This is a genomic window from Bacillus sp. CHD6a (genome assembly GCF_001293645.1).
Lineage (GTDB): Bacteria > Bacillota > Bacilli > Bacillales > Bacillaceae_I > Sutcliffiella_A.
Window position 1 is genome coordinate 1 of record NZ_LBMD01000008.1, and the last position, 57,671, is coordinate 57,671.

The following is a 57,671-nucleotide window of genomic DNA, read 5'->3' on the forward strand; positions in this document are numbered from 1 at the left end:
CCTGTTTGGGCGTAGAGAGGCGCTCTCTGTTACCGTTTTACGAAATCTGTTGCCTGTTTGGGCGTAGAGAGGCGCTCTCTGCTACCGTTTGTAGAGATCTGTTGCTTGTTTGGGCGTAGAGAAGCGCTCTCTGCTACCATTTGTAGAGATCTGTTACCTGTTTCGGCGTAGAGAGGCGTCCTCTGCTACCGTTTTACGAGATCTGATGCTTGTTTGGGCGTAGATAAGCGCTCTCTACTACCGTTTTACGAGACCTGTTGCCTGTTTGAGCGTAGAGAAGCGTTCTCTGCTACCGTTTTACGAGCTATTGTATCTATTCGGGCTATGAGTTTCCTTTTATTTACTTCAATAAAACCATATACCAAGATTTCTACCCTATTCGCGCTTATAAAACCCCTCTATTCGACCGTTTCCCAATTTTTATAACATATTTTGCTTATAGAATCTTCTATTCGCCCCTCCTGCACATCCATCCCTATGATTATGTAAACTACTATTAGGTCACATAGAAAAAGAAAACCCAAAAAGCACTCCCACAAGCAGGAATGCTCACGAGAGTGCTTTTCACACATCTTAGTAATCCGTATCAGCTGTTAATCCTTTAACAATAGCAATTCCAGAGCTTGCTCCAATACGTGTCGCTCCAGCTGCGATCATTTCTTCCGCACCTTTTGCATCACGTACACCACCGGAAGCTTTTACTCCGATTTCAGGTCCTACAGTTTGTCTCATAAGAGCGATGTCTGCAACAGTTGCTCCTCCTGTAGAGAATCCAGTTGAAGTTTTCACATAGTCAGCTCCAGCTTTAACAGCTAGTTGGCATGCTCTTACTTTTTCTTCGTTTGTAAGCAGGCAAGTTTCAATGATTACTTTAGTCAAAGCGCGACCTTTGGCAGCTTCTACTACTGCACGGATGTCTCTTTCTACTAGCTCATCGTCACCGTCTTTAAGTGCGCCGATGTTGATAACCATATCCACTTCAGTGGCACCGTTTTCAATTGCGTTAGTTGTTTCGAACGCTTTCACTTCAGGAGTATTTGCTCCAAGAGGGAACCCAATTACTGTACATACTTTAACATTGCTTCCTTTTAAAAGTTCTGCAGATGTTTTTACCCAAGTTGGGTTAACACAGACAGATGCAAAGTTGTATTCTCTTGCTTCTTGGCAAAGTACTTCAACTTGTTCTTTCTTTGTATCGGCTTTCAATAATGTATGATCAATCATTTCTCCAATATTTGTATGCATGTTCATACTCCTTTCAAGTTAAGAGGTCTGACCTCTAACATCATAACATGTTTCAATTATTTTGGCGAGTACAATGTTAGTATTGCCCGCAACTTTTTCTTCACGACAAAAAGTGACTCCAAAATTATGGAATCACTCTCTATATTTTCTTATGAACTCAGACGAATATTCTCTTCTTCAAGTCGTGGCGCATCTTCAAGGACGCGAACGAATTGTCCCTCGTTGTAAGGATATCCAGCTTTTACAATTTTTACTTTTACAAGCTTTCCGACCATTTCTTCCGTTGCAGGGAAAACAACCTTTAGATAGTTGTCTGTGTAGCCAACATATAAGCCTTGATCTGGTGCTTCTTTGTATATTTCTTCAGGAATGACTTCTAACACTTCGTCTTCAAAAGTGGAAGCATATTCTTTTGCCAGTTGATCAGAAAGTGCAATTAAGCGGTGAACTCGCTCGTTTTTCACTTCTTCATCCACTTGGTCCGTCATTCTTGCAGCTGGAGTTCCTGTACGTTTAGAGTACGGAAATACGTGCAGTTCCGAGAACTTATGCTCTTTAATAAAATTGTACGTTTCCATAAACTCTTCTTCTGTTTCACCAGGGAATCCAACAATTACATCGGATGTAATCGCAAGTCCAGGTAAAGCTTCTTTCAAGCGGTCCAAGCGTTCTGCGAAGAATTCCATCGTGTATTTACGGCGCATTCTTTTCAATACAGTATTGGACGCTGATTGAATTGGAATATGAAGGTGGCGTACGATTTTTTCGGAATTGTTTAGAACTTCGATTACTTCGTCGGTAATTTGACTTGCTTCGATGGAGGAGATGCGGATACGCTTTAAGCCTTCCACTTTTTCATCCAATTCACGAAGAAGCATGGCAAAGTTATAATCCTTCATGTCTTCACCGTAACCGCCTGTGTGAATCCCAGTCAAAACAATTTCCTTATATCCTGCATTGACTAATTGTTGTGCTTGTGTAACTACCTCTTGTGGGTCACGGGAACGCATAAGTCCGCGAGCCCAAGGGATGATACAAAATGTACAAAAATTGTTGCAACCCTCCTGGATTTTTAAAGAAGCACGCGTACGGTCAGTAAATGCCGGTACATCAAGCTCTTCATAGACACGAGCCTTCATAATGTTGCCGACGCCATTTATAGGTTGACGCTCTTGTTTGAACTGCTCAATGTAATCAAGCATTTTCACACGGTCTTGTGTTCCCACGACTACATCTACTCCAGGAATAGCCATAATTTCTGCAGGTGACGTTTGTGCGTAACATCCAGTTACACAGATAACAGCGTCAGGATTCTTTCGGATAGCACGACGGATTACCTGACGACTTTTTTTATCTCCAGTATTTGTAACGGTACAGGTATTGATGACATACACATCTGCCGTACCTTCAAATTCTGTACGTTCATAATTATTTGCTTTGAAAAGCTGCCATATAGCTTCTGTTTCATAATGATTCACTTTACACCCTAGTGTGTGAAAGGCAACAGTTGGCATGTTTTCCACCTCACATTAATTCAAAATGATACGAAATTGCGGCAAGCGCATAAAGCGGCGCCGTTTCCGTTCTTAATATTCTAGGCCCAAGCGCGCAAGGAACAAACCCATGTTCCACCAGTTTATCAATTTCCTTATCCGTAAGGCCCCCTTCAGGACCGAATACAAAAAGAATTGATTCGCTGTGTTGCAAGCTTTTTAGAATGTTTGCAAAAGAAGAACGCTCTCCTTCTTTTGCACTCTCTTCATAGGCAACCATTTTATAAGTATAGTCTTTACTTTTCTCTAAAAGTTGGGCAAAAGAAGCAGGTTCCTCAACCACAGGCACCATGGAACGATGAGACTGCTCAGCCGCTTCCTTAGAGATCTTATTCCAGCGTTCTACTTTCTTTTTGCCTTTCTTTTCGTCCCACTTCACAATGGAACGAGCAGCATTAAAAGGGATAAACGATTCTGCTCCGAGTTCTGTTCCCTTTTGTATCACTAGCTCCAATTTATCCCCTTTAGGCAGCCCGTTCGCAATCGTTACACGAACCGGAATTTCCGTTTCAGCCTTTTTCCATTCTACAATATCTGTTACTACCATATCATTGGTAATTTCAGCAATTTTACAAAGGGCCGTCTGCCTGGTTTCCGAACAACTGCATAGAATTTGATCGTCCACGTTCATCCTCATAACCCGTGTTATATGATGGACATCTTCCCCTGCTATGGTAATAGATGTTTCATCTATTTGATTAGAGTTAACAAAATAACGTTGCACCATCTTCACCCTCGCTTATTCTTCTTTTTTGGCGATAAATGCGACCCAATCTTCCATCATCATCGTTTCTTGTATTTTAAAACCTGACTTAATAAGGGCATCTTTCACTTCTTGCTTTTTCATACTGATGATACCGGAAGAAATGAATGTCCCACCGTTATCCAACACGCGGTATACATCATCAGTGAAACGGACAATAACCTCGGCCAAAATATTAGCAACAACCACGTCAACTGGGCCTTCTACATTTTTAAGCAAGTTATTCTGTTTCACCGTCACTGTTGGATGCACTTTGTTCAGCTTGATGTTGAGTTTTGCAGATTCGACTGCAACATCATCTAAATCAAGAGCAAGTACTTCCTTTGCATCTAGCATGGCTGCTGCAATACTTAAAACACCAGAACCCGTACCTACATCAATGACTTTATCTTGAGATTTGACTGTTCGTTCTATTGCTTGGATGCAGAGTACCGTTGTTGGGTGGGTGCCCGTTCCAAACGCCATTCCCGGGTCGAGCTCAATGATTTTCTCATCGGAGCTGACAGGCTCATAGGTTTCCCAGGTAGGAACGATTGTGAACTTTTCAGATATTTTGACTGGATTGTAGTACTTTTTCCATGCTGTAGCCCATTCTTCTTCGTTCACTTCACTGATGGAAATGTTGTTCAATCCAAGATCAATATCATAGACTAAAAGGTTATTGATTGCATCCTTTATACCTTCTACCGTTTCACCTAAAAAGCTGTTTACAGGCAGGTAGGCTTTCATTACAACGCCTTCTTCAGGGTAATCATCTGGATTGAGTTGGTATATCTCTCCGAATTGATCTTCTCTTTCTTTAGTAAGTTCGAATGGATCCTCTATAACCACCCCACTTGCTCCTGCTTCGTGAAGAATATGGGATATCGGTTCCACCGCCTCATTTGTTGTATGGATACTAATTTCTGACCATTTCATACATACCAACTCCAATCCTAGCTTCATAAAAGCTATTGATACTTGTTATTCACCTTTTAGAACACGTTTGACTTTTGAGAAAAAACTATCTTCTTGTTCATCCGGAGCTTGCCCGCTTGTTTCGGCAAATTCACGGATTAATTGTTTTTGTTTTTCTGAAAGTTTTGAAGGGGTCACCACTCTGATCTTAATATGTTGATCTCCTTGACCATAGCCACGTACATTGGCAATTCCTTTGCCTTTTAGGCGGAAATTCGTGCCAGTTTGTGTTCCGGCCGGTACTTTCAGTTTCACTTTTCCGTGCAATGTTGGCACTTCTACCTCGTCACCAAGTGCTGCTTGCGCAAAAGTAATAGGCATTTCACAATACACATCATCGCCATCACGCTCAAAGAATTCATGTCTGCGAACATGGAAGACTACATATAAGTCACCTGCAGGTCCACCGTTCACACCAGCTTCGCCTTTTCCTGCAACGCGTAATTGTTGACCTTCATCCACACCGGCAGGGATGTTGACTTTAATTTTATTGCGCTTTTTCACACGGCCTGCGCCATGACATGTTGTACATTTGTTAGGAATAGATTTCCCAGAGCCGTTACATTTGGAACAAGTTCTTCTATTAACGATTCGTCCAAATGGAGTGTTCTGCTCTACACTTTCCTGACCTGTTCCACGACATTGCGAACATGTTTCCACTTTTGTACCAGGTTTTGCACCTGTACCTGAACAGGTATCACATGTTTCTTCCACAGGAATTTCAATGGTTGTTTCTTTTCCAAAGGCTGCTTCTTCAAAAGAAAGGGTCATTGTATATTGTAGGTCTGCCCCTTGTCTTGGAGCGTTTGGATCACGACGTCTTCTGCCTCCACCTTGACCACCGAAAAACGTTTCAAAAATATCTTCAAAGCCAAAGCCTCCGTCAAATCCAGCGCCACCGCCAAAGCCTTGGTTAGGGTCTGTATGTCCAAATTGGTCATAGTGCGCTTTCTTTTGGTCGTCGCTTAGTACTTCGTAAGCTTCTTTAATTTCTTTAAATTTGTCCGCTGCATCGTCTGCTTTATTGATGTCCGGATGGTATTGTTTGGATAGCTTTCTGTAAGCTTTCTTTATTTCATCTTTCGACGCGCTTTTACTGACGCCAAGCACTTCATAGTAATCGCGTTTACTCATTAAATACCCACTCCCGTTTCATTCACATAAAGGTTATTGTATCACCTGAAAGAGGGAAAAAGCAATAAAAGTTATGTGCTTAACACCTCTAACTGGTTGACCTCCTTGTTGCCTTTCGTTCCAGATGTTCGCTTTCCTAGGGGCGGTGCTTGAGCCTCCTCACTTCGTTGCGGGGTCTCAAACTACCGCTATCTCCCTCAGGAGTCTCACATCTTGCACTACAGGCAACAAGGGGTTATCTCATTACATAAAAAGAAAGCCAAAGCCATGGCTTCGACTTTCTTTTTATCTTTATCAGAAAAGCCCTAGGACTTTATCTTATTTTTTATCGTCGTTTACTTCTTCGTATTCTGCGTCGACAACGTTGTCGTCGTTGTTTGCTGCGCCTTCAGCACCTTCTGCTCCTTGAGCGGCTTGTTGTGCTTGTGCAGCTTGCTCGTAAAGTTTCATGGAAAGCTGTTGGACGATTTCTTGAAGGGCATCCTTTTTCGTACGGATTTCTTCCAGGTCGCCTTTTTCAATAGCTGCTTTCAATTCTTCTTTAGCTTCTTCTGCTTTTTTCACTTCTGCTTCTTCCACTTTACCTTCTACTTCTTTAAGTGTTTTTTCAGTAGTGAATACAAGCTGATCTGCTTCATTGCGTAATTCTACTTCTTCTTTACGCTTTTTATCTGCATCCGCATTTTCTTCCGCTTCTTGAACCATGCGGTTGATTTCGTCCTCGGATAGTCCTGAAGAAGACTTGATGGTGATTGTTTGCTCTTTGTTTGTTCCAAGGTCTTTCGCACGAACGTTTACGATACCGTTTTTGTCGATGTCAAAAGAAACCTCAATTTGTGGAACTCCACGTGGTGCTGGCGGGATATCTGTCAATTGGAAACGACCTAATGTTTTGTTGTCGCTTGCCATTGGACGCTCCCCTTGAAGTACGTGAATGTCTACCGCTGTTTGGTTGTCAGCTGCTGTAGAGAACACTTGAGACTTACTTGTAGGAATAGTCGTGTTTCTTTCAATAAGCTTTGTGAACACGCTGCCCATTGTTTCGATTCCTAAAGAAAGTGGTGTTACGTCTAGAAGTACTACGTCTTTCACGTCACCAGTTAGTACTCCACCTTGAATTGCTGCACCTAGTGCAACTACTTCATCCGGGTTAACCCCTTTGTGTGGGTCTTTACCAGTTTCTTTTTTGATTGCATCTTGTACAGCAGGAATACGTGTAGATCCACCTACAAGGATAACTTTGTCAAGTTCAGAAGCAGAGATACCTGCATCTTGCAATGCTTGACGAACAGGACCCATTGTACGTTCTACAAGTCCAGCAGTTAGATCATCAAATTTCGCACGAGACATGCTTACTTCTAAGTGAAGCGGTCCAGCTTCTCCAGCTGTGATGAATGGCAGGGAAATTTGTGTGTTTGTTACTCCAGAAAGGTCTTTTTTCGCTTTTTCCGCTGCGTCTTTCAAACGTTGTAATGCCATTTTATCTTTAGAAAGGTCGATGCCGTTCTCTTTTTTGAATTCTGCTACAAGGTAATCGATGATAACTTGGTCAAAGTCATCTCCACCAAGACGGTTGTCACCAGCTGTAGAACGTACTTCGAATACGCCATCTCCAAGCTCTAGTACAGAAACGTCAAACGTTCCGCCACCAAGGTCATAAACAAGGATCGTTTGATCTTCGTCCATTTTATCAAGACCGTATGCCAGTGCTGCAGCAGTTGGTTCGTTGATGATACGTTCTACTTCTAAACCAGCGATTTTACCAGCGTCTTTTGTAGCTTGACGCTCTGCATCATTGAAGTAAGCAGGAACTGTGATAACAGCTTTTGTAACTGTTTCTCCAAGATACTCTTCTGCATAGCCTTTTAAGTGTTGAAGGATGATGGCAGATACTTCTTGTGGAGAGTACTCTTTTCCTTCAACTTCTACTTTGTAGTCTGTACCCATGTGGCGTTTAACAGACATGATTGTGTTAGGGTTTGTGATAGATTGACGCTTTGCCACTTCCCCTACTTGGCGTTCGCCGTTTTTGAAAGCAACAACAGATGGAGTTGTTCTGTTACCTTCTGGGTTAGGGATTACTTTTGGTTCGCCGCCTTCAAGCACAGCTACACATGAGTTTGTTGTACCTAAGTCAATACCGATGATTTTACTCATTTTGTTTTTCCTCCTATTGCAACTTACATTAATATGTAGTTTTTTATATTTTAAATTATTGCTTTACTTTTACCATGGATGGGCGGATGATGCGATCTTTGAGCTTATACCCTTTTTGGAACTCTTCCAAAACAGTGTTGGATTCTGCTTCTCCCTCTTCCACCTGCATGACTGCTTGGTGTAGGTGTGGATCGAATGACTGTCCAACTGCTTCGATAGATTCTAGTCCTTCAGATTTTAGTGCTTCCACTAACTGACGGTGCACCATTTCCATGCCTTGTAAAAATGTTTTGATTTTCTCATCCTCTGATTCTACTTTAAGCGCACGCTCAAAGTTATCAAGAGCAGGAAGTATATCTGTAACAAGATTTTGTGCACGGTATTTCTGTGCAGCATCTTGGTCAAGTCTCACTCGACGACGGTAGTTATCAAAATCGGCTTGTAAGCGAAGTAGGCGGTTTTCCGACTCCTCAAGCTTAGCTTCTAATTCAGAAATTTTTTGTTGTTCTGCAGAAACTACTTCTTCAACTTTTTCCGTCGTTTCTTCTGTTTCCTCTGTTGATACTTCTTCATTTTCAACTGTTGCTTGTTCGTTGTTCTCGTTTACCAATGGTTTCACCTCCCTCAAAGTGTAAAAATCATGATGTTTTTGCATGGTGATAGGACGGAGCAAGAACTCCATCCTCTAACAATATTTCCATGCTCAGTCCTTTTGATACAGTTTATTGACCGCCTGTGATAGGTCGGAACTGACAAGTTGCAAGAGACTGACGACACGGGAATATTCCATTCTGGTTGGACCAAGCAAAGCGATGGTGCCTAGCTGTTCGGGTCCGATGGAATAACTGGCTGAAATGATGCTGCAGCCCTCCATCCCAGGAATATTATTCTCACTGCCTATCTTTATATGGATGCCAGCTTCTTTTGCACGAATAAGCTGAGACAGGTCCTTGCCTTGGTCTATTAATAACATCAATGAACGAATCTTGTTGATGTCATTAAATTCGGGTTGGGCAAACATGTTCGTTTTGCCACCGAAAAACACCCTATCCTTTTCTTCCATGTAAAGAGTGGAACTTAAGGATTGCAGAATATTTTCGTAGTTTCCGATATGAGACCTTAAAAGGGTTGCCACTTCTTTATACAGCTTATTGATAAGCTCTGATAGGGGCACTCCGATTAAGCGCTCATTTAAGATATTGACCATTTTTTGTATATCAGATGAGTCCATAGTGGCAGGAAACGAAAACATTCGATTTTCCACATGGCCGGTATCCGTTACAATGATGGCAACTGCCTGCTCTGCATTAATCGGAATAATTTGAAGGTTTTTAAGCCTGTGATCCCTTACACCCGGTCCAAGGACAATGGATGTGTATTTAGTCAGATCAGAAAGAATCTGGGCTGATTTTTGAACCGTTTTTTCTAATTCATATATTTGCTCGCGAAAGATGGATTTAATTTCAAATACATCCCGCTTTGTCAGCCTTTCGGGAGAAAGCAGGTGATCCACATAATAGCGGTACCCTTTTTCTGACGGTACTCTTCCTGAGGAAGTATGTGTTTTTTCAATAAATCCTAATTCCTCCAAATCTGCCATCTCGTTTCGGATAGTGGCTGAACTGAACGAAATTTCATCTTTCTTGGAAAGCGTTCTGGAGCCAACAGGTTGTGCAGATCGGATAAAGTCGTCAATTATGACTTGCAAGACTAACAACTGTCGTTCTGTAAGCACTCAGCATCACCTCTGTTAGCACTCCTATTCATCGAGTGCTAATTCTATAAATAAATTACCAAATACCTATTCACATGTCAATCAGATCGCACCAATAAAAGCTTGAAAAACTTCATTACCTAGAAATTTCCCTTTTCTCGTAAGGCGTATATGGTCATTTTCGTGTTCTAATAGGCCTTTTTTAAGATTTTTTTCAATGGGATCCTTAAAAATTGTCAACAAATCTTCTTCAAATTTACGCTTGAATATAAAGCAAGAGACTCCCTCATTTTTCCTAAGCCCAAGGAACATTTCTTCTTCCATTTTCTCCGTTTTTGTTACCTTATGCTGATCCTTATACGGAAACCTCGTATCTTCTATAGAATCCATGTACTTTTTCAACGGACCATGATTGGCAATTCTCACTCCATCTATATATCCGTGAGCACCTGCTCCTATTCCATAATAAGCTTCATTGTCCCAATACGTAATATTGTGTTTGCTTTCATAACCCCTTTTAGCAAAATTGGAAATTTCGTATTGCTGATAGCCGTTTTTCTCCATCTCATCCAATAGCACTTCGTACATTTCCGCTTCTTCTTCTTGAGTTGGTAATGGAAGCTTTCCTTTGTTCATCAGATTATAGAAAACAGTTTTGGGTTCAATAATCAAGGAATAAGCAGAATAATGCTCCATCTCTAACGAAAAAGCTGTATGGAGTGTTTCCTTAAAATCAGCCACTGTTTGATCAGGGAGACTGTAAATTAAATCAATGCTGATATTTTCAAAACCTGCTTGTCTGGCATGTTCGATGGATTTAAAAACATCTGCTTTTCTATGGGACCTCCCGATTCTTTTCAAAAGATCATCATTGAAACTTTGCACGCCAAAACTGAGCCTGTTTACACCACCTTCTTTAAGGAGACGGAGCTTATCCAGAGACAAATCACCAGGGTTGGCTTCAAATGTGTATTCCATTTCAGGTTTTACCGGAAAATGTTTTTGAACCGATTCAAGCAAGTATGCCAATTGCTTCTCATTCAAAGCAGTTGGTGTTCCCCCGCCGACAAAGATTGTTTGTAGTCCTGCGGCAGGATGTCGTTCTATGGTATTTTTCATTTCTGTATCCATATATGCCAAGTATTCATCAACAGGCTGGTTTTTCAAGAATACTTTGTTGAAATCACAATAGTGACAAATATGTTCACAAAAAGGAATATGGATATAGGCTGATTTAATCATAAGATCACACTTTCGTTGTTTACTTCGTACCTGTTAGCTTATCACATGTGGCGCATGTATGAAAAAAATACCGCAGATTGAGCTGCGGTATTTTTGTTATTATTTTTTGTTGGCATTGTCGTCCATTTTCAAGACAGCCATAAATGCTTCTTGCGGTACTTCAACGGATCCGACTTGCTTCATGCGTTTTTTACCTTCTTTTTGCTTATCTAAAAGCTTACGTTTACGGGAGATATCTCCTCCGTAACATTTTGCAAGAACGTTTTTACGCATCGCTTTAATGTTTGACCTTGCAACAACTTTCTGACCAATTGTCGCTTGGATTGGTACTTCGAATTGCTGTCTTGGAATAAGTTCCTTTAGCTTTTCCACTATGATTTTCCCGCGCTCATAAGCAGAATCGCGGTGAACAATAAAGGAAAGGGCATCAACCTTCTCAGCATTAAGCAGGATGTCCATTTTAACAAGATGTGAAGGTTTGTATCCAATTAGTTCATAATCAAATGATGCATAACCTTTTGTATTGGATTTCAACGCATCGAAGAAATCATAAACAATTTCTGCTAATGGAATTTCATAAATAACGCTCACGCGAATATCATCCAAGTACTGCATGTCAATGAAGTTTCCACGCTTTTCTTGGCATAATTCCATAACTGCTCCAACGTAATCATTCGGCACCATGATTGTAGCTTTTACATAAGGCTCTTCTACTCGATCGATCGACTGAGGATCTGGCATGTTAGACGGGTTGTCCACACGCAATTCCTCCCCATCTGTTAAATGTACATGATAGATAACGGAAGGTGCTGTTGTAATCAAATCAATATTGAATTCACGCTCAATACGTTCTTGGATAATTTCCATGTGAAGTAATCCAAGGAATCCACAACGGAAACCAAAGCCTAGTGCTTGGGAAGTTTCCGGCTCATATTGAAGCGCAGAGTCGTTAAGTTCAAGCTTTTCAAGGGCTTCACGCAAATCATTAAATTTTGCAGAGTCAATTGGATATAATCCACAGAACACCATTGGGTTTAATTTACGGTAACCTGGAAGAGGTTCCGCCGCTCTATTTTTCGCATGAGTGATAGTATCACCGACACGCGTGTCTCCAACATTTTTGATGGATGCAGACAGGAAACCAACATCTCCGACTGTTAGTTCATCTAGCTGGACGGCTTTCGGAGTAAACACTCCAACCTCATTTACTTCAAACTCTTTGCCGGTAGCCATCATACGAATTTTATCCCCGACTTTAACAGTACCTTCCACGATACGGATGTAAGCTACCACCCCGCGGTATGGATCAAAAAGACTGTCAAAAATCAATGCTTTTAACGGTGCATCTGGGTCACCTTGAGGGGCAGGAATTTTCTCCACTACCTGTTCTAAGATTTCACCTATACCAATACCTGCTTTCGCACTAGCCAAAACAGCGTCAGATGCATCAAGTCCGATAACATCTTCAATCTCCTGACGAACCCTCTCTGGCTCGGCACTTGGAAGGTCAATTTTATTGATAACAGGCATGATCTCGAGTTCATTATCAAGTGCCAAATACACATTTGCTAATGTCTGAGCTTCAATTCCTTGTGCCGCATCCACGACAAGAACCGCTCCTTCACATGCAGCCAAACTTCTGGAAACCTCATATGTAAAATCGACGTGTCCAGGCGTATCAATAAGATGAAAAATATATTCTTCGCCATCGTTTGCTTTATATCGTAATTGAACGGCATTCAATTTAATCGTAATCCCGCGTTCACGTTCAAGGTCCATGGAATCAAGCAATTGATTCTTCATTTCCCTTTGAGTCAATGCAGACGTTTTTTCTAAAATACGGTCTGCTAATGTTGATTTCCCATGGTCAATATGGGCGATGATGGAAAAGTTTCTTATCTTTGATTGTCGTTTTAACCGTTCTTCTCTGTTCATTATCTGTTTCACTCCTACACTTTCGGCAACGTACACTATTTCTGATTATATCAATACGGACAAGAAGATTCAATGAAATTTGAACGGTTTGGGTTTTCACAGATAAAAAGATGCTTCCACCTAGGAGAAAATGGTGGAAGCATCTTTTTTATCCGACACCGCTGTTAATCAGCCTGTTTTCTCTTCGACCGTGTCTTGGACTTTGTTGAAGAGTCCGCTCATTATTCCAGAGACTCCGTCTGCTAACTTTTTACCGGCAGATGAGAAGACATTGTATGCTTTGATACCTTCTAACTTTTCTTGTTTTTCTTTCATATCTTCAGTGTCCAGTTGACGACCAAGAATTGTACCATTATACCCTTCAGCGGATTCCGCTACATGAAATACTTCTTCTTGAAAGGCTGGATCATCATACCCCTTCATCTTCCGCATTCCGTCATTGGCCTGTTGCATCCCTAAAAGCACTCCAAGAAACAATACCAGGGAAATGAATAAACATTTGACCATAAACCTCTTCATCGCACTTTCAGCTCCTTCTTATTTATCATTGTGCGTCCTCTTCAGGTGTCCCATCTACCTTTTCTGCCTTCCAGTAGATTTCCCCGAAAACTTCAGCAAAAATCTCAAGTGTTCTGTTCATCTCTTCAAACGTATTATCTACTCCTCCGACCTCTATCAACATAGAATTAGGAGAAAGATCTTGATTGTATATGCCATTACGAGTTTCGACAGCTGGTGGAACAAATATACCCTTACTTAAACCAGGGTGCAGTTTTTCCAGTTTATTATGAATCTGCTCAGCCAAGTATTGGTTCTTTTCAAAATTTTGATTTTTCTTTCCTATAACAAAATATAAACGAGCATGCGGAACACCGTTAATGTCCATCGTTGTACTTTTTCTTCTTCCGGAATCTCGGTGAACGTCAATCAGGTAGTTCAGGTCTTGGTTGCCTGCCATCGCCTCTTCGACGATTGGCCTTGTTACATCGTAGGATTGTCCATATACCCATCCTCTATTTTTCAAAGCCAACGCGGTATCCGTTGTATCTATGTCCGTCCCAATTCCACGTTGAATCAATTCCTCTTGAAGTTTTTTACCAAGTCGTGTCACATTTACTTCAGGGTGACTGGCAGCATTTGGACTTGTTACGCCTTCCAAATAAGGCAAAAATGATTCCCTCGAATGAGAGTGGTAGATAAAAACAGTTCGCTTGTCTCCTGTAGTCTGTGCTGGTGGAGGCGTATCTTCCCCTTCTTCTTCAATTTCAATGATGGAAGCTTGTCTCTCTTCTAGCAACACTTCCATCGGAGGAGATGATTCCACCGGCATATCCGTATAATTGACACCCGACCCCGCAACTAAAATTTCTCCATCATAATGAGCAAAACCTGGAATTTCATTACGAATAAGGCTGCGCGGGTCATCTAAGTTGAGACTTGTCGTAAGCTCAAACAAGGCGGAAGCATAGTTTGGCGCCTTTGCTTCACTTGAAAGACCTTGCGTAAAATAGGCATTAGTATACCCGAATATATGTAACAGCGACTCCCCTGAGAATCGTTTGGAAAACTCATGAATGGAGCTGGAGCTGACTCGATATTCTGGTTTTAGAGAAGTCATGACACCGGATACCGCAAAGACGAGAATAAATCCTAAGATCACTGCTACGACTGATTTTTTTAAGCTTGTCCCATTTAATATTACTATGCGTGAGGAGCGGTAGCCCTTCATTTTCTCACCCTTTCACATACTTGTTGCTACTATATGTATGCGAAAGGGTGAAAAGTAGAACTATGCCGTTTAGTGAGTATATGCGTCTACATTATCTTGATTCACATGATAGTGAAGAGCAGCATTTAACCCTTCTGCTATGACATTTGCCATATCTTCTATAAAATCATCCACTTCTTTTGGTGTTACCATCAAGTTATGACCAAGAGGCGAGAGAACCTCATGGATCAATCTCCGCTTCTCTTCTTCTTCAAGCGTCCCCACCATCCCAAGGAAATTTTTTCGGTGTTCCTCCCCTGGAAGATCCTCTTCGGTAAGCTTCCTTTTTTCTCCGAACGTCATACCAGCAGGCGCAAGAGACCTAGAAGGACTATCGCCTTCTTTCATCTCTTTTCCAAAATGCTTCAAAATGAAATCAATCGTATCACTTGCCATTGATACAGCATCGACTACAGTCGGAATACCAATAGCAATAACCGGAATTCCCAGTGTTTCCAAACTAAGTTCTTTGCGTTTGTTACCCACACCCGATCCTGGATGAATGCCGGAATCGGAGATCTGGATAGTCGCATTCACACGCTCAATCGATCGCGCTGCCAAAGCATCAATAGCAATGACAAAATCAGGTTTTGTCTTTTCCACCACACCGACAATAATGTCACTCGTCTCAATACCAGTAATTCCCATAACTCCAGGGATAATCGCACTTACCGGTCTAAATCCATCTTGAACTGATTCTGGCTGCAGTTGAAAAAGATGTCTTGTAATTAATAGGTTTTCGCATACTAAAGGACCAAGTGCATCGGGCGTCACATTCGAGTTCCCAAGCCCCACTACTAAACAAGTTGCATCTTTAGAGATATTAAGCGAGTTTAGGAATGCACTAAATTCTTTAGCAAAGACTGCTTCTACCTTTTTTTGAAGGTCACTGTCCTTTTGGCGAATCCCCGTTGTTTCAAGCGTAAGATAATTACCTGGTTTCTTTCCAGTCATCTCTGCCCCTTTGTCGGATATAGTGACAGTGGTGATATTAACTCCATCTGTTTGCCTTTCCTTTACCACTACACCCTCGATGGAAGAAACTGGTTGTGATGTTTGATCGCTTTCATTTGATTCATTTAGATTTTGCTGGTTCTGGTTTATCCCATTTTGACGGTTTTGTTTTTCAATTGCCATCTGATTGGCTTCAATTGCCAAATCGGTTCTTACTTCGTATTTACTTAAATCCAAAGGTTGTTGCGGTTTTGGTTGAGTCATTGATGCACGCCTCCAGCATTGCCAAATTTTAGTTTTATTTTGACCTTACATTCTTTTTTCATGCATTGGAAAACCCGCGTAAATAACATTCAAGAAAATTCCCTTGACTCCCTATTGCATAATCATTATGGATTTGATAAAATATCACTTGTTCTCATAAGTAAAGAAATGTCGAGTTTATATAATCTCGATCGTCGAATTGTATGGAGGTGAAAGATATGCCAAACATTAAATCTGCTATCAAACGTGTGAAAACTAACGATGCACGTCGTGCTCATAACGCTACTATCAAGTCTTCTATGCGTACTGCTGTGAAGAAAGTAGAAGCTTTTGTTGCTAACAACGATGTTGAAGGTGCAAAAACTGCTTACCTAGAAGCTGCTAAACGTTTAGACAAAGCTGCGCAAAACGGTATCATCCACAAAAATGCAGCAAACCGTCAAAAATCTCGCCTAGCGAAAAAAGTAAACGGAGCTACTGCATAATAAAAGGGCGATCCGGACGGGTCGTTTTTTTATTTTTTGTCCTTTGGGGGTCAGACCCCCAAAGGATTTTTTTGATTTATGTCGAATACCTTATGATACTGTGGTTTTCTGCTTTCCAGGTGGTGAGAAGTCCAAATGTCCGAAGATTTTTGGTTTTTGACCGAAGTTTCCGCGAAGTTGGCCGAAGTTTTCGCTAAGTTGACCGAAGATTCTAGCTATTTGACCGAACCAATTTTTCAAATGGCCGAACCGACATAAATATTGACCGAACAAGGTGGTGTAAATGTCCGAACCCCCTTAGAAATAGCTAAATGGTTGACCGAACCAACGAAAAAGTTGTCCGAACACTTTCGAAGAAGCTCAAAATGACCAAGAAACTACCCTTTTTGTTAAATAACGTCCCTCAACACTCCAATTCCCAATAGCACTTAATCCCAATACCCCTTAACAACACAAAAACCACCGAACATCAAATCGTTCGGCAGCTAGACGTGTCTTCTTATTCAATTAGTTCATTTCACCGGCGCAAGTTTAATCAGCAACATCTCCATCGCCAGCTGTTTATCTATTTTCCCACTCTTCATTAAATAGTCAGCCTCTGCAAGATCGTCTACCATTTTCATCAATTCTGCTCGTTCAAAGTATCGCCCTTGCTGGGATGCAAGCTTAACACGGTAAGGATGCACTCTTAAAATTCCAGCCATCTTTTGCTGACTATAGCCTTGCTCACTTAAATCTTTTACTTGATACAACAAACGGAACTGATTGGCAATCAACGCGTGCAGTTTGATTGGCTCTTCGTTGTTGCGCACCAAATCATAAAACAACTCTAATGCTTGGTCCACTTGCCTATGTACCATTTTTTCAATCAATTCGAATACCGAATGTTCAACAGATTTAGCTGCCAATAACTTCACAGTATCAACGGAAATCTCAGGCTCAGAAACACCAATATACATCGCCATTTTATTAATTTCCTGAGACAGAACCGAAAGATTGACACCGGCAATTTTCAAAAGTTCTTCTGCTGCCATATCACTTAGATCCGCTCCATTTTGCATCGCTTTTTCCTTCATCCACGTCTTGAGGTCTCGCTCTGCTAATGGCTGAACTTCAATAACCTCAGCCTGATTTTTTAGCTGTTTCACTATTTTTTTCCGCTCATCCAACTTCTCATAAGAGGCCTGTATAACAAATATGGTATAAGGTGCAGCTTCTTGTATGTATGCAAGAAATCGGTCTGTATTATGTTCGACTTTACTTTTACTTTTTTCTGCAGTTAGAAAGAATGGATTTGATAAGACCACCACTCTTCTTTCTCCCATAAAAGGCAATGTCTCTGCATCTTCAATAGCCACATCTACTGGTTGTTCTTCCATATCATAATAAGAAAGATTAAAGTCATGCTCTTCCGAGTTTAGCGCATGTTCTATAATGGAGTCTCTAATTTCTTTCATTAAGAAAGCTTCCGTTCCCAACAATAAGTATATTGGCGCAAAGTGTTTAGCCTTTATTTTCTTTAATGCTTCCATTCCCATTTTTTTGCTCCCGTCATCTGTTTCTGTATACCCTTATCGTACATGAGAATTATGTTGATTGACAAGCATCAAAGCCAGAGAAAAATGCAAAGGAGACTAGTTCTCACCTACAAAGAACTAATCTCCATTTTATATAAACGTTAACGATGCAAGCCCCAGGTAACTCGCCCGTCAACGATTGCCCCGTTTGGGTGTAATACTATGTTCTCCTCTAAATTGCGAACTATTTGTGACAACTCTTGTCAATGGAGGAAAAGCAAAAATGTCTGGTGGATTTTTTTTGCCGTATAGCTTATACTAATGTGTGATAGGAGGGATACTTATGAACGAATTTGAGAAAAGCGTCCAAAGTAAACGTAACGATGCAGTTGATTCTGGTGTCGGTTTTATCGTATCCTTCGGTTTTTTCGCAACAATCTTTGCAATGGCAACATTGATTCAGTACCTAGGATCTTAATGACGGCATAACGATACATACCGTCGTGATTCTTTTCCAAAGCCAGTTGTGAAAAGAATGAGGATAACTCAAAAGCTTCGCTATAAAAGAGACTGCGACTAACATGGTGCAGTCTCTTTTTCATTTTTGATACTGTATCCTATGGGATTAGGGTGGAAAACGTTCCTCCCCGATGTGTAAAATCAAAGAGAATTGCACCTTGAAGGTCTGTCCGATACACTTTTGCCTTCACATGTGATAAACGTTCGAGAACATCTTCGTGCGGATGTCCAAACCGGTTATTTCTTCCTACTGAAATAATGGCAACATCGGGACGAATAGTATCAAGAAAACCGGCAGTTGATGAGGTGTTACTTCCGTGGTGACCAACCTTCAGTACATCCACCTTAAGGTTTGGATTGTGATGTATTAAGTCCCGTTCTCCTTCTTCCCCGATATCACCAGTAAAAAGCCAATTTTTTTTACCCAACACAGCAAAAAGCACAATAGATCCTTCATTTTTACTATCATATAATTGAGAAGGATGTACATATAAAAAGCTCGTTTCCCCCTCCTTCCAACCTGTGTTAGGTACAGCCATTCCCATACCTACTCCACTGCGCTGCGCTTCTTTTATTATCTCCTGCTCAACTTTACCTTCACCAAATCCTTTCGGAACAATGACCTCTTCTATTCCTACTACTCCCCAAAGACTTTTCACATTGCCTATATGATCAAAATCCCCATGCGTCAGAATTAATTTATCAAGCCGCCTAACTCCTTCTGCTTTCAAAAATGGGACCAATACATCTGAACCGCTATGAAATTCCCTCCTCCTCTTCTCCCATTCTTCTTGCGGAAAACTAAACGCACCGCCAGTATCAATCAGATATCTGCCTTTATTAAACGGTAGCCGTATAAATATTGCATCTCCTTGCCCAATATCCAAGATCACTACCTTTCCAAAAGGATTAAAGTAATTGATATTCCAATGAAATACCAAACACAGAATAAGAACGACCACAGCAGACCGTCGTTTATTAACTTCCCACTTGTAAAAAAAGAAGATGATAGAAAAACCATAGGCTGTCATCAAAAGGATAGAAGGCTTTCCGAACACCAATGTGCCTATTGGAAATTCAGCGATTTTAACTGCAAATGAATTCATAAATGTCAACGGATAGGACAAAAAGGGAACTAAGAGGGAGACGTGATCTGGGGATAGTAAAAGGATAAAAAACAGCAAAAATGAAACAGGAAGTACATAAAGGGAATAAAAGGGTACAAATAGCAGATTTAGAAATGGGCTCCACAGAGAAAATTGGTAAAAGTGGTATAGAAGTAAAGGAAGGGAGGCAACTTGGGCAATTATCGAGACAATAAATAATTGAGCCACGCTGTTCTGCACTTTACGAAGGCTACTTGATGCCAAAAGTAACGACAGACTGACCGAGAAGGAAAGCTGAAAGCCTATATGATAAAGATAGTATGGATTCAAAATCAAAACAAAGATACATGCCAATCCAATGGTGTCTATGGAAAAAACCTTCTTTTTCATCAGTAACAAGGTAAGCGCCACCACTGTCATGGTTGCCGCTCTCATCACAGATGGTGCGCCGCCTGCAAGGAGGACATACAAGGGCAAAAGGAAAAGCAATAACAGATTCATCCACTGCCTGCTTAATCCACTTCTGATTCCAAAGTAAAATATTGCAGCCGTGATGATTCCAACATGCAACCCGGAAATTGCCAATAGATGGACGAGTCCCAACTGCTGATAGGCATCAAGTATGTCTTGAATAATACTGCTTCGGTCTCCGAATATTAATGAAACCATAAAACCGGCAGTGGGCTGATCCACATAATGATTAATTTCATTTATGCCTTGTTGCCTGAATTGTTTTATTGATGTTAAAAAGGGTGTTTTTGTTGGGGAGAGGCATGCTTGCGGAAGTGTATTCAGAGAAAGAATCCAGTGGATGTTTTGTTCATATAAATATTTTTTGTAGTTAAAAGCGTGAGGGTTACTTACTGGTTGGGGCTTCTTCAATATACCAGTCCATATACATTTGTCCCCAATCGACAGTTCACTAAGCTGAAGTGAATCTTCCTCCTGTTCCAGATAATATTCTACCACCAATACTTCATTCAGGTTGCTTTTCATTTGGAAACTGGCCTTGTTTCCATCCATAATAAGTGGAGAATGGACAAAACCTTGAAATTCAGTGTCATCTTCAAGATGCAGGGAGATATTATGGTGGTCCACGTAAGTCATATAGCTTGAAAAACCCACTGTGAAAAGGATGGACAGTAAAAATAATTTTCGAGGTTTTTCACCAAAGGAGAAGATTAGATAAAAAAATAACAGAGTAAGGATAAGCAGTCCCCAATGTAAATCCGACCTGGAGACTGCAATGCCCAAACAGCTTGCGATGGCTAAATAGGCATAAAAACCTGTTCTTTGTTTCATCGCATGTTATCCTTTTCTGCTGAATAGATCAGTAGAACGCTCATACCAGCATTTTATTTCTTCATCACTCGCACCGGAATTCTCCAATCTTTCAATCAGACTGTTAATGAATCCTAGTTTCTCCGGGTCATTCAAACTAACCGCCATCTCAGCCAACTCCACTTGCTCTACTCTTACATCGGCTTGTTCAAACATTTCCAAAGCATATGGATGATTTTTGTAAGCCATTGCGTAATAGACCGTTTTGATTCCTGCTTGAATGATGGCCTTACAGCAGTGAAGGCATGGAAAATGAGTGACATAAATTTCGGCTCCACTCGTTGGAACACCAAACTTGGAGCATTGAAGCAATGCATTCATTTCTGCATGAATCGTTCTTACACAATGATTGTCAATCACATAACAGCCTTCATCGATGCAATGCACGCCGCCTGCTATCGATCCGTTATATCCTCCTGCAATGATGCGCTTATCACGTACAATGGTTGCCCCAACGGCTAGTCTTGTACATGTACTGCGCAATGCAAGCAAATGGCTTTGTGCCATAAAGTATTGATTCCATGAAATTCTTGTCATCCTCCATCAAGCCTCCAGTTCCTTATAACATATTGCAATAACTCTAGTGTATCGACTCTACTCGAATTTCGTCAATTCAATTGACAACAGTAATTTCATTTCTTAACTTTTCAAAAGATTTTTGTCCAATTCCAGTGACCTGCATAAGATCTTCTATTTTCTTAAACAAACCACTTTCTGTTCTATGGTCTACAATGGCTTTAGCTTTGGAAGGGCCAATTCCGGTTAAGCTTGTCAATTCTTCCTCTGTTGCTGTATTAATATTTACCAACGCACCAGAGGTTTCAGATTCTCCATTTTCGTTTCTCACCGGTTGGTGGATCACTTCATTTACTACTTCCCCCTCTTTGGGAACAATAATAACCATTTCATCCACTAATAAGGCTGCCAAATTAACCTGATCAGAATCTGCCCCCTCTAAAAAACCACCTGCCTTTTCTACCGCATCGATGATTCTTTCTCCTGTTTTCATACGATAAACGCCAGGCTCCATGACATGTCCTTTAATATCAATTAGAATCTCTTGATTGGCAATCTCAACATCCTTAGGCTTGTGCACTTCTCCAGAGCTGATTGATTCCTTTTCTTCCCCTGGTACTTCTTCAATAAAACTTATTTGCTCAATAGAAGACTCTGCTTCACTCTCACTTAGACTTGACCAACCAAGTATGGATATCAGCGCTAACACACTGATTAGTACAAATATTTTAATTTTATGGACAGACCACAATTCTTTCATTGCTTTCACCTTCTATTCATAATAGTAAGTCTAAAAACATATAGTGTATGAGAAACTTTTTTGGATGGAGGAGGGAATAAACATGAAGATTGGAATGATCGGCACAGGCAACATGGGGAGAATCTTGATTGAATCATTTGTCGACTCGAAAGCAGTACCTCCTGAGAATATTACGATTACTAATCGATCCATAGAGAAGGCGTTTAAAATACAGAATAAATACCCTGAACTCCATGTTGCGGAGACTGCCGAAGAGGTGGTTAGATCTGCAGATATTATTTTTTTATGTGTAAAGCCATTGGATATACACCCCCTTTTAACGAAAATTAATAAAAAACTTACTGGTGATAAATGTGTTATTTCCATTACAAGCCCAGTATCTGTAGCCCAACTGCAAACATTGGTCACTTGCCAAGTAGCAAGAATAATTCCGAGCATCACCAACCGTGCATTAGCGGGTGTCACCCTAGTGACGTTCGGAGATAATGTGGATGAAGAGTATAGAGAATATTTACTTTCCATTTGTTCGCAGATATCTACTCCTATTCATATCAAGGAAAATGTTACAAGGGTTGCATCTGACATAGTGAGCTGCGGTCCAGCATTTTTTAGCTACATTTTACAAAGATTCATTGACGGAGCAGTAAGCGAGACGGCTATTTCTAAGGAACAGGCGACGGATTTGGCAAGTCAAATGATCGTAGGGATGGGTAAGTTAATTGAAAAGGATATTTATACATTACAGACATTACAAGAAAAGGTTTGTGTAAAGGGCGGTGTCACCGGAGAAGGCATAAAGGTGTTAGAAAATGAGCTTGGTGATGTGTTCCATCATGTGATTCAGAAGACGCATGAGAAGTTTGATGAGGACATTACAGAGGTTAAGAAACAGTTTCATTAAATAAGGTATTCGCTATCACTCGACAAATCCCTTTAAAATTTTTGTGAGTTATTTAAAAAAAGGCGCCCTTTGATTGGCGCCTATTTTTGTGCAACAAAAAACACTCTTTCCGCATGTTCAGCCAGATATTCGGTAGAATAATCGCCAGTTATAGATCTAACGGTAAATCCTATTTCTTCTAGCCACTTTTTGTATGTTTCCACTTCGAAAGTTCGTTGGAAATGCAATTCGTCAAAACGCAAATAGCGGTCTGTTTCTTCTTCTTTTACAAAAAAGGATAGCTCATGCTCCACGCTGTTAGAATGCTCCCCAGGAAAACTGTTCCAAATATAAGATACATCCTCTTCTACACTCGTAAAGGTATTGTTTATGAACACTTGTGTCATTTTATAAAGAGAGTGAACATCAAAGAGCAGAAGTCCACCTTTTTTCAACTGCTTGAAAGTTGATTGGAACGTTTTTTTTACGTCTTTCTCTGACTCTAAGTAATTTAATGAGTCGCAAAAAATCGTGATGCAATCCACCTCTTCAAAGCCTTCTAACTCCGCCATATTTTGCTCAAAAAGCGGGATGGAGAGCCCAGAAGCGGAAGCTTTTTCATGAGCGATGGCTAACATACTTTCTGATAGGTCAACCCCTGATACTTCCCATCCTTGTTTGGCAAAACGAATCGCAAGCTCTCCTGTGCCACAACCAACATCTACGACGGAAAAACGATCAGCGTCACCCTCCATATACCTTTGTTTAACCGTTTCAACAAAGGAGACCCACTTGTCATAAGGAACATCCTGCATCAATTGGTCATATATATGGGCAAATTGTCCGTAAGCCATATTACGTTAACTCAATTTGAATATCTTCACGAGGAGCGTCTCCCCAAAGACGTTCTAAATTGTAATATCCACGCTCATCTTTATGGAATACATGTGCAACGACGTCACCTAGGTCCACAAGAATCCAGCGAGCTTCATCAAAGCCTTCCATTCTGCGAACATGTTGTCCCCTTTCTTCAGCAGCTTCTTTAATGGCACGGGCAATTGCCTGCACTTGTTTGTCTGAGTTACCGTGACAAATTAAGAAATAATCTGAAACAAGGGAAATTCCTTGCATATTCAAAGCTACCAATTCTTCTGCACGTTTATCATCTGCAGCCTTTGCTGCAAGCTGTAATAATTCGTTTGACATTTATGTTAACTTCCTTTCTTTTACCTTCATAGTCATATCGTTATAAGCATGGAACGTATCGGGATAGACTGGTTGATTTCGCGTGATTAAGTATGTCATGGTATTTTTCATGGCTTGGATAACGGCGACATCTAGCGAGCTCTTTGCAGAATCCCGAACTTGATCAACACCAGGAAAGTCCCGGCCTGGCTCGATATAATCTGCTACATACAAAACTTTATCCAGTGTAGTCATGTTTATCTTACCCGAAGTATGGCAGCGTATCGCTTCAAGAACTTCATTATCTGTAATACCTGCTTCTTTTTCTACTAAGTACGCGCCTACAGGGGCATGCCATAGCTCATCATGAAACTGCAATAAATCATGGGGCATCTTCTGATCGATGATGATTCTACGCATTTCCTCTTTATCCCTAAACTTGGCATAATCATGAAAAATTGCTGCAAGCTCTGCTTTTTCCTTATCAACATCATAGCGCTCAGCAAGTTTGATTGCAGTTTCCATAACACCGACTGTATGAACATAACGACGTTCTGTTAGTTGTTCTTTGACAAGTCTTAACGCTTTTTCTCTATTCATATAGGCGTTTCTCCTCTATGATTTGTTTTACTTTATCCGGTACCAAGTATTGAGATGTCCATCCATTTTGCACACGCTTCCTTATTAAAGTGGAGCTTATGTCCATTTGCGGAGTTTCCACTTCTAGCACTGGGTACGGTGATGCGAAAGAATATCCCGGACGTTTTACTCCTACAAATGTGACGAGTTCGAGCAGTTTTTCTATGTTGTGCCATTTAGGCAAATACTCGACCATATCTGCCCCAATTATAAAATAGAAGCAGGTATCAGGGTACTTTTTTGCTAGCAATAACATTGTATCATATGTATAGGAGGGACCCTCCCTTTGAAGCTCAATAGTTTCCACCCGAAAGCGTTTGTTGGAGCTAACAGCAGCTTCAATCATTTTAACCCTTATAGGAGTTGGGGTAACGGATTTATTTTGCTTATGGGGAGGAATATGATTCGGCATAAACCATATTTCATCTAACGCAAGCTTCTGCCTGACATCATTTGCTATCAGAAGATGACTGACATGCGGTGGGTCAAAGGTACCGCCAATTATGCCCACTTTTTTCACGAAAATCCCTCCATCCCATTATCTTGGCAAGACGATTTGTTTGTTTTCTTTCGATTCTTTATAAAGTATGATGGTACTCCCAATAACTTGTACTAGTTCAGCTTTCGTACCGGCAACAAGTTCTTGTGCCACATCTTTACGGTCTTCATCACAGTTTTGTAACACACTTACTTTCAGCAGTTCCCTTACTTCTAATGCTTCAGAAATCTGCTTTGTCATATTTTCATTCACTCCGCCTTTTCCTACTTGAAAGATCGGGTCAAGATGATGTGCCTCTGCTCGTAAAAATCTTTTCTGTTTACCTGTTAACATGTTTTTCCTCCTAGATGTTCTTTTACTAATTTTTTCATTCTATCTGTATCGGGTAACTTCCCTGTCCAAATTTCAAACGCTAAAGCTGCCTGATAGGCAAACATATGGATGCCGTTTTGCGTTACAGCGCCATGGTCTTTTGCTTCTCGTAAGAATTTTGTTTCTAAAGGGTTATAAATGATATCACTAAATACTGCATGTTGTTTAATAGAGTTCAATGTTAGTGGTAAGTCATCAATTGTAGGGTACATCCCCACTGAAGTGGTTTGAACGACCACATCATATCTATCCAGAACTTTTGTGGCTTGTTCCACTGTAATACTTCGTGAGATCCGCTCCAAAGAAAATTCTTTGATTAAATCATCTGATTTAGAGACGGTACGATTACAGATATCGGCATGTATACCCTCTTCAATAGCCAAAGTGTAAAATATGGCTCTTGCAGCTCCGCCAGCACCGATAATAAGTACGTCCTTACCTTTAAGTTCCACCACTTCTTTTAAAGCCTCGACGAACCCTCTACCGTCTGTATTGTAACCAACAAGCTTGCCATTTTTATTGACCACTGTATTAACTGCGCCAATTTTGAGTGCTGCCTCTTCAACACTATCTAACAGTGGAATGATTGCTTCCTTATGAGGAATGGTTACATTGAATCCATTAACTCCAAGGGCACGCATACCGGCAACCGCCGTCTCTAACTCATCGGCATCTACATGAAAGGCATGATAATGCGCGTCCATTCCATTTTGAAGAAACGCGTCATTATGGATGAGGGGAGACATAGAATGTGCAATGGGAGATCCAATTACTCCGTAAAGACTCTTCATCAGCCTTCCTCCCTTTTAAATTAAAGATTTTCTTACCATGACTCCTACACCTTTTGGAACATGAGCCACCACTTTAATTCCTGGCTCATTGATTGTAACCCACCCAAGACCTGAGAAGACAATATCCGTTTTTTCCTCTTTTATCGTAAACTCATGCGCAACAAGTTCCGGAAATGATTCTACAAGGTCCTTACCTGGCGGCTGCAATAAATCCCCTAAGTGCTCTTTATACACATTATCTGCATTCTCAAGCTTGGTACGATGGATATAAAGGTCATTAGATACGTAGCATGTAAAAGAATTACGCCCGCCTTTTACATAATCAAACCTTGCCAAACCACCAAAGAATAATGTTTGAGCTTCATTTAATTGAAAAATCTTTGGTTTGATTTCTTTTTTAGGCGAGATGACTTTTAATTCCTTTTTATCAACAAAATGCGCCATTTGATGACGATTGATAATTCCCGGTGTATCAAACAAAGAAGCGCCGTTGTCCAACGGAATGTCAATCATATCAAGTGTTGTTCCAGGAAACTGAGAGGTTGTGATAACATCTTCCTCGCCAGAGAACTCGCGGATAATGCGGTTGATAAAAGTCGATTTCCCGACGTTCGTACAGCCAACCACATACACATCCTTTCCATCTCTGTAGTCTTCAATTGCCTGTGCTAATTCTTTAACACCTGTACCTTTATCCGCACTGATTAGAAAAACATCTTCTGGTTTCATGCCAAGCTCTTTTGCCGCTTGTTTCATCCAATTAATTACTTTATTTGGCTTAACGGATTTTGGCAGCAAGTCCACCTTGTTTCCAACTAGTAATACTTTGTTATTCCCGACAAAACGATGTAAGCCCGGCAACCAGCTGCCGTCAAAATCGAAAATATCTACAATTTTCACTACAAGTCCTTGAGTCTGGCCTATGGAGTTCAATATGCGGATAAAATCATCATCTGTTAAGGAAACATCTTGAATTTCATTGTAATGTTTCAGGCGAAAGCACCTCTTACAGATAACCGCCTCCTTATTTAAAGAAGAAGGAGGTGCATATCCCAATCCTTCTTGGTCCTCTGTCTGAATGGCCACTCCGCATCCGATACATACTATTTGTTCTTCCATATTCCTTAGTCCTCCCAATTTATCATACCTTTTCGCTTCATCCACGATAGGATTCGTCTCTCTACACGACGATTGAATTTAGTAATAAAACCGTCCGTTTGCGCAACCGGAACAACAAGAATGGTGTGTAAGCCAATTCGATTGCCTCCAAGCACGTCTGTCAGTAGCTGATCTCCAATTACAACCACTTCTTCTTTTTGGAGCTTCATATCTCTCAGTGCTCTTGTGAATGCACGTCGCATCGGCTTCCTTGCTCCATAAATATAGTTGATACCAAGTGGATCAGAGAACATCTTTACCCTTTTTAACTTATTATTGGAAACAATCGTTACTAAGATGCCTACCTCTTGCATTTCTTTAAACCATTCAATCAATGCAGGCGTCGCTTCCGGTCGATCCCATTCTACAAGGGTATTGTCCAAGTCCGTAATGATTCCTTTGATTCCCTTTTCTTTCAAGTCCATTGGCTTTATTTCAAATACACTTTTTACGTGTTGTGCAGGCAGAAAATACTTTATCATTTAATCACCCTCAATTTGTTTCTATAGTTATCGATATGAACATATTTATATGGACGTTTTACGTTCAAATTAGCACTTTACCATCTTACCTAAATTCCTTCTCCGTGTTAAGCATATTATTGATATTTCTAGTGTTAGCATGCATCTGTTTTCTAATAAAAAATATTGAAAATAAAAATTTTTCGACAAATTCCTGTCGATTTCAACACCTGTGGATAAACTTATCTACATTATACAGTGTGCCCTATAACGTTTACTGGTAATTATAAACAATATACCCACATGTTATCCACCGTTAACTGTGGATAACAGAACGGTTGTTCTAAAAAAAAATACATGGTAGAGTAATCGTAAACCTACAGAATTTACAATTATATGCATTACAAATGCAAAAAAGAACTAAACCTAAACATAATACTTACAACCATACATAGTGACTTTATTATAGGAGGTGTAGGGCAGAGGCCAATCTGATGAGAAAACTTTCTGATGAACTTTTACTAGAATCCTATCACAAAGCGACCGAATTGAAACTAAGCACAGACTTTATTCTCCTGATCGAGTTGGAGATTAAACGCCGTTCCCTGAGCTACAAAATAAAAGCAACTTCCTAAAAGAGCCGGTCATCTGGCTCTTTTTTGTATTAATAGGTTTCTAGCTGTTGATTGGAGCAAAAGGCGAAGACTCCTGAGGGAGCTAGCGCTAGGTGGAGACCCCGCAGGCTTAGCGAAAGGAGGCTCACGTCAGCTTCTAGGAAAGCGAAGCCATTTGCGCAAATCAACAGCGGTGTTTATAAAAATACTAAAATCAAGACTTTTTCAGTGGCCTCGGCTTAGCCAGGGAGGCTCACGTCAGCCCCTAGGAAAGCGAAGCCATTTGCGGAAAATCAACAGGGATGAAAAAGAAAGAAAGCTAGTGCTGTCACTAGCTTAGCCAAGTACCAATCTTTTGACCGACTTTTACCTCTTCCTTCTCTTTCAATGTTTCCTCCATCATAAAACCATCTTTCTCAAACAATAAAATAACCGTAGAGCCAAATGAGAAATATGCCATTTCTTCTCCTTTTACAAGCTGCTCCCTTTCATGAGTCAACTCGATGCTGTTAACAAACATTGCGCCAACCTTTACAATGACAACGTGTTTCCCATCGTGTTCCATTTCTGTCAACCTACGATAGTTTTTTGCCAGAGGTGCTTTCCCGTACTTTAATCCCATCTGATTAACAGGATAAGATTTACCGCCAAGTGTCCACTGTTTTGTGACATTTCCTGATATCGGTGTATGAATTTTATGATAGTGGCTTGGACTTAAATAAAGGACCATATAAGTTCCACCCGTATATTTTGTTGCTAACTCAGGATCTGAAAGCATTTCCCCAACTGAGTAATCGATCCCTTTTGCTCTCAGTTGCAGAGAATCTGTTATAAGCCCTTTCTTTTCAATTACCGCATCAACTGGGCTAACTACTGAGCTTTTTCCAGAATCTATCGGTCTGACATGAGGCTTTAAGTTACGAATGAAAAATTGTTGCAAGGTAGGGAATGTATCCATCTTTTCCTGCATTTCTTCGGTATTTATATTATATACCTTCGCAAAAGATGGGATAAACCGCTTGCTAAGCTTAGAACTGGCAAAACGCTTAACAGCCATTGAAGACATCTTATGATTGGTCAATTCAATAGCAAGTCTGTATATACTTTTCAACAAAATGCATTCCTCCAAATAAAATTTCCTCTATATAAATAAGATAATCAGTTGTGTGCGTTGTCTACTAAAACTCCATGAGTGATATTATAACATTTGAGCACCAGAAAAGGCATCCCTATATTAAGGGATGCCTCCACTATCTACCTATTTGTTTGTAAGTTGTAAAAACTCTTCCACATCTTCAAGCGATTTTTTCACTGCTTTTTCCCAGAAGTCTCGTTGTGTCAGATCAACACCTAAATGCTTCATTGCTAAATCTTCCACTGTCATAGATGCTGTATCTTTTAATAGTGCAATGTATTTTTCTTCATAGTTTGTCCCTTCTTCTAATGCTTGAGAGTAGATGCCCAATGAGAACAAGTATCCAAACGTATAAGGGAAGTTATAGAATGGAACTTGGGTAATAAAGAAGTGCATCTTGGAAGCCCAGAACGTCGGATCGTATTCTCCTAAAGTATCGCAATATGCTTCTTTTTGCGCTTCTACCATTAGATCGTTTAACTTTTCCACACTTACCAATCCGTTTTTACGCTCTTCATAGAATCTAGTCTCAAATAAGAAACGCGCATGGATATTCATGTAAAATGCTACACTGCGCTGTATTTTGTCTTCTAATAGGGAGATTTTCTCCTGCTCATCCTTTGCATACTTAACAGCAGCATCGGCTACAATCATTTCAGCAAAAGTAGATGCTGTCTCTGCAACATTGCTTGCATAGAAACGATTTAAAGTCGGCACTCCATGCATCGCGTGTTGATGAAAAGCATGTCCTAATTCATGTGCCAATGTGGAGACATTAGAAAGCGTTCCAGAGTATGTCATAAAAATTCTCGATTGACCGGAGACAGGGAAACTTGTGCAGAATCCACCTGGTCGCTTTCCTGCTCTATCCTCCGCCTCAATCCAGCGGTCTTCAAATGATTTCTTTGTAAATTCTGTCAGTTCAGGACCAAACTTGGAGAACTGTTCTATTATAAATTCTGCTCCTTCTTGATAAGAAAGAATTGTTTCTTCTGCAGATAATGGAGCGGACACATCATACATGTTTAATTTATCAAGGCCTAATAGTTCCGCCTTGCGTTCAAGATACTTTTTCAACGTGCCTTTATGGTCCGTAATTACTTGCCACATAGTATCTAACGTTTCTTGCTTCATTCTATTGTTCTCTAGTGGTTCTTTAAGTACAGAATCCCAGCCTCTTTGCTCATATACTTGAAGTCTGAATCCTGCCAGATGGTTTAAAGCAGATGCAATGGTTTCGGCCTGATTTTCCCACGCTTTTTTCCAGGCAGCAGAAACATTCTTGCGAACACTACGGTCTCCATTTGAAAAACGGTTATGGGCTTGTCCTACAGAAAGCTCCTTTACTTCTCCGTTTTCTTCAACCGGTATTTTAATTGTTCCAACGATCGAGTTATATAATTTACCCCAAGCATGATAACCATCAACAGCTAATGAAGTTACCAGTTTCTCCTGTGCTGCCGGTAACTTGTCACCCGCTCTACGTCTTCTTTCATTTAACACATATTCTAATGGTTGAAATACATCTCTTTGAATGAGACTCGCCCACGCTGCTTCATCAATATCAACCAGCTTTTCATCTAATGCACCTAGCTGCACCTGTAATTTCGCATGCAGTTGTGCAACTTTCCCTTGAAGCTGAGAAGCTGCCTTGTCCTTAACATCCTGTGCAAGAAGACAACCGATGAAAGCAGAAGCCTGTACCACTTTTTTGACGACATTCTCATAGGAAACCAAAATCCCTTCAAGATTTTCGGTGGAGAAAGCTTCTATTTGTTGTTCAAATGCATGAAGTTCTGATTGTATTTCTGTTAAGTATGTATGAAATGCTTCTGAATTGCTTCCCCCTTGGAAAAACACATCTAAATCCCAAGTTTCACTATATGTTTTCGTTGTCACTTTGTAACTCCCCCTTTTCGTTTCATGGATTAATTATAAACGAAGAGTGTAAATATTTCTACAATTCTAAACTATTTGATTAGCGTAAATTTCGTATTGCGAAATTTTTCACTTTTTTCTATAATAGAAAAAGCCTATGCGAAGAAGCATAAGCTTATCTGTATAAGTGATTTTTGCAATAATAAGCGCCGCCAATAAGCAACAAGATAAACAGTATCACTAGAAGGCCATACACCCAACCACCATAAAATCCAGGTCCGTATGGTCCAGGATAAGGAGGAGGACAACACCCATAACCTCCGTAAGGGTACCCGTACATACCAACAACCCCTTTCTCCAACCAACTGGGTATCTACACTACTACCATATGCACATCCCACAAAAGAGACAGGGCAAACGCGGAGAAAACCCCAATTAATTTTGGGAAAGTTCATGACAACTTTGTTACAGAATATTAAATTCCTGTGAGGGGTCAGACCCTCACAGGATTTTCGCCTTACACATCGAAACCCCTCGGCAAATTTCATAGCCAAGGGGTTTTTTATGTTATTGTTTTTTCTTTTCTTTTTCAGCACGGTAGAATTCATGGAACATTTTCATGAGGGCACGTTTTTCGATCCGTGAAACATAACTTCTTGAAATCCCCAGTTCTTTGGCTATTTCACGCTGGGTCTTTTCATCTTTAAGATCAAGGCCAAAGCGACCAACGATAACCTCGCGTTCCCTTTCATCAAGCACGTCTATATAAACCTTTATCTTCTCCAATTCCATATTAAGCTGTATGGTATCGATGACATCCTCTGATTCTGATTTCAGCACATCAATTAAACTGATTTCGTTTCCTTCCTTATCCTGACCGATTGGATCATGCAAGGAAACATCTTTCTTCGTCTTCTTTAGAGCCCTTAAATGCATCAATATTTCATTTTCGATACACCTTGCAGCATAGGTTGCTAGCTTCGTCCCCTTTCCGGAGTGGAAACTTTCGATTGCTTTAATTAAACCAATCGTCCCAATAGAAATTAAATCCTCTGAGTCTTCCCCGGTATTTTCAAACTTTTTGACGATATGTGCCACAAGCCTTAGGTTATGCTCAATAAGTAAGTTCCTTGCCTCTTCATTCCCTTCTGCCATCAGTTTCAGGTATTTCGCCTCATCCCCTGATGACAATGGTTGTGGAAATGCATTGTTTTTGACATAAGAAACTAGGAAAACAAGTTCTTTGATTAAGTATCCTACCGATGCTAGTATGCTTGACACACTTTCACCTCCATAAGAAATGCTTAGGCAAGAGCCCAGTAATAATTCTTATGTAGGAAAAGACCAACATGTGCAAGTACACTTCAAAATAAATCCAAATTAATGTGGCATATTATCAAGTCGTTAATATGTTATATTTATGTTACAATTCTGACGATTAATGGTACAATTTGATAAAGAGGAACAAATGTTCAAGAAAAAATCCTCCTATTAACATAGGAAGATTTTAGTACTTAATATAAGGATACTTTTTCAACTTGGAAGGTATGGTACCTTTACCGACTTTCACCACACTGTACTCTTGGAACAATGTTTCAAACCACTTAGAAACTTCTGCATATGTTTTATTCTTGTAATCAACAAGCTGGGCAACACGGTAATGCCTACGCGCCTTTTGCTCACGATCAACAACGATAAACCAAAAGCATGTAAGCTCAAAAGTGTTTGTACTAGTCGCCGACATGGTATCAACCTTCCTTTGTTAATTTATTTATTAATATAAAGGCGGTAACTCATTCGTTTTGTAATCATCAGAAGGACCCGCATGAGAAGTAACTGCATTTGCACCAAACAAAGTTAAGGAAACTACTAGAAACGTTAAGATAAACTTCTTCATTATCATTACCTCTTTCTACTTTTTATTTGGATTACTAATAAGCTATCTTAATAAGTATTTTACACTATATTGAAAATTCATATTTTCCTCAAAATTGAATGTTATGCCCATATAATCTATGGTTTTCTTCCGTTTGCTACCGTTTTCGCTTCAAATTATAACTCTAGGAATATTTTATTAGTTAGGATGTGATATATTGTGGATTTTTCTTTAATAGGAAAAGAGATAAAAGTCCTGCGGTCTGCACTAAACTTATCACAAGCTGAGTTGAGTGAGGGGATCTGTACGCAATCACAAATCAGTAAGATTGAGAAAGGGGAAGTATTTCCACTTGCTAATACCTTATATTATATAGCAGAAAGACTGGGTGTGGATATAAATTATTTTTATGATTTAGCCACTAACCCTCAATTATCATATGTAAAAGAGGTTTTTGCACAAGTTAAGGAACTATTAAACAGAAGTGAATTTGAAGAGGTTTACAACATTGTAGAAAACGAAAGGAAGAACCCTTTATTTGTTAATAACAGAAAAAATAAACAGTTTCTATTATCTACAGAAGGTGTTTGTGTTTATCATTTAAAAAACAATAAACGCGAGGCCTTAAGACTATTACAAAGTGCTCTGGACTTAACTAAAATGACTTCTAAATTATTAGGAGAGAGAGAAATAGAAATTCTTAATAGTATGGCTATTGTTCATTTTGAAACCAAAAATTGCGAAGAGGCATTAAGAATTTTTAATCATGCCATTAATTGTTACATGAAAATACCATATCATCATGACCCAACTATTAAAACTAAAATATTATATAACAAAGCTAAAACCCTAACAAGATTAAACAAACTCGAAGAATCTAATGACACATGTAAACTTGCGGTAAAATGGTGTGTAAAACAGAATAGTCTTTATGGATTAGGTAACTTATATTACCATATAGGTTATAATTATAGTCTATTAGACCATAATGACATAGCAATCGAATATTTCAACAAGTCCATTCAAATTTTCATGATTCAAGAGAATAAGGTTTTCGTTAAGCACATTAAAGAAAAAATTGATGAATTATCTGTCTTAATTGATTAAAAAAACTAGGCCTCGCAGCCTAGTTTTTTCATTTCTATTCCCCTATCAAGCCTTTCTTTTCTAAAAACTCTTTGGCTACTTCATAAGTCGTTTTTCCTTCTACGGTAACCTCGTAGTTCATGTTACGCATTTCGTCATCATTTATTTGATTTTCTAATTGATTTAGGATGTCTTCTAGTTCTGGATGTTCTTCAAGTGTTTCTTTTCTGAGTAGTGCCGCTCCTTGATAAGGAGGGAAAAGGTTTTTATCGTCTTCAAGTACTCGTAGATTAAATTGCTTGATTTCTGCATCTGTCGAGTAGGCGTCTACTAAGTTTACATCGCCATTTTCCACTGCCTGATAGCGTAGTTTTGCTTGCATGGTGGTAAGGTTTGGGAAGGTGATACCGTACACTTCTTGAATTCCTCGGTATCCGTCTTCACGGTCAGAGAATTCTAATGTGAATCCTGCTCTAATTTCATTTTTAGCACCATTCAAGTCAGATATTGTATTAATGTTATTTTGTTCAGCAAAGTCTTCCGGAATAGCGAGTGCATAAGTGTTATTAAAACCCATTGGTTTTAAATATACAAGTTCATCTTGCTCCAACAATCCTTCTTTTGCTTGCTCAAACACTTCCTCATCGTTAATGCTGACAGGTTCCTCTTCCAATAAGGTGACAATGGCTGTACCAGAATATTCAGGGTATATGTCAATGTCCTTATTTTTCAACGCTCGGTATACAAAACTTGTGTTTCCAAGTGATGGGCGCAATTCAACTCGGAGATCTGTTTCTTCTTCAATCAACAGTTTGTACATGTTTATGATGATATCGGGTTCTGCGCCAATTTTCCCACTGATGACCAGGTCAGCTTCAGTTGCTTTCATGACTGCAAAAGGAGAAAGGAAAAGAAGAACCACAACAATCCCTATGATCAGTGCTTTCTTACCAGATCCTTTTCTTGCAGCCGTTTCAATCATACGTAAAATGATATCGAACAATATTGCAAGGAGTGCCGCTGGAATTGCTCCTAATAAAATTAACGCATTGTCGTTTCGGTCAATCCCAAGAAGAATCAGACTTCCCAATCCTCCTGCTCCAATCAATGCCACAATAGTTGCTGTACCGATAATCAATACCATTGCAGTCCGTATGCCTGCCATAATAACAGGCAACGCAAGTGGCAACTCCACTCGAAATAACCTTTTCATCGAAGTCATACCCATCGCTTTTGCTGCTTCACGCAAGGAAGGATCTACTTCTTTTATTCCGGTATAAGTATTTCTTAATATTGGGAGCAATGCATAGAGAAATAATGCAATGACGGCCGGAACAAACCCGATTCCAACAAGGGGAATTAAAAGTCCGAGCAAAGCAAGAGAGGGGATTGTCTGCATGACCGCTGTTATTCCAATAACAGGCTCTGCAATACGTTCTTTTCTCGTTAACAACACACCAAGTGGTACAGATATGAACACCGCTATAGCCAGTGCAATGACCGAAATTTGAATATGTTCTAAGAGCGCGGTCCAAAGTTGATCACCACGGGCTGCATATAGTTCTTGAAGAAATGTCATGATACAAGCCCTCCTTCTCCGCTGTGCTCATGAAGGAAGCGAAGTACATCTTTCCTACAAAGGACGCCTAAAGGTTGGTTTGCTTGCATAATGGTAACAGCCTCTTCATCTGCAAGAAATGCAAGGAGTTCTCCAAGTGTTAGCTTACTATCTACTTCGCGGAAAGGCGTTTCTGAAGACCCTATTATCAAGTCTTCTATTAGTTCCTCGATGGTTTTCTGAAGAACACTGCGTCTATTCCCTATAAATGATTTCACAAAATCGTTCTTAGGTTTATTGACGAACTCTTCTGGGGTTCCTACTTGTACTGCCTCTCCTTCTTTCATAAGGCAGATCCGGTCGCCAAGTGTTAGGGCTTCGTTCATATCGTGTGTGACAAACACGATGGTTTTTTGGATTTTCTTTTTCAAGCTAAGAAAATCTTGTTGTAACTGTTCTCTGCTGAGTGGATCAAGCGCACTAAATGGCTCATCCATTAAAATAATAGGTGGATTGGCAGCCAAAGCTCTTGCCACTCCTACTCGTTGTTGTTGACCTCCTGATAACTCTGAAGGCTTTCGTTTTTTGTAGGTAGACGGCTCGAGTCCTACTAGTTCAAGCAACTCATCCACTCTTTTGGAGATGTCCGATTTTTTCCAGGATTTAAGCTCTGGGACAATGGATATATTCTCTTCGATTGTCATATGTGGAAAAAGTGCGATTTGCTGGAGAACATAACCAATATTCCAGCGAAGTTCATGGATATTATGGTCTGAGATACTTTTCCCGTCAATGAGGATATCCCCATTCGTAACATTATGTAATCGATTGATCATTTTCAATGTGGTTGTTTTCCCGCATCCACTCGGTCCGATTAGAACAAAGAATTCTCCTTCTTTAATTTCTAGATTAAAGGATTGGACGGCGGTTGTCCCATCTTCATATGTTTTTGATACATTCTTAAAGGTTATCAAAACCTTCTCACTCCCCCATCAAAGTAATTATTTCTCTACAGTATTTCCTAAATGCACAAACAATAAATACCCTACTTTTCAGAGTGTGAAACTTCGTTTAAAAAAGACCATAAGGTACTGCACATTGCGTGGTATAATGAGGAATACTTTTTGTAATGAAAGGAGTCAACCGTGAGATTAAAATTTAGTAGTTGGTGTTTGATGCTTGTGCTTGTTTTGGCAGGTTGCACATTGGATGAAAGTTCCTCCACTGTTATAGAGAATGATTCACCTGAGATAGTACAAGAGCAAGCTAATCCAACCAGTGAAGCTTCTGCCGAAACCGAAACAGAGGGCCTAGAAAAGAATGAACCTGAATATGAAAGGACAGAGGTCCCTCTCGTTCGTGTTATAGATGGAGACACAATAAAGGTGAAAATAAATAATAAAGAAGAAAATATCCGTTTCTTGCTTATTGATACTCCAGAAACGAACCACCCTAGAATGGACGGCCCTCAGCCGTTTGGTCCAGAAGCGAAGAAGTTCATGGAAGAGTTCATGCAGGGGGGAAAAGTGGAAATAGAGCTCGATGTAAGCGAAAGGGACCACTATGGACGAATTTTAGCATACGTATATGTGAATGGTGTGTCAGCACAAGAAGAGCTTCTGAAGCGTGGATTGGCACGAGTAGCATATATATTCCCACCTAACACGAGATATGTAGATAGCTATCAAGTTATCCAAGAGAAAGCGCAAGTGGAAGGAATAGGTATTTGGAGTGTAGAAAACTATGCACAGGAAGATGGCTTTTTTCCTGAATACGTCGAGGACCCTGATGCTGAAGTTCCTACCAAAGAAAATCTTGTGACAGAAAGCTGCACAGTAAAAGGGAATATAAGCTCAAGCGGCGAAAAGATCTATCACGTTGAAACGGGTGCTTACTATGATCGGACCATTCCTGAAGCGTGCTTTAACACGGAAGAAGAAGCAGAAAAAGCGGGATACAGAAAGTCTATGAGGTAAGCTGGGATAAATGAAGAGGAGCCCGACTAAAGGCTCCTCTTCCATTTATTATTGTTCATCCTGCTCTTGTAAGATCTTTTTCAACTTTCTCGCTCTCCATACGAAGTACACTGCCCCACCAAGTAAAACAACAGTGGCACCCATCATCGTAAAGAGCTGTGAAGCTTCTTTCCCTGCATGCTGAAAAGCAACTCCAATATATAAAAACACACTGACGGTCGTTAAAATAATGGCATATCTAGTATAATCTTGTATCTTTGCTTGTAATACCTTCGTATTCATCTAGATTCCCCCCATCTATTATTCACTTTAACATAGTTTGCTAGGTTTTCCGGTATGTAATTTCTTCCGGAAACGTCAAAAGCCTTCTGCTGCTAAACAGAAGGCTTTTCCTATTAGAGATTGTTAAAAGTGATAGATAGCAGAATACTTCTCTTCTAAGTATCTTACCAAATATTTGGCATCCAGTTCTTCCCCCGTCACTTTCACAATTAACTCATTTGGAGAATATAGTTTTCCATATTGATGGATATTCTCTCTTAACCATCCGCGAATTGCCATGAAGTCTCCCTGTTCAATCTTATGATAGAAATCTGGCATCTCCTTGATAAAAGTGTAAAGAATTTGCGCTGCATAAAGATTACCTAGAGAGTAAGAAGGGAAATATCCGAATCCGCCAAAGGACCAGTGGACATCCTGAAGGACACCAAGTGTGTCTGTTGGTGGCGTAATTCCTAAATACTCCTCCATTTTTTCATTCCATACTTTAGGCAGATCCTTTACTTCATATTCCCCGGCAAATAAACCTTTTTCAATTTCATAGCGGATCATGATATGAAGATTATAAGTCAGCTCATCTGCTTCCACACGAATGAAAGACGGATCCACCTTGTTTGTAGCAGCATAGAAATCTTCCAATGTGATATTTTGCAGTTGCTCCGGAAAATGCTTTTGTAGATCTTTATAGAAGTAAGTCCAAAATTCCTTGCTGCGTCCTACCATATTTTCTAAGAAACGTGATTGAGATTCGTGTATACCAAAGGATGTCCCACTTCGAATCGCTCTTCCTTCATAGGCAGGGTTAACTCCTTGTTCATACATTCCGTGTCCTGCCTCATGGATGGTGCCAAAAATAGCGGAACGAACATTATCTTTTAAGTAACGGGTAGTGATTCGAACATCTCCGGTATTAACAGAAGAAGCAAACGGATGCACTGTTTCGTCCAAGCGGCCTCCTTCCATATCGAATCCGATTAAAGGCAAAATGTATTGATTAAATTTCTTTTGAGCTTCTATATCATATTCCTGAGCGAAAATATCCTCTCTTGGTTGGGATTTAGAAGCTTTAATTTTATTTAATATGTCTACACTTTTTTCGCGAAGCTCTTTAAACAATGGATCAAGCTTCTCAACAGTCAATCCAGGCTCAAACTCATTTAGCATCGCATTATATGGATGCCCTTCATAGCCATAATATTCACCGAACTTTTTCTTAAAAGCCAACACTTTTTCAAGAATAGGTGCGTAAGAGGTGAAATCATTCTTTTCACGTGCTTCTTCCCATGCCTCATTCGCATCATTAACAAGAATGACATATTCTTGATATTCATCTGCAGGAATTTTTATGGATTGGTCGTAGTCCTTTCTTCTCTCGGTCACACATGCTTTCGTTACTGCATCCAACTGTTCCCAAACATTTTCCTCTGTTAAGAATGTCAGCAATTCTCCCATTTCTTCTGAGATAGATAGTTTGAAAGCTTCCGTTGATAATGTTCCTCTTGCTTTTCCAAACAATGAACGCCCTTTTTTAGGTGCTTTTGTTTTAGAATCCCAGCTAAGAAGCCCCAACACGCCATTATAATGGCAAAGCTTCTCATCAAGCTTGTTGAAGGCATCGACTTTTTCTTGAACGTTCTTTTCTAACACAGGTACTGTAGACATGATAATCCTCCTAGTAAAAATAGTATGAAAATTATGTATTATTTTTATATTATAACAGATTTTTACTAGAACGCTAATCAACAACCTCAAAAAAGCCCTATAAGAGCTATGCTCTCATAGGACCTTTTTAGTAACTTTTACCCTTCAATAGCCTGTTTCAGATCTGCAATAAGATCTTCTACATCTTCAATACCAACGGATATACGTACCAACCCATCAACAATTCCAAGTTCTGCACGGCGTTCAGCAGGAATGGATGCATGCGTCATACGGGCTGGAACAGAAATTAAACTTTCTACCGCTCCTAAACTTTCCGCTAACGTGAAGTATTTAATTCTTGCTAACAGCTGATCTGCTTTCTCGGCACTCCCGATATCAAAGGACACCATACCACCAAAACCACCAGCTTGCTGTTTGGCAACCTCATGATTCGGATGATCTTCCAATCCAGGATAATAAACTTTTCCTACAAACGGATGGCTTTCAAGGAAATCAACGATACGGTTCGTGTTCTTTTCCGTCGCTTCCATACGAAGGCCAAGCGTCTTAATTCCACGCATCAATAACCAAGAATCCTGCGGTCCTAAGATGCCTCCCGTTGAATTTTGAACAAAATGCAGCTCTTCTGCTAATTTATCAGAGTTAACAACAACAAGACCTGCCACCACATCACTGTGCCCTCCAATGTACTTGGTCGCACTATGAAGAACAATGTCTGCACCAAGATTGATTGGTGTCTGCCAGTATGGTGTGCTGAACGTGTTATCAACAATCGTCAATAGATTATGCTTTTTCGCAACTAAACTCGCTTTTTGAATATCTGTCACTTTTAACAATGGGTTAGTCGGTGTTTCAATGAAAAGCGCCTTTGTATTCTCTTGAATCGCAGCCTCTATATTTTCCACCTTGCTAGTATCTACAAAAGTAGAACTGATTCCCATTCTGTTTAACACCTTTGTCATGACTCGGTATGTTCCACCGTACACATCATCTGTTAAGACCACGTGGTCACCGCTGTCAAACAACATCATAACCGCCGTTATAGCCGCCATACCAGAACCGAACGCAAATCCTGCTTTGCCATTTTCTAAGTCCTTGATTAATTCTTCCAGCGCATGTCTTGTAGGATTTCCAGTTCTGGAGTACTCATACCCCTTGAAGTTTCCTACACTCTCCTGTTTATACGTACTAACTTGATAGATGGGAGTGGAAACCGCACCTGTATGCGGATCTCCAAATATGCCACCATGTATCAACTTTGTTTTCTTATGCATATCAAATTCCTCCTTCATAAATCTTTTTGCTTAAATAGCGTTCGCTGCTATCGGCAAAAATCATCACAATGTTGGTTGCGGGTTGAGCTATTTTTGCTTCTTCCAACGCTGCATGAAGTGCTGCCCCTGATGAGCTCCCTACCAACAAACCTTCTTTTTGCGCCAATTCTTTGACACGCTCAAACGCATCCACATCATATACTGTGTGGATGGCGTCGAAGTATGTTTCATCCATGTATCCTGGTAAAAACTCCATACCGATGCCTTCTGTTTTATGCGGACCGGACTCACCGCCGTTAAGGATCGATCCCTCTGGTTCCACGATGACCGTTTTCACATCCGGGTTCTTTTCTTTCAGATATTTTGCTGTTCCCATGAATGTTCCACCAGTCCCAGCTCCCGCAACAAATACATTCACCTGTCCATCCAACTGCTCCCAAAGCTCAGGACCCAGTGTTTTGTAATAGGTTTCTGGATTGGCAGGGTTACCGAATTGCTGGGGACAATAGGAATTAGGGATTTCCTTGTTAAGCTCTTTCGCTTTCTCTATGGCACCCTTCATCCCAAGTGGTGTAGGCGTGTGAACAATGGTTGCACCAAGTGCCTTCATGAGCTCTTGTTTTTCCACACTGAACTTCTCCGGCATACATACCATCACCTTGTAGCTGGTGCCGACTGCTGCTAGCGCTAGGCCAATACCAGTATTACCAGCCGTTGGTTCAATGATCGTACCGCCTTCTTTCAGCTTTCCGGAACGAATCGCATCTTCTAAAAGCTCTTTTCCTAATCGGTCTTTAATACTTCCGCCTGGATTATAAAATTCAAGCTTAGCAAAAAGGCGCACCCCATTTGGCACCTCAAAATTAGCCAACTCCACGACAGGTGTATTGCCTATCAAGCCATGGACATTTTTAAAAACATTCATCATTTATCCCCCCGCAAACATTACTTCCGTGTGTTAAGCGTTTTTCAGCTCACTCAGCATATTTTCGATCAACATGGAAGAATGCAATGCTGCTTTACTTAGGAATTGATCAAAACTAATATTGGATTCTTTTCCAGCGATGTCAGACAGTGCACGTATTACCACAAACGGCACTTCAAACGCATGGCAGACCTGTGCAATTGCCGCCGCTTCCATTTCCGCAGCTTGCAGCTTGGGCATCTTTTCACGAACCGCTTCCACACGCACTGGATCATTCATAAAGGAATCTCCCGTTGCAATCAGCCCTTCCACAACCTGCATGCCACTTATATTCTCAGCAGCTTTTTTTGCTAAAGCCATAAGCTTTGCATCCGCTTCAAATGCTGCCGGCAAGCCCGGAACTTGTCCGTACTCATATCCAAAAGCCGTTACATCCACATCATGATGGCGAACTTCCGTGGAAATTACAACATCTCCAACATTTAATGCTGGCGAGAACCCACCGGCAGATCCTGTATTAATAACTACTTCAGGCTTGAAACGTTCTAAAAGTAAAGACGTACTAAGCGCCGCATTTACTTTCCCAATCCCTGATTTTGAAAGAACAACATCCACGCCATTCAATGTTCCTGTATAAAATTCACAACCTGCTACAGTTGTTGTTTCCATCCCTTCAATCTTTTCACGCATGATGGTTACTTCTTCTTCCATTGCTCCGATAATTGCTACTTTCATTATAAAATCCCTCTTTCCTTAATATGAGCGGCAGGAACATCCACCTCTTTAGAAAAGAGAACATGTAATGCCCACCTGCTATTGTTTTGTCGCTTCCATTACCCAGACAAAATGATTAAACCGCTGGTACTCCACTTCAAATCCATGCTTTTCGAAAATAGCTGTCAGGACATCCAGTGTTGTATAGTATTCAGTCTTTAAATCATTAGCAAGATTTAAAAACGTATGCTTTTCTGCCTGTTCAATTGTCGCTCTGTACGCCTCTTTATTTTCAAAGACCGTATCAGCAAATACTATTTTACCACCTTTATCAAGTAACTTTCCATAGTGCGCCACCGCTTCTTCCTTTTCTGCATCTGTAAGATGGTGAAACGCATACGTGCTGACAATCGATTTAATTGGTTCAGATGGTATCGGAAAGCTCAGGAAATCCCCATCTTCAAGGCTGACCGTCTTTGGAAGCTTTTCCGCAGCTTTTTCTCGCATCGTTTCGGAAGGCTCAATAGCAAAAACTTCATGACCTCTTTTCAGCAACTGTGTTGTGAGGTTCCCCGTTCCTACTCCAAATTCTACAACAGGACTTAATGCCTTAACGGCCACATCCTTCAGAATATCATCATACCCACGGAAAACTTCTGCATATTCTTGATCCTTCCCACTTACTGTCGCATCATAATAATTTGCCCAATCGTTAAACAGTTCGACGAATTCACGTCCCATAGTGATCACTCCACGAATAATTTATATAATTCCTATAAGTATAGTATGCTTTTAAGAAATAACTGTTCTCAATCTAACACATGTTTCTATTTTCTTCAATGAAAATGTTTGGTAGGATATACTTAGAAAGTTGGTAGGAGTAGGATTAGTGCAATTTCATAAGGACTACAAAACTACAAGTAGTAAACCCGACGAAAGGACTTGGAATTATGAATTTTGAATTTAGTTTGTTGGAAGATAAAGTGGAATTCTTTGAAGCACTTGATTTAAAAACATTAGAGAAAAAGATAAATGAGCAAATTGATCATAACCGAGCCATCATGCTCGGGCTTCACTCCGTTTCTCATCAGATGCATGTAGACGAGGAAGGCAGACGCTTTTATAGTGCGGTCGTGCATTTTAGGTTAAAAGGGAAATAATCTCTGATATGTGTAACTTTAAGGAAGAGCAGTTCGTCTAGTAAGTTGAGAAGGAGGCGGACTGAATGCGTGTATTAGTTATTGGTTTGGGTGTAGCAATGCTTTTCATTTTATCAGGATGTACCGGGCCTACAGGAGTGGATGACGCAGAATGGATGACACCCCCTGAAGCTGTTGTAATAGTTGATGGAGATACATATGAAACGGTGCGTGGGAGCTTCTGTTGGAGCAACAAACGTCAAGGAGGGTGTGAAGATCACTCCGGCTCTGTTGACCTGTTGGCAAATAAAGAACCAATCATTGTAGCTCCAGGAGAGGAAATAACAATCGACATACCAGATGGACCGGAGCCTAGTGAATATTCGGTAGATTTTTCGTTGACTGATCAATATGAGAACATTGTTGTCTTAGCAGTTGAGAACAAATTTAGTGCACCAACGGAAGAGGGGCTCTATTACTTCTCCTACTTTGCAAGGTGGGAAAATAAAACATATGACGGAGATGCCTACTACGCATTTCTGATTGAAGTGGACAAAAGCGCTCGGGAGTGAGCGTTTTTTTGTTAGTAGAGAATGGTAGCTGATAAAAAAAGAAAAGCCGATAGCAAATATATGTATCCATAGATGTAGTTCTTGATTCTTAACTGGTTGATTGCAAACCAAAGCATTGAGAAACTTAATAAAATAACTCCAGATGAAAGATGGATAAAGACAATGGTGATAGATGCAAGTGCAAAAAGCAAACCTAGCTTGTTGAAAATATTCAATTGTATAATGCCTCCTTTCAACCCCTAGTATTTAATATACGTTTTTATCTTGGTGGAAGTTTCAAAGAAAATATCTCCTATTTTTAAAGCTACCCTCAAATTTTAACCCCATAGAAGCTAAATACTTAGATGCAACTGAAGCAGAAGGTAATCCGAGATAACACCTTAACTCCTTGTTGTTAATCGTCTCTCCGATTAACAGTTTGTAATCATTAATCGCCTCTAAATGCGCAGTCTTAGAATAAGCGCTACACCCTTGGCAACCCCAAACTCCTCTTTTCCTAAGCATAGGGGCAGCTAAACACACTGTACAGAGTACACCTGTTATCAGTTCATTAACACTTATATTATAATGGTTGAGGAATTGGAAGTGATCCGTCGTATGCTTTTTTATGAGTGTCCTAGAGAGTTTTTGGAGGCCTTGAGTACTTAACATAATATTTCCTTTAGATATATTTTGATCGATCTCTTTGAGGCGATTGGGCAAGTTCGTATGAAAGGTGACCTTTTTTGTAATAGAAGGAGTTGTCTTAATGAGGGTGGCGTTATTGTGGGTCAGAACAATTAAACTTGCGATAGGCAGTGGAGGAAAACCATTCTTTTTTAACCAAAGGGAAAGTTGATGTCGTTGCCTGGAAATCTGCGAAATAGGGTCTCCTAGTTTCTCTATATCTTCACTACCTGGCAAATGTCTTAATAGCTGGTTAGCACTTTCATCAAATTCCAACTTACCAGACATATATTTTGAATCGAGTATTATGCAATGTGTTGGTGCCAGTAATAAGCTGTCCATTTGAAAATACCTGCTTTTTGGGTCTTCTAGTCTAAGACTATTAAGAATTAAATAGTTATCATTAGGCAGAAAAGTTAGGAAATAATCTAGCGCCTCTTCTCCTTTGTGACCGTAAGACAATTTACCGTGCTCTTGCTCTAAAATCAGATACTTTGGATGACTTTTAGGGACTCTTCGCAACCCAACTTCATGGGTCAGTAATTTATGAGATTTTTCTCGTTGCTTTTTAATCATTTTACCCCTCCTTTTTTGTCGATTCTTGTTATTTCTCTGTGCGAATGGTAGTTCCCTGCTAAAAAGTGGATATTTTTCAATTAAGTTTAGTTTCCTGTTTTATCCAAGAGATAGTTTAATGAAAAATACTGTCGGAAAACACCCATTTACTGTCGGAGTCGGGGCAAATACAAGCGAAAAATCACAAAATACTGTCCAAGATTTTTAAATACTGTCCACACTGAGTTAAATACATGCCAATCGACAAACCCTATCAAAGTTCGACATTCATCCCTTCCCCCGGTAATCTCACCATTCAACTCAAAGCCTCAAGTCCACCACCGCCTCCCCCACCAAAAGCCTTCAACACTTCAATCCCTTGCCCTTCCCCTCAAGTCCAATCCCACAAAAAAAGACCCACCCCCAATGGGATAGGTCCGCCGCCTTTATGATAAATCACATACTTTACAACGCCTTAACCTGCTCTACCTTAGTAGGTTTCCACCCTTTGTTGGTTACCCACTCCAGATAGATTTTGAAGTTCTCGCCGGTGGATTTGTTTTTGATGGACGCTACAGATAAGTGCTCGCTGCCGCCATTTCCTAGGAAGTATAATGTGTACTCCCCGCTTTTCATACGAGTAGCTGCTTCCACGGCTTTTAACTTTTCATTCCAGTCTACATGACCTTCTTCATAGACGGAGGTATGAGGCTCGGATTGAGACGTTCCAACAGGCCCCCAACCAGGATTGGTCATCGTTTTGATGACATTTGGGTCATCGGAGTTTTCGGAAACTTCTGTCTCAGAATCGTCGGCTTCTTCGGATTCTTCGTCTTTTTCCTTATCCTCTTTCTCTTTTTCTTTCTCAGCGGATTCTTCCGCTTCTTCCGTTTCAGCTTCAGCTTCTTCCTCGTCAGTTGGAGCAGCTTCCTCGGATTCTTGCTCGGTTTCGTTCTCTTCTGTTTCACTTAATTCCTGTTCCCCTGTAGCCAGCTGATTTTCGTTATCTGTAGCTGGGTCATTCTTTCCAAAGAACAAGGAGGAAGCAAGAACGATGATAAATATGAATACAACACCAATCAGGATATTCAAGATCATGTTTGTTTTTTTACGTTTGGTTGTTCGGCCGTAACGTGAGCCACCTTTGTTAAAGTCTAAAGACACGACAGTCCCTCCTAGTCAAAGCCAAATATAGTATAATTACAATAGCTTATTGTACCATCATTACTTTAAAAAGCACAGTGAAAAGGATTGCCATTATCTTTCTTGGTTTTGCCAGTTATATATTTCTTCAACCATTTTGGAGTACACAGATGAGACATTGTTCTCATCAACCACGTCTAATTCGACCATAACCATGGCATACTTAGGACTTTTGATTGGAAAATAACCTGCAAACCACCTATTCAATAATTCCCGGTCATCTTCCGTACGTTTTCCCGTCTGCGCCGTCCCGCTTTTTCCGGCAACTTCGTAAGAGAGGCCGTTCATCCTCCAACCTGTCCCTGTTTCTCCAGCTACTACTTCTCTGAGCAAGTGCTGGAGTTGCATTACTGTATAGGATGAAAGTTTCTCAACATCTCTATCATGGTCAGGAAAAGAAAACAATGTTGTTCCGTTTTTGTAAAGGATGTCACTGACCAATTTAACTTCCTTAGATTCTCCACCACGGGCTATTGTTGCCATCATATTTGCCACGGCGAGCGGTGTGACCTTGACATCTTTTTGTCCAATAGATGTCTGCGCAACCGCGAGGGGAACTCCTTTGTCTTCGTTGTTATCCCAAACCACATTCTCTTTTTCACGAGGAATTTGTACAAAGTCACTAAAGCCGAACATATCACCCTTCCATCCAACGGTTCCTGTTAACCCCAACATAGTTGCATACTTATCTAGTGCATTTTTATCTTTTTCTACCAACCGCTTTCCAATCTCACCAAAAGTATAGTTACAACTTTGGGCAAAACTTGCTTCGAGATTGATTGTACCCATCCGCTTCTTTTCATCTTCAAGCAGATTTCCCCTAATATCCAAATCACAATTAAACACCTTTTCATTATCCACTACGTTCTCCTCGATTGCCGCTGCGGTCACGACAGTTTTGAACACAGAACCTGGAAAATGGGGTTCTAGCATAAAGTTATGAGCACCCGCTCCTTTGGAGGGATTTTCTGGATCTAAGGATGGTCGTGATACCATTGCGACCACTTCATTTGTCTCTATATCGATTACTACCAGACCGCCCTTTTTCACTTGATAGTCATTAAGCGTTTTTTCCGCCAACTGCTGAATGTTCTTGTCAAGGGTCGTTTGGACAGTAAGAGGATAATAGGGATTGGACGGAGACATATACCGGACATCAATTCCAAATAAGGGACCTCCAAACCGATCAACATGATAGAGTAATTTTGTAGAACCTTCAGGAAGGATGATTTCATCAAACGCCTCTTCTAAGCCAGAGGCCCCGATTGGCGTATGCGGGGAATAGTTTTCTTTCTCCACCTTGTCTGCATACCGTTTCATAAATGTATCGGCGTCTTCGCCTGTCACACCAATAACGTGTTCTGCCGTTTTTTCATCTAGTTCAAACTGGCGATACAGTGCGACTATACCCGGATAATCAAGCTCATTAATTTGTTCCATTTTCTGATCCGTTAGACTTTCTGATAAAACGACTGGTTTTTCCGCATCAGCAAGGAGGCTGTCGATTTCAGATGTGTTTATCCCCAAAATACTAGCAAGTTCATCTTTTGGCCAATCAAGCCCATTCAGGAAAGGGAATAAGATGACACTTGGAAAATAATCGTGAGTAAGCGGAAGGCCATTACGGTCGATAAATCTGCCACGACCTTCATCGATTACAAGAGACTGTGTTCGTTGTTTGACGCTTGCTTCAATTAAGTTTATATGTTGATCGGTAAAGGATTCTGTGCTGATTAGTTGCACTTGAACAAGCCTTCCGATAAGCAGGCTTAAGAGCAGGACGACACAGATTCCAAGTTTATTGATTCTCCCTTTGATTAACCGTTGCATAAAAAAACACCTCATCAACATTGTTGACGAGGTGTGTTCTTTTTAATCAAAAGCTGTTTTCTAATTGATTTGTGTAATTGGCTTCATAGATTAAACGTTACTTTGCGCTACAGGCACTTGTCCGTCTAACTATATTCTACCAACGAATCTTTAAAAACAGCTTTTAAAAGTCTTATTTTACTGAAACAATCTTCACGTTCATTTCTCCGCCTGGAGTTTGGATGGTTACTTCATCGTTTACGCGTTTGCCCATTAGGGAGCTTCCCATTGGGGATTCGTTAGAAATGTTTCCTTCGAACGGGTCAGCCTCTGCGCTACCAACGATTGTGTAAGTTTCTTCTTCGCCGTCAGGTAGCTCAACAAATGTTACCGTTTTCCCAAGACCAACTGCATCTGTATCCTTATCTTCTTGGATGATTTTTGCGTTGCGGACCATTTGCTCAAGTAGCGTGATGCGACCTTCTACGAATGCTTGCTCTTCTTTTGCAGAATCATACTCAGAGTTCTCAGAAAGATCTCCGAAGCTACGAGCTATCTTAATACGTTCCACCACTTCTTTACGTCTTACAGATTTTAGGTGTTCTAACTCTTGTACAAGCTTGTCTTTTCCAGCTTGTGTCATTGGATATACTTTCTCTTGTGCCATGACTTTTCACTCCTTCTAGTAATTGCATTCCCCAATTTACGTTGTATCTTTATGGCAATAAGGTTCAAAGCCTATGTAAATGTGGAAAAAGATGTACCCATTAAATGGAATACATCGTCGCTCCTTCCACAATTGGAAAATTCTCTAGCTTCTCATATGTTATTACAAAATCTCTTTTTGTTCAAGAATTGTTTGAATTTTTGTTACCATCAGGTCAATTGCAACGTGATTTTGTCCACCTTCAGGGATGATGATATCTGCATATCGCTTCGTTGGTTCAATGAATTGATTGTGCATTGGACGAACTACAGTTACATATTGTTCAATAACTGAATCTATCGTACGTCCACGTTCCTTGATGTCACGCAGCATTCTACGGATGATGCGCAAATCTGCATCTGTGTCCACAAAAAGCTTTATATCCATTAAGTTACGCAAACGTTCGTCTTCTAATACCAAAATTCCTTCTACAATGATAACATCTTTCGCTTCTACTTCAATTACTTGAGATGATCTAGTATGAAGCGTGTAATCGTAGACAGGTTTATTGATTGTATCATAGTTCAGTAAATGTTGAATGTGCTCAATCAACAAGTCGTTATCAAATGCCAAAGGATGGTCATAGTTAGTTTGTAATCTTTCTTCCATTGGGACATCTGTCTGATCTTTATAATAGTAATCTTGTTCTAGCATTAAAATGGATTTCTCTGTAAAATGTTCAAAAATAGCTTTTGTTACACTCGTTTTTCCTGAGCCAGATCCTCCGGCTACACCGATTACGATCGGTTTTTTCCCCATGTTATTACTGCCCCTTTCGCATCATGTTGTTCGGATAAATCGGCTTTTCCACTTTGAATTTCACAATTTGTAATGGATGGCGGGCAGCATCCAGCTCATTGCCCTTCTCATCCCAAACATTCTCTATTTTTTGTGTAAAGTTTTCAATTTCCGGTCCGAAAAATTCTACTTCATCGCCTGGTTTAAAAAAGTTTCTTTGTTGCAAAGTCACCATTTGAGTTTCTCTATCATAGTCAAGTACCAGTCCAACAAAGTCAAAGTCTGTCTTCTTGCTATGGTTGCCAAACATTTGCTCTTTATACCCTGGAACCCCTTCAAAGAAAGCAGGTGCCGTTTCACGATTTGCACATTTATCGAGCTCTTCTAGCCATTCTTGTTGGATGGTGAAGTTCTCAGGATCTGCACAATAAGCGTCGATTACTTTGCGGTACACACTCACTACCGTTGCAACATAGTGTATGGATTTCATGCGCCCTTCAATTTTCAAGCTGTCGATTCCGAGTTCAATCATTCTAGGAATGGATTCTATAAGCTTTAAATCTTTCGGACTCATGGCAAATGGTGCATCACCTTCCGCAAAAAGTGCCTTTTCTTTGCCACCATCCAATTCGTACAAATCGTAATCCCAACGGCAAGATTGGCAGCAGCCCCCACGGTTAGAATCTCGTGCTGTCATGTGATTACTTAGCGTACAGCGTCCAGAGTATGCGATACACATGGCACCGTGAATGAAGGTCTCAATTTCAATGTCCACCTTCTCTTTCATTTCGCGAATTTCCTCTGCGCTTGTTTCACGGGCAAGTACGACACGCTCTAATCCTTCCTCTTTCCAAAACTGGACTGCTTTCCAGTTAGACAGGGATTGTTGTGTACTTAAGTGAACTTCAAGTTTAGGTGCCACTCTTCTACATGTTTCAATGATGAGTGGGTCAGCAACGATTATTCCATGAACCCCTGCCCCTTCAATGCCACGAAGGTAATCATCTAGGCCATCCATGTTTTCATTGTGTGCGAAAATATTGGTGGTTACATAGATGCGCGCGCCAAACTTTGCAGCAAATTGAACACCTTCCGCCATTTCTTCAAAAGTGAAATTTCCGGCATTGGAACGTAAGCCGTATTCCTGTCCACCGATAAAAACGGCGTCCGCACCATATTGAACAGCAATTTTCAATTTTTCCAGATTACCTGCTGGCGCAAGTAATTCTGGCTTTTTTACAATCACTCGTTTTCCGTCAACTATCTTGGAAATCTTATCATTTACATAAGTTGTCATAAAAGGCTACCTCCTTTTCTTGTTAATAGACTGTTTCTTTAAAGAAGAATCCAGTGTCTAGTGGACGGTGCTCTTGTTGAAGTTCTTCCATTTCGATTAACAAGTCCTCTTTGATATCTTCATAGACATCTCTGTCATCTGCACAGAGGTCAATTGCTTTTCTGTATCTTTTTGTTACTTCTACGATATATTCAGGTGTTTGTAATACACCGTCAATTTTAAAACTGTCCACTTTTGCATCTATCATTTCTTCTAGTTCATCAATGATGCACATGTCGTTTGGACTCATGATGTGTGTGCCATTTTCATCTTCATAAACAGGATATTTATTGCTTCTTTCTTTATCATGAAGGATCATCGCACGATCTTTGCCTTTTTCCACTTCCATCTGTTTGCCTTGATACTCAAAATAGTGGCCAAGCAATGAACGTTTGGATTGGAACATACAGGTCATGCCATGGACTTGAACTTCAATTTCCACTTCAGCGTTTTCTTTGATATCAACAATGGCATCCATGTTGATTTCTCGAGCCAACACGGCACGTTTGGAGCCTTTTCTGCCCCAATAATTACAGGTATAGTAGTTGGTTGCTGTCGTTTCCGTATTCCAATGCAACGGCATGTTTGGAGCAACTTCTTTTGCTGCCATTAAAACAGCCGGATCTCCGAAGATGACGGCATCTGCTCCTGCTTCATTTAAGAATTGAAGATAGTCGGATAACTCGTCCACTTTTTCATTATGAAAAAGTGCATTCATTGCTACATACACTTTTTTCCCGTGCTGGTGTGCAAGTTCAATAGCCGCTTTCACTTCATCTTTTTTAAATTCTCCGGCTAAACGAAGCCCGTAGCGCTCTTCTCCGACAACAAATGCATCTGCTCCTGCATCTATTAAATCCTTCAAATTTGTTAAGTCTAGTGGTGTCACTAACAATTCAGGTTTTTTCAACGTTCTTCACCTCTTTTTTTACTGATTGCAATTCCGTCACCTACAGGCAAAATGGTGGTGATGTAGTCCGGATGTTCCATCAACCATCTATTGTATCGGTCAATTTTTTTCACTAGGTTTTTCATTCTTTTCGGTTCTATCGTTTCGTGGTCTTCTGCTACCATCCCACGGAAGAGTACGTTATCGGTAATGATGATACCTGTTTGGTTTAGAAGGGTTTCATACATGGTAAAGAATCGTTCATACTGCCCCTTTGCCGCATCAACAAAAATAATATCAAACGCCGCTTCTTTTTCCACTAGATCAAAAACTTCCAATGCATCCCCAAATATCAGATGAATTCTATCTTGGAGACCGGCTTGTTCTATGTGCGCTTTTGCTTGCATGTATCTATGCTCATCTCGCTCTATTGTCACAATGGTGACCTCAGGTAAAGCTTGTGCCATCCTAATTGCTGAGTATCCGATAGCTGCGCCTATCTCTAAGATTGTTTTTGGCATGGATAGTCTTAAGAGTTGCAGAAGTGTTTCCATTCCAACTAGGTCCATGATTGGGACATTCTCTTTTTCTGCAAGGTTTTCCATTTTGGTGACGAGTTCATTTCTAGAGGGAGTGAGATTATTCAAATAAGTAATTATTTTATTATCATTGGCTTCCAACGGTGGACGCCTCCTTTAATCTTGCTAAAAACAAAGAAAATAGAGGTGACCTCAATGGAGGAACCCTCTTTATCGTTACAATTAATTTAGTTCAAAACAACTCGATATATTTTACCACAAAAAAATAGGGAATGCGAATTAATTTCGCGCTTCCCCATCCTATGACACTTATCCATTGTCCTGACTTGAAATATGTTCATTTTTGTCAATATTATGTTCTTCCAACGTTTCGTTGAATAGCACTTCGCCATCAGGTGTGGCTAGGAAGTAATAAAACTCCGTTTCAGCAGGACTTAATGCAGCTTGAATGGATGTTAAACCTGCATTGGCAATTGGTCCCGGTGGCAGACCTTGGTTTTTATAGGTATTGTACGGTGAATCCACTTCCAAGTCCTCATACAACGTTCGCTCTTTATGTTCTCCAAGGGCGTATAACACAGTAGGATCTGTTTGAAGTGGCATTCCTACATTAAGACGGTTGTAGAATACACTTGAAATGCTTTGACGATCTGCTTGCATAGTTGCCTCTGCTTCTATCAAACTTGCCATTGTCAGCAATTCATGTGTGGTTAAATCTTTATTACCCATGCCTGTTCGAACTGCTTCATCCTGAAGAACTTCATTTGTCTTTTGAAGCATTACATCGATGACTTCTTCTGCGGTAGGGTTTTCTACATAGAAAGGATAGGTTGCAGGGAACAAATAGCCCTCTAAGGCATATTTTACGTCTTCGTCAAACATTTCATCGGTAATAACTTTCGGATATTTCTCTCTCATTTTTTCAAGAAACACTTTGTCATTTGCTTTTTCCAGAAACTCTTTTTCTGAAAGCCCCATTCTATTTTCAAGGATGACAGCAATTTGCTCTAATTGACGTCCTTCAGGTATAGTAATTTGGAATAATACTTCTTGTTGAACTCTTCCTTCTTTTAAATGACCGATAATTTCATCGAGATTCATTGAAGGACTTAACTCGTATTCTCCAGCCATAAATCCTGATTCATTCTTAAATTTTACATAATAACGAAACACTTTTCCGTTGTTGATGATACCGTTTTCCTCTAAAATCCGACCGATTGATGTTGGGGACGATCCTATCGGGATTTCCACCTTTTCGGTTTTGGTATCTTCCTCACTCACAGGCTGCAATGCATTTTTTATATAAAAATAACCGCCGCCAATCACACTAGTCAGGGCTAACATAAGTATGACAAATACTGTAAAGACAATGCGGCGCACAATCTTTGCTTCAAAATGTTTCTCTTTTAGTTTTTCTTGAATATAGTCTTTATTATTTTTTTCAGACAAAAAAAATACCCCCTCTCGTACACCTAACAATTATACAACAAATTCTTTATTTTTTTGACAAAAAGCATGTATTTTCTCTTTTCCGACACATTCCCACATCATATTTTACCATTTTTTTCGTATTAATCATTACTTTTTTCCTAAATATTTTGAATTTATTCGGTTGATTGATTTACGGTCATTCAGTAGTTTTGCCATTTTCCATCAAATTAATGGGTATGGTAAAATAAATTTGGAGGTAGAATATGAAACTTACACTTTATACTGACTACTCATTGCGAGTTCTATTATACTTAGCAAGTGCACCTGATCATAACAAACTCATCCAAATTAAGGAGATAGCTCAAGCATATGGTATATCAAAAAATCACCTTATGAAAGTGACCTTTCATCTTGGAAAGTTAGGGTATTTGGAGACGATTCGGGGCCGAAATGGGGGATTAATGTTAGCAAAAGAACCCAAGGAAGTGAATATTGGTGAACTCGTCCGAAAAACGGAAGAGGATTTTCACATTGTGGAATGTTTTCAAGATCACGCTTCCTGTGTAATATCACCTCACTGTAAGCTAAAAGGGGTTTTATATCAAGCGACACAAGCCTTTATTTCCGTGTTGGATCAATATAATTTAGAGGATTTGATTATTAATAAAGAGCAATTAGCCACTTTGCTATTTCCGAATACAGAAAGCTCATACAGCCAAAATAAAGAGAGCAAACAGGAATAGCCTGTTTGCTCTCTTTTTTCTTACTCTTCTTCTTCTGCCAAGAATGTGTTTAACATTTCTTCAATCATGTCCCACTCTTCATCCGTCTCTACAGGCTGAAGGTCTCCGCCTTCTTCTGATTCGCTAGGAACGAAGCTAGATGCATGAATTTCAATGTCATCCTGGTCATCATTTTCCGCACCAACTGGGTAATAAAGGACATATGATTTTCCAAATTCTTCAGAGTCAAATGTGAAAAGCACCTCACATAATTGCTCGTTTCCATTTTCGTCTACTACTGTAATATTTTGTTCTCCGTGTTCCATTATGCTCACCTCTAATTTATTGTTGACTGTCAAGATATCCTTGTAAAATGACAACCGCAGCCATCTTGTCTATTACTTGCTTTCTTTTTTTTCTACTTACGTCAGCAGAAAGAAGAATTCTTTCTGCTGCTACAGTAGAAAGCCTTTCGTCCCAATAAACGATTGGAAGTCCCGTTTTGGCAGTCAGCATTTCGCCATAATGCTTGCTGGCTTCTCCGCGAGGACCAATCGAACCGTTCATATTCTTTGGTAAGCCGATGACGACTTTTTCAGGCTTATATTCAGCGATGATTTGCTTCAATCGCTTAAAACCTAGGTTTTTTATTGCTTCATCAATTTTTATCGTTTCCAAGCCTTGCGCTGTCCATCCCATTTCATCACTGACGGCAACACCGACTGTTTTAGAACCGACGTCTAAGCCCAAAATGCGCATGTACTACTCCTTGCGGTGCTGTTCTAGGTAAGACTTCACTAATTCTTCAATTAGCTCGTCCCTTTCAATTTTCCGAATAAGCGTTCTTGCTTCTTTATGACGCGGAATGTAAGCTGGGTCTCCAGAAAGCAAGTAACCAACGATCTGGTTGATCGGGTTGTAGCCTTTTTCCTGCAACGCCTCATAAACTGTTATTAATACGTCATCCACATTAGCTTCCAATGCATCTTCCGGAAAGTTAAACTTCATTGTTTTGTCAAAGGAGCTCATCTTTTGCACCTCTCTCTTAGACTTCTTTTTTTCTAGGGTCCGTTAAATCCGCTTTTGATTTCCGCCATGAGCTTCGCTTTCCTAGGGGCTGACGTGAGCCTCCTTCGGCTACGCCTGCGGGGTCTCCACCTAGCGCTATCTCCCTCAGGAGTCTTCGCTCAGTGCTTCAATCAACAGCTCTAATATCGCAAAATCAACCGAAATTATTTTAACGTAGCCATTTCTATCTGCTTGTAAATTGTTACCTATATTGTACACCAAATGTCGGCAATGTTAAACGGATTTTATCCAATCTTCAACAGATTGTAATGCAGAATCGACTTGTTCCGGGTTTTTTCCGCCTGCTTGTGCCATGTCAGGACGACCTCCGCCGCCGCCACCGCAACGTGTAGCCACTTCTTTCACAACCTTACCGGCATGGTAACCTTTTTCAATTAGATCTTTTGTTACCCCTGCAGAAATGTTTACTTTTCCATCTTGTACACTTGCAAGTACTATAATACCAGAACCAAGCTTATTTTTTAAATCATCCACCATCGTGCGCAGGTTGTTCATGTCTGTACCTGCTACCTTGCTCACAAGCATTGTAACGCCATTGACTTCTTTTGCTTTTGATGAAAGGTTGGATGCTTCAATGTTTCCAAGCTTAGAAGCCAAAGATTGATTCTCTCTTTGCAGTTCTTTCATATCAGATAAAAGAACGTCGATTCTTGTTCCTACTTCCTGTGGCTTTGTTTTAAGCTTAGCTGCTGCTTCTTTTAACAGCTGTACTTGATCATTTAATAAGCGATAAGCGCCTTCGCCTGTCACTGCTTCCATACGGCGTGTCCCTGCTCCGATACCTGACTCAGAAACAATTTTGAATAGGCCGATCTCAGATGTATTTGGCACATGACAACCACCGCAAAGCTCCAGGCTGTATTCTCCAACTTGAACAACACGAACAATATCTCCGTACTTTTCACCAAACAATGCCATTGCACCCATTTCTTTTGCTTCCGTGATGGATTTGTTCTCAATGACAACATGGATGCTAGCCCAAATCTTTTCATTAACAATTGCTTCAATTTTCTCGATTTCCTCTTGTGTCACTTGACCAAAATGAGAGAAATCAAAACGAAGGCGGTCAGCCGTTACTTGAGATCCTGCTTGGTTAACATGAGTACCCAGCACGTCTTTTAATGCTTGATGCAGAATGTGAGTAGCTGTATGGTTCTTAATAATCTGCGCACGGTTTTTCGCATGAACTTCTGCTTTGACAGTCTGATCTGTACTCAATACACCCTCTTCTACTACGATTGTGTGTAGGTTTTGACCATTAGGAGCCTTTTGAACATCCTTTACAAACGCTCTACCTGTTTCTGTAACGATATATCCATGGTCAGCAATCTGGCCACCACTTTCAGCATAAAATGGTGTTTCTGCTAGGATTACTTGTACTTCTT

60 protein-coding genes and 1 pseudogene (1 of these 61 running past the window's edge) are annotated in these 57,671 nt (G+C 40.2%); 9 read left to right on the forward strand and 52 right to left on the reverse strand.

Going from position 1 to position 57,671, the window contains the following annotated elements:
* Nucleotides 1-573: 573 nt before the first annotated feature.
* From deoC to gpr, 13 genes are all read right to left on the reverse strand, one after another.
* On the reverse strand, nt 574-1,245 hold the full coding sequence (gene deoC / locus AAV98_RS08180) for a deoxyribose-phosphate aldolase (RefSeq protein ID WP_060665078.1): 672 nt from the start codon (nt 1,243-1,245) through the stop codon (nt 574-576).
* 149 nt (nt 1,246-1,394) lie between these two features.
* Nucleotides 1,395-2,759 (reverse strand): tRNA (N(6)-L-threonylcarbamoyladenosine(37)-C(2))-methylthiotransferase MtaB, encoded by a 1,365-nt coding sequence (mtaB, locus tag AAV98_RS08185; RefSeq protein WP_060665079.1) that lies wholly within the window; start codon nt 2,757-2,759, stop codon nt 1,395-1,397.
* A 10-nt stretch (nt 2,760-2,769) separates the two neighbouring features.
* Nucleotides 2,770-3,522, reverse strand: a complete 753-nt coding sequence (locus AAV98_RS08190; RefSeq protein WP_060665175.1) for a 16S rRNA (uracil(1498)-N(3))-methyltransferase — start codon at nt 3,520-3,522, stop codon at nt 2,770-2,772.
* 15 nt (nt 3,523-3,537) lie between these two features.
* On the reverse strand, nt 3,538-4,479 hold the full coding sequence (gene prmA / locus AAV98_RS08195; protein ID WP_060665080.1) for a 50S ribosomal protein L11 methyltransferase: 942 nt from the start codon (nt 4,477-4,479) through the stop codon (nt 3,538-3,540).
* Nucleotides 4,480-4,524: 45 nt separating this feature from the next.
* Complete coding sequence (dnaJ, locus tag AAV98_RS08200; RefSeq protein ID WP_060665081.1) at nt 4,525-5,652, reverse strand: molecular chaperone DnaJ; 1,128 nt, start codon at nt 5,650-5,652, stop codon at nt 4,525-4,527.
* Between the two features lie 318 nt (nt 5,653-5,970).
* Complete coding sequence (dnaK, locus tag AAV98_RS08205; protein ID WP_060665082.1) at nt 5,971-7,809, reverse strand: molecular chaperone DnaK; 1,839 nt, start codon at nt 7,807-7,809, stop codon at nt 5,971-5,973.
* Nucleotides 7,810-7,864: 55 nt separating this feature from the next.
* Complete coding sequence (gene grpE / locus AAV98_RS08210) at nt 7,865-8,464, reverse strand: nucleotide exchange factor GrpE (protein WP_060665176.1); 600 nt, start codon at nt 8,462-8,464, stop codon at nt 7,865-7,867.
* 48 nt (nt 8,465-8,512) lie between these two features.
* Nucleotides 8,513-9,544, reverse strand: a complete 1,032-nt coding sequence (gene hrcA, locus AAV98_RS08215) for a heat-inducible transcriptional repressor HrcA (RefSeq protein WP_060665083.1) — start codon at nt 9,542-9,544, stop codon at nt 8,513-8,515.
* A gap of 81 nt (nt 9,545-9,625) precedes the next feature.
* A complete protein-coding gene (hemW, locus tag AAV98_RS08220; RefSeq protein WP_060665084.1) occupies nt 9,626-10,765 on the reverse strand; it encodes a radical SAM family heme chaperone HemW in 1,140 nt (379 codons plus the stop codon).
* Between the two features lie 99 nt (nt 10,766-10,864).
* A complete protein-coding gene (gene lepA, locus AAV98_RS08225; protein ID WP_060665085.1) occupies nt 10,865-12,700 on the reverse strand; it encodes a translation elongation factor 4 in 1,836 nt (611 codons plus the stop codon).
* 168 nt (nt 12,701-12,868) lie between these two features.
* Nucleotides 12,869-13,219 carry a DUF3679 domain-containing protein gene (locus AAV98_RS08230; RefSeq protein WP_060665086.1) on the reverse strand — a complete coding sequence of 117 codons (351 nt, stop codon included), beginning with the start codon at nt 13,217-13,219 and terminating at the stop codon, nt 12,869-12,871.
* 25 nt (nt 13,220-13,244) lie between these two features.
* Entirely contained in the window at nt 13,245-14,429 is a 1,185-nt protein-coding gene (spoIIP, locus tag AAV98_RS08235) for a stage II sporulation protein P (protein ID WP_060665087.1), read from the reverse strand.
* A 69-nt stretch (nt 14,430-14,498) separates the two neighbouring features.
* Nucleotides 14,499-15,686, reverse strand: a complete 1,188-nt coding sequence (gene gpr / locus AAV98_RS08240; protein ID WP_060665088.1) for a GPR endopeptidase — start codon at nt 15,684-15,686, stop codon at nt 14,499-14,501.
* A 218-nt stretch (nt 15,687-15,904) separates the two neighbouring features.
* Between gpr and rpsT the strand changes: the two genes are divergently transcribed.
* Nucleotides 15,905-16,171 carry a 30S ribosomal protein S20 gene (gene rpsT, locus AAV98_RS08245; protein ID WP_060665089.1) on the forward strand — a complete coding sequence of 89 codons (267 nt, stop codon included), beginning with the start codon at nt 15,905-15,907 and terminating at the stop codon, nt 16,169-16,171.
* 512 nt (nt 16,172-16,683) lie between these two features.
* Here rpsT and holA read toward each other — a convergent pair.
* Nucleotides 16,684-17,709 carry a DNA polymerase III subunit delta gene (gene holA, locus AAV98_RS08250; RefSeq protein ID WP_060665090.1) on the reverse strand — a complete coding sequence of 342 codons (1,026 nt, stop codon included), beginning with the start codon at nt 17,707-17,709 and terminating at the stop codon, nt 16,684-16,686.
* Between the two features lie 322 nt (nt 17,710-18,031).
* On the opposite strand from holA, the gene AAV98_RS19925 reads away from it, so the two are divergent.
* A complete protein-coding gene (locus tag AAV98_RS19925) occupies nt 18,032-18,166 on the forward strand; it encodes a YqzM family protein (protein ID WP_010196171.1) in 135 nt (44 codons plus the stop codon).
* A gap of 139 nt (nt 18,167-18,305) precedes the next feature.
* On the opposite strand, the gene AAV98_RS08255 is transcribed toward AAV98_RS19925, so the two are convergent.
* From AAV98_RS08255 to AAV98_RS08265, 3 genes are all read right to left on the reverse strand, one after another.
* Complete coding sequence (locus AAV98_RS08255; RefSeq protein ID WP_060665091.1) at nt 18,306-20,615, reverse strand: DNA internalization-related competence protein ComEC/Rec2; 2,310 nt, start codon at nt 20,613-20,615, stop codon at nt 18,306-18,308.
* 6 nt (nt 20,616-20,621) lie between these two features.
* Nucleotides 20,622-21,191 carry a ComE operon protein 2 gene (locus AAV98_RS08260; RefSeq protein WP_060665092.1) on the reverse strand — a complete coding sequence of 190 codons (570 nt, stop codon included), beginning with the start codon at nt 21,189-21,191 and terminating at the stop codon, nt 20,622-20,624.
* Between the two features lie 76 nt (nt 21,192-21,267).
* Nucleotides 21,268-21,930: a helix-hairpin-helix domain-containing protein gene (locus tag AAV98_RS08265; RefSeq protein WP_060665093.1), complete on the reverse strand. Its 663-nt coding sequence runs from the start codon at nt 21,928-21,930 to the stop codon at nt 21,268-21,270.
* An 82-nt stretch (nt 21,931-22,012) separates the two neighbouring features.
* Between AAV98_RS08265 and comER the strand changes: the two genes are divergently transcribed.
* Nucleotides 22,013-22,831 carry a late competence protein ComER gene (gene comER, locus AAV98_RS08270; RefSeq protein WP_060665094.1) on the forward strand — a complete coding sequence of 273 codons (819 nt, stop codon included), beginning with the start codon at nt 22,013-22,015 and terminating at the stop codon, nt 22,829-22,831.
* A gap of 80 nt (nt 22,832-22,911) precedes the next feature.
* On the opposite strand, the gene AAV98_RS08275 is transcribed toward comER, so the two are convergent.
* The 8 genes and pseudogenes from AAV98_RS08275 to AAV98_RS08310 all read right to left on the reverse strand — a co-directional run bounded on the left by AAV98_RS08275 (nt 22,912) and on the right by AAV98_RS08310 (nt 27,936).
* Nucleotides 22,912-23,664 carry a class I SAM-dependent DNA methyltransferase gene (locus AAV98_RS08275; RefSeq protein ID WP_060665095.1) on the reverse strand — a complete coding sequence of 251 codons (753 nt, stop codon included), beginning with the start codon at nt 23,662-23,664 and terminating at the stop codon, nt 22,912-22,914.
* A gap of 1 nt (nt 23,665) precedes the next feature.
* Nucleotides 23,666-24,016, reverse strand: coding sequence for a ribosome silencing factor (gene rsfS, locus AAV98_RS08280; RefSeq protein ID WP_060665096.1), 351 nt, complete (start codon nt 24,014-24,016; stop codon nt 23,666-23,668).
* On the reverse strand, nt 24,017-24,595 hold the full coding sequence (gene yqeK, locus AAV98_RS08285) for a bis(5'-nucleosyl)-tetraphosphatase (symmetrical) YqeK (RefSeq protein ID WP_060665097.1): 579 nt from the start codon (nt 24,593-24,595) through the stop codon (nt 24,017-24,019).
* A pseudogene (locus AAV98_RS08290) lies at nt 24,591-25,154 on the reverse strand (nicotinate-nucleotide adenylyltransferase); the annotation flags it as partial. The pseudogene AAV98_RS08290 and the gene yqeK, both read right to left, overlap by 5 nt.
* An 18-nt stretch (nt 25,155-25,172) precedes the next feature.
* The gene (yhbY, locus tag AAV98_RS08295; RefSeq protein WP_010196148.1) at nt 25,173-25,466 is read right to left on the reverse strand and encodes a ribosome assembly RNA-binding protein YhbY; all 294 of its coding nucleotides are present in this window, start codon (nt 25,464-25,466) and stop codon (nt 25,173-25,175) included.
* Nucleotides 25,460-26,296, reverse strand: coding sequence for a shikimate dehydrogenase (gene aroE / locus AAV98_RS08300; protein ID WP_060665099.1), 837 nt, complete (start codon nt 26,294-26,296; stop codon nt 25,460-25,462). Before aroE ends, yhbY begins: the two co-directional genes overlap by 7 nt.
* A gap of 15 nt (nt 26,297-26,311) precedes the next feature.
* Entirely contained in the window at nt 26,312-27,415 is a 1,104-nt protein-coding gene (gene yqeH / locus AAV98_RS08305) for a ribosome biogenesis GTPase YqeH (RefSeq protein WP_060665100.1), read from the reverse strand.
* A gap of 5 nt (nt 27,416-27,420) precedes the next feature.
* Entirely contained in the window at nt 27,421-27,936 is a 516-nt protein-coding gene (locus tag AAV98_RS08310) for a YqeG family HAD IIIA-type phosphatase (RefSeq protein ID WP_060665101.1), read from the reverse strand.
* Between the two features lie 473 nt (nt 27,937-28,409).
* Here AAV98_RS08310 and AAV98_RS08315 point away from each other — a divergent pair, with 473 nt between their 5' ends.
* Entirely contained in the window at nt 28,410-28,550 is a 141-nt protein-coding gene (locus tag AAV98_RS08315; RefSeq protein ID WP_010196138.1) for a sporulation histidine kinase inhibitor Sda, read from the forward strand.
* A gap of 310 nt (nt 28,551-28,860) precedes the next feature.
* Here AAV98_RS08315 and AAV98_RS08320 read toward each other — a convergent pair whose 3' ends face one another.
* The 5 genes from AAV98_RS08320 to AAV98_RS20815 form a co-directional block, all read right to left on the reverse strand.
* Nucleotides 28,861-29,643, reverse strand: a complete 783-nt coding sequence (locus AAV98_RS08320; protein ID WP_060665102.1) for a phosphatidylserine decarboxylase — start codon at nt 29,641-29,643, stop codon at nt 28,861-28,863.
* A gap of 144 nt (nt 29,644-29,787) precedes the next feature.
* Nucleotides 29,788-31,563, reverse strand: a complete 1,776-nt coding sequence (locus AAV98_RS08325) for a M3 family oligoendopeptidase (protein WP_060665103.1) — start codon at nt 31,561-31,563, stop codon at nt 29,788-29,790.
* A 546-nt stretch (nt 31,564-32,109) separates the two neighbouring features.
* Nucleotides 32,110-32,823 (reverse strand): RNA polymerase sporulation sigma factor SigK, encoded by a 714-nt coding sequence (gene sigK / locus AAV98_RS08330; RefSeq protein ID WP_010196129.1) that lies wholly within the window; start codon nt 32,821-32,823, stop codon nt 32,110-32,112.
* Between the two features lie 226 nt (nt 32,824-33,049).
* A complete protein-coding gene (locus AAV98_RS08335) occupies nt 33,050-33,286 on the reverse strand; it encodes a hypothetical protein (protein WP_060665104.1) in 237 nt (78 codons plus the stop codon).
* 30 nt (nt 33,287-33,316) lie between these two features.
* Nucleotides 33,317-33,439: a hypothetical protein gene (locus tag AAV98_RS20815; RefSeq protein ID WP_269433452.1), complete on the reverse strand. Its 123-nt coding sequence runs from the start codon at nt 33,437-33,439 to the stop codon at nt 33,317-33,319.
* A gap of 198 nt (nt 33,440-33,637) precedes the next feature.
* Between AAV98_RS20815 and AAV98_RS08340 the strand changes: the two genes are divergently transcribed.
* Complete coding sequence (locus AAV98_RS08340; RefSeq protein ID WP_060665105.1) at nt 33,638-34,525, forward strand: helix-turn-helix domain-containing protein; 888 nt, start codon at nt 33,638-33,640, stop codon at nt 34,523-34,525.
* 34 nt (nt 34,526-34,559) lie between these two features.
* Here the strand turns inward: AAV98_RS08340 and AAV98_RS08345 are convergent, their stop codons facing one another.
* On the reverse strand, nt 34,560-36,083 hold the full coding sequence (locus AAV98_RS08345; protein WP_060665106.1) for an ABC transporter permease/substrate-binding protein: 1,524 nt from the start codon (nt 36,081-36,083) through the stop codon (nt 34,560-34,562).
* Nucleotides 36,080-37,036, reverse strand: coding sequence for an ABC transporter ATP-binding protein (locus AAV98_RS08350; protein ID WP_060665107.1), 957 nt, complete (start codon nt 37,034-37,036; stop codon nt 36,080-36,082). Before AAV98_RS08350 ends, AAV98_RS08345 begins: the two co-directional genes overlap by 4 nt.
* Before the next feature lie 171 nt (nt 37,037-37,207).
* Here AAV98_RS08350 and AAV98_RS08355 point away from each other — a divergent pair, with 171 nt between their 5' ends.
* Complete coding sequence (locus AAV98_RS08355; protein WP_060665108.1) at nt 37,208-38,038, forward strand: thermonuclease family protein; 831 nt, start codon at nt 37,208-37,210, stop codon at nt 38,036-38,038.
* Nucleotides 38,039-38,086: 48 nt separating this feature from the next.
* On the opposite strand, the gene AAV98_RS08360 is transcribed toward AAV98_RS08355, so the two are convergent.
* The 6 genes from AAV98_RS08360 to AAV98_RS08385 form a co-directional block, all read right to left on the reverse strand.
* Nucleotides 38,087-38,320: a YrhC family protein gene (locus tag AAV98_RS08360; protein WP_060665109.1), complete on the reverse strand. Its 234-nt coding sequence runs from the start codon at nt 38,318-38,320 to the stop codon at nt 38,087-38,089.
* Between the two features lie 123 nt (nt 38,321-38,443).
* Nucleotides 38,444-39,979: a carboxypeptidase M32 gene (locus AAV98_RS08365; protein WP_082380832.1), complete on the reverse strand. Its 1,536-nt coding sequence runs from the start codon at nt 39,977-39,979 to the stop codon at nt 38,444-38,446.
* 137 nt (nt 39,980-40,116) lie between these two features.
* Nucleotides 40,117-41,253 carry a bifunctional cystathionine gamma-lyase/homocysteine desulfhydrase gene (locus tag AAV98_RS08370; protein WP_060665110.1) on the reverse strand — a complete coding sequence of 379 codons (1,137 nt, stop codon included), beginning with the start codon at nt 41,251-41,253 and terminating at the stop codon, nt 40,117-40,119.
* Nucleotide 41,254: 1 nt separating this feature from the next.
* Entirely contained in the window at nt 41,255-42,178 is a 924-nt protein-coding gene (locus AAV98_RS08375; protein ID WP_060665111.1) for a PLP-dependent cysteine synthase family protein, read from the reverse strand.
* Between the two features lie 33 nt (nt 42,179-42,211).
* A complete protein-coding gene (mtnN, locus tag AAV98_RS08380; protein WP_060665112.1) occupies nt 42,212-42,913 on the reverse strand; it encodes a 5'-methylthioadenosine/S-adenosylhomocysteine nucleosidase in 702 nt (233 codons plus the stop codon).
* 78 nt (nt 42,914-42,991) lie between these two features.
* Nucleotides 42,992-43,633 carry a class I SAM-dependent methyltransferase gene (locus tag AAV98_RS08385; protein WP_060665113.1) on the reverse strand — a complete coding sequence of 214 codons (642 nt, stop codon included), beginning with the start codon at nt 43,631-43,633 and terminating at the stop codon, nt 42,992-42,994.
* A 209-nt stretch (nt 43,634-43,842) separates the two neighbouring features.
* Between AAV98_RS08385 and AAV98_RS08390 the strand changes: the two genes are divergently transcribed.
* Both AAV98_RS08390 and AAV98_RS08395 read left to right on the forward strand, forming a co-directional pair.
* A complete protein-coding gene (locus tag AAV98_RS08390; RefSeq protein WP_060665114.1) occupies nt 43,843-44,052 on the forward strand; it encodes a YrzA family protein in 210 nt (69 codons plus the stop codon).
* A gap of 65 nt (nt 44,053-44,117) precedes the next feature.
* Nucleotides 44,118-44,603 (forward strand): hypothetical protein, encoded by a 486-nt coding sequence (locus AAV98_RS08395; protein WP_060665115.1) that lies wholly within the window; start codon nt 44,118-44,120, stop codon nt 44,601-44,603.
* Nucleotides 44,604-44,614: 11 nt separating this feature from the next.
* Here the strand turns inward: AAV98_RS08395 and AAV98_RS08400 are convergent, their stop codons facing one another.
* The 10 genes from AAV98_RS08400 to mltG form a co-directional block, all read right to left on the reverse strand.
* Nucleotides 44,615-44,818, reverse strand: coding sequence for a hypothetical protein (locus tag AAV98_RS08400; RefSeq protein WP_060665116.1), 204 nt, complete (start codon nt 44,816-44,818; stop codon nt 44,615-44,617).
* Nucleotides 44,819-44,879: 61 nt separating this feature from the next.
* Nucleotides 44,880-45,845: a nuclease-related domain-containing protein gene (locus AAV98_RS08405; protein WP_060665117.1), complete on the reverse strand. Its 966-nt coding sequence runs from the start codon at nt 45,843-45,845 to the stop codon at nt 44,880-44,882.
* A gap of 444 nt (nt 45,846-46,289) precedes the next feature.
* Nucleotides 46,290-46,988 (reverse strand): YrrS family protein, encoded by a 699-nt coding sequence (locus tag AAV98_RS08410; protein ID WP_060665118.1) that lies wholly within the window; start codon nt 46,986-46,988, stop codon nt 46,290-46,292.
* 93 nt (nt 46,989-47,081) lie between these two features.
* A complete protein-coding gene (locus AAV98_RS08415; protein ID WP_060665119.1) occupies nt 47,082-48,857 on the reverse strand; it encodes a peptidoglycan D,D-transpeptidase FtsI family protein in 1,776 nt (591 codons plus the stop codon).
* Between the two features lie 172 nt (nt 48,858-49,029).
* Nucleotides 49,030-49,503 (reverse strand): transcription elongation factor GreA, encoded by a 474-nt coding sequence (gene greA, locus AAV98_RS08420; RefSeq protein ID WP_060665120.1) that lies wholly within the window; start codon nt 49,501-49,503, stop codon nt 49,030-49,032.
* Nucleotides 49,504-49,665: 162 nt separating this feature from the next.
* Nucleotides 49,666-50,301 (reverse strand): uridine kinase, encoded by a 636-nt coding sequence (udk, locus tag AAV98_RS08425; protein ID WP_060665121.1) that lies wholly within the window; start codon nt 50,299-50,301, stop codon nt 49,666-49,668.
* Nucleotides 50,302-50,305: 4 nt separating this feature from the next.
* The gene (locus AAV98_RS08430) at nt 50,306-51,577 is read right to left on the reverse strand and encodes a peptidase U32 family protein (RefSeq protein ID WP_060665122.1); all 1,272 of its coding nucleotides are present in this window, start codon (nt 51,575-51,577) and stop codon (nt 50,306-50,308) included.
* A gap of 22 nt (nt 51,578-51,599) precedes the next feature.
* Nucleotides 51,600-52,526, reverse strand: coding sequence for a peptidase U32 family protein (locus AAV98_RS08435; RefSeq protein WP_060665123.1), 927 nt, complete (start codon nt 52,524-52,526; stop codon nt 51,600-51,602).
* A complete protein-coding gene (locus AAV98_RS08440; protein ID WP_060665124.1) occupies nt 52,523-53,185 on the reverse strand; it encodes an O-methyltransferase in 663 nt (220 codons plus the stop codon). Before AAV98_RS08440 ends, AAV98_RS08435 begins: the two co-directional genes overlap by 4 nt.
* A 168-nt stretch (nt 53,186-53,353) precedes the next feature.
* A complete protein-coding gene (gene mltG / locus AAV98_RS08445; RefSeq protein ID WP_060665125.1) occupies nt 53,354-54,493 on the reverse strand; it encodes an endolytic transglycosylase MltG in 1,140 nt (379 codons plus the stop codon).
* Between the two features lie 245 nt (nt 54,494-54,738).
* Between mltG and AAV98_RS08450 the strand changes: the two genes are divergently transcribed.
* Nucleotides 54,739-55,218, forward strand: a complete 480-nt coding sequence (locus AAV98_RS08450) for an RrF2 family transcriptional regulator (protein WP_060665126.1) — start codon at nt 54,739-54,741, stop codon at nt 55,216-55,218.
* A 20-nt stretch (nt 55,219-55,238) separates the two neighbouring features.
* Here the strand turns inward: AAV98_RS08450 and AAV98_RS08455 are convergent, their stop codons facing one another.
* The 4 genes from AAV98_RS08455 to alaS all read right to left on the reverse strand — a co-directional run.
* Nucleotides 55,239-55,523: a DUF1292 domain-containing protein gene (locus AAV98_RS08455; protein ID WP_010196082.1), complete on the reverse strand. Its 285-nt coding sequence runs from the start codon at nt 55,521-55,523 to the stop codon at nt 55,239-55,241.
* 16 nt (nt 55,524-55,539) lie between these two features.
* Nucleotides 55,540-55,956: a Holliday junction resolvase RuvX gene (ruvX, locus tag AAV98_RS08460; protein WP_060665127.1), complete on the reverse strand. Its 417-nt coding sequence runs from the start codon at nt 55,954-55,956 to the stop codon at nt 55,540-55,542.
* A 3-nt stretch (nt 55,957-55,959) separates the two neighbouring features.
* Nucleotides 55,960-56,226, reverse strand: coding sequence for an IreB family regulatory phosphoprotein (locus tag AAV98_RS08465; protein ID WP_010196077.1), 267 nt, complete (start codon nt 56,224-56,226; stop codon nt 55,960-55,962).
* 273 nt (nt 56,227-56,499) lie between these two features.
* Nucleotides 56,500-57,671, reverse strand: the end of a protein-coding gene (alaS, locus tag AAV98_RS08470) for an alanine--tRNA ligase (protein ID WP_060665128.1). The gene runs 1,462 nt beyond the window's last position; 1,172 of the gene's 2,634 nt are visible here — the last part of the coding sequence; its start codon lies beyond the right edge, outside the window; its stop codon occupies nt 56,500-56,502.

What these genes read in the sequence shown, in the direction of transcription:
- rpsT (WP_060665089.1), top strand. Translation starts at nt 15,905, where the DNA reads ATGCCAAACATTAAATCTGCTATCAAACGTGTGAAAACTAACGATGCA.
- AAV98_RS08255 (WP_060665091.1), bottom strand. Translation starts at nt 20,615, where the DNA reads ATGAAACAAAGAACAGGTTTTTATGCCTATTTAGCCATCGCAAGCTGT.
- aroE (WP_060665099.1), bottom strand. Translation starts at nt 26,296, where the DNA reads ATGAAGAGTCTTTACGGAGTAATTGGATCTCCCATTGCACATTCTATG.
- udk (WP_060665121.1), bottom strand. Translation starts at nt 50,301, where the DNA reads ATGGGGAAAAAACCGATCGTAATCGGTGTAGCCGGAGGATCTGGCTCA.
- spoIIP (WP_060665087.1), bottom strand. Translation starts at nt 14,429, where the DNA reads ATGAAGGGCTACCGCTCCTCACGCATAGTAATATTAAATGGGACAAGC.
- AAV98_RS08365 (WP_082380832.1), bottom strand. Translation starts at nt 39,979, where the DNA reads ATGTCTACAGTACCTGTGTTAGAAAAGAACGTTCAAGAAAAAGTCGAT.
- AAV98_RS08430 (WP_060665122.1), bottom strand. Translation starts at nt 51,577, where the DNA reads ATGACAACTTATGTAAATGATAAGATTTCCAAGATAGTTGACGGAAAA.
- AAV98_RS08395 (WP_060665115.1), top strand. Translation starts at nt 44,118, where the DNA reads ATGCGTGTATTAGTTATTGGTTTGGGTGTAGCAATGCTTTTCATTTTA.
- AAV98_RS08275 (WP_060665095.1), bottom strand. Translation starts at nt 23,664, where the DNA reads ATGGCTTACGGACAATTTGCCCATATATATGACCAATTGATGCAGGAT.
- AAV98_RS08230 (WP_060665086.1), bottom strand. Translation starts at nt 13,219, where the DNA reads ATGAAGAGGTTTATGGTCAAATGTTTATTCATTTCCCTGGTATTGTTT.
- comER (WP_060665094.1), top strand. Translation starts at nt 22,013, where the DNA reads ATGAAGATTGGAATGATCGGCACAGGCAACATGGGGAGAATCTTGATT.
- AAV98_RS08310 (WP_060665101.1), bottom strand. Translation starts at nt 27,936, where the DNA reads ATGATAAAGTATTTTCTGCCTGCACAACACGTAAAAAGTGTATTTGAA.
- dnaJ (WP_060665081.1), bottom strand. Translation starts at nt 5,652, where the DNA reads ATGAGTAAACGCGATTACTATGAAGTGCTTGGCGTCAGTAAAAGCGCG.
- dnaK (WP_060665082.1), bottom strand. Translation starts at nt 7,809, where the DNA reads ATGAGTAAAATCATCGGTATTGACTTAGGTACAACAAACTCATGTGTA.
- grpE (WP_060665176.1), bottom strand. Translation starts at nt 8,464, where the DNA reads ATGCAAAAACATCATGATTTTTACACTTTGAGGGAGGTGAAACCATTG.
- AAV98_RS08375 (WP_060665111.1), bottom strand. Translation starts at nt 42,178, where the DNA reads ATGAATGTTTTTAAAAATGTCCATGGCTTGATAGGCAATACACCTGTC.
- AAV98_RS20815 (WP_269433452.1), bottom strand. Translation starts at nt 33,439, where the DNA reads ATGAAGAAGTTTATCTTAACGTTTCTAGTAGTTTCCTTAACTTTGTTT.
- AAV98_RS08390 (WP_060665114.1), top strand. Translation starts at nt 43,843, where the DNA reads ATGAATTTTGAATTTAGTTTGTTGGAAGATAAAGTGGAATTCTTTGAA.
- holA (WP_060665090.1), bottom strand. Translation starts at nt 17,709, where the DNA reads ATGGGAATGGAAGCATTAAAGAAAATAAAGGCTAAACACTTTGCGCCA.
- AAV98_RS08260 (WP_060665092.1), bottom strand. Translation starts at nt 21,191, where the DNA reads ATGACAAGAATTTCATGGAATCAATACTTTATGGCACAAAGCCATTTG.
- AAV98_RS08370 (WP_060665110.1), bottom strand. Translation starts at nt 41,253, where the DNA reads ATGCATAAGAAAACAAAGTTGATACATGGTGGCATATTTGGAGATCCG.
- yqeK (WP_060665097.1), bottom strand. Translation starts at nt 24,595, where the DNA reads ATGAATAGAGAAAAAGCGTTAAGACTTGTCAAAGAACAACTAACAGAA.
- lepA (WP_060665085.1), bottom strand. Translation starts at nt 12,700, where the DNA reads ATGAACAGAGAAGAACGGTTAAAACGACAATCAAAGATAAGAAACTTT.
- greA (WP_060665120.1), bottom strand. Translation starts at nt 49,503, where the DNA reads ATGGCACAAGAGAAAGTATATCCAATGACACAAGCTGGAAAAGACAAG.
- AAV98_RS08385 (WP_060665113.1), bottom strand. Translation starts at nt 43,633, where the DNA reads ATGGGACGTGAATTCGTCGAACTGTTTAACGATTGGGCAAATTATTAT.
- AAV98_RS08415 (WP_060665119.1), bottom strand. Translation starts at nt 48,857, where the DNA reads ATGCAACGGTTAATCAAAGGGAGAATCAATAAACTTGGAATCTGTGTC.
- AAV98_RS19925 (WP_010196171.1), top strand. Translation starts at nt 18,032, where the DNA reads ATGAACGAATTTGAGAAAAGCGTCCAAAGTAAACGTAACGATGCAGTT.
- hemW (WP_060665084.1), bottom strand. Translation starts at nt 10,765, where the DNA reads ATGATTAAATCAGCCTATATCCATATTCCTTTTTGTGAACATATTTGT.
- mtnN (WP_060665112.1), bottom strand. Translation starts at nt 42,913, where the DNA reads ATGAAAGTAGCAATTATCGGAGCAATGGAAGAAGAAGTAACCATCATG.
- deoC (WP_060665078.1), bottom strand. Translation starts at nt 1,245, where the DNA reads ATGCATACAAATATTGGAGAAATGATTGATCATACATTATTGAAAGCC.
- yqeH (WP_060665100.1), bottom strand. Translation starts at nt 27,415, where the DNA reads ATGGAAGAACAAATAGTATGTATCGGATGCGGAGTGGCCATTCAGACA.
- AAV98_RS08315 (WP_010196138.1), top strand. Translation starts at nt 28,410, where the DNA reads ATGAGAAAACTTTCTGATGAACTTTTACTAGAATCCTATCACAAAGCG.
- yhbY (WP_010196148.1), bottom strand. Translation starts at nt 25,466, where the DNA reads ATGTTAACAGGTAAACAGAAAAGATTTTTACGAGCAGAGGCACATCAT.
- AAV98_RS08265 (WP_060665093.1), bottom strand. Translation starts at nt 21,930, where the DNA reads ATGAAAGAATTGTGGTCTGTCCATAAAATTAAAATATTTGTACTAATC.
- AAV98_RS08465 (WP_010196077.1), bottom strand. Translation starts at nt 56,226, where the DNA reads ATGAGCTCCTTTGACAAAACAATGAAGTTTAACTTTCCGGAAGATGCA.
- AAV98_RS08455 (WP_010196082.1), bottom strand. Translation starts at nt 55,523, where the DNA reads ATGGAACACGGAGAACAAAATATTACAGTAGTAGACGAAAATGGAAAC.
- AAV98_RS08405 (WP_060665117.1), bottom strand. Translation starts at nt 45,845, where the DNA reads ATGATTAAAAAGCAACGAGAAAAATCTCATAAATTACTGACCCATGAA.
- AAV98_RS08335 (WP_060665104.1), bottom strand. Translation starts at nt 33,286, where the DNA reads ATGTCGGCGACTAGTACAAACACTTTTGAGCTTACATGCTTTTGGTTT.
- AAV98_RS08450 (WP_060665126.1), top strand. Translation starts at nt 54,739, where the DNA reads ATGAAACTTACACTTTATACTGACTACTCATTGCGAGTTCTATTATAC.
- AAV98_RS08345 (WP_060665106.1), bottom strand. Translation starts at nt 36,083, where the DNA reads ATGACATTTCTTCAAGAACTATATGCAGCCCGTGGTGATCAACTTTGG.
- gpr (WP_060665088.1), bottom strand. Translation starts at nt 15,686, where the DNA reads ATGACTCAACCAAAACCGCAACAACCTTTGGATTTAAGTAAATACGAA.
- prmA (WP_060665080.1), bottom strand. Translation starts at nt 4,479, where the DNA reads ATGAAATGGTCAGAAATTAGTATCCATACAACAAATGAGGCGGTGGAA.
- mtaB (WP_060665079.1), bottom strand. Translation starts at nt 2,759, where the DNA reads ATGCCAACTGTTGCCTTTCACACACTAGGGTGTAAAGTGAATCATTAT.
- rsfS (WP_060665096.1), bottom strand. Translation starts at nt 24,016, where the DNA reads ATGTCAAACGAATTATTACAGCTTGCAGCAAAGGCTGCAGATGATAAA.
- ruvX (WP_060665127.1), bottom strand. Translation starts at nt 55,956, where the DNA reads ATGCGCATTTTGGGCTTAGACGTCGGTTCTAAAACAGTCGGTGTTGCC.
- AAV98_RS08360 (WP_060665109.1), bottom strand. Translation starts at nt 38,320, where the DNA reads ATGAATACGAAGGTATTACAAGCAAAGATACAAGATTATACTAGATAT.